The sequence below is a fragment of the Alteromonas sp. CH_MED4-4 genome (assembly GCF_037029575.1).
Lineage (GTDB): Bacteria > Pseudomonadota > Gammaproteobacteria > Enterobacterales > Alteromonadaceae > Alteromonas > Alteromonas macleodii.
On record NZ_JAYMEU010000015.1, the window covers coordinates 57672 to 115342 of the forward strand.

Annotated in this window: 55 protein-coding genes (2 of these 55 cut by a window edge); 9 read left to right on the forward strand and 46 right to left on the reverse strand. The window is 43.9% G+C overall.

The annotated features are described in order from the left end of the window. From WA381_RS11965 to sdhC, 9 genes are all read right to left on the reverse strand, one after another. Positions 1–370, reverse strand: partial view of a TonB-dependent receptor gene (locus tag WA381_RS11965; RefSeq protein WP_156086417.1) — the beginning only. It extends 2492 nt beyond the left edge of the window; only the first 370 of its 2862 coding nucleotides appear in the window; the start codon lies at positions 368–370; its stop codon lies beyond the left edge, outside the window. A gap of 328 nt (positions 371–698) precedes the next feature. Then, positions 699–1571 (reverse strand): succinate--CoA ligase subunit alpha, encoded by an 873-nt coding sequence (sucD, locus tag WA381_RS11970; RefSeq protein WP_012518366.1) that lies wholly within the window; start codon positions 1569–1571, stop codon positions 699–701. Continuing rightward, the gene (sucC, locus tag WA381_RS11975) at positions 1571–2737 is read right to left on the reverse strand and encodes an ADP-forming succinate--CoA ligase subunit beta (protein WP_014949450.1); all 1167 of its coding nucleotides are present in this window, start codon (positions 2735–2737) and stop codon (positions 1571–1573) included. Before sucC ends, sucD begins: the two co-directional genes overlap by 1 nt. 152 nt (positions 2738–2889) lie before the next feature. Then, positions 2890–4401 (reverse strand): 2-oxoglutarate dehydrogenase complex dihydrolipoyllysine-residue succinyltransferase, encoded by a 1512-nt coding sequence (gene odhB, locus WA381_RS11980; RefSeq protein ID WP_014949449.1) that lies wholly within the window; start codon positions 4399–4401, stop codon positions 2890–2892. Positions 4402–4410: 9 nt separating this feature from the next. Continuing rightward, positions 4411–7230: a 2-oxoglutarate dehydrogenase E1 component gene (sucA, locus tag WA381_RS11985; protein ID WP_014949448.1), complete on the reverse strand. Its 2820-nt coding sequence runs from the start codon at positions 7228–7230 to the stop codon at positions 4411–4413. A 176-nt stretch (positions 7231–7406) separates the two neighbouring features. Further along, positions 7407–8117, reverse strand: coding sequence for a succinate dehydrogenase iron-sulfur subunit (locus tag WA381_RS11990; protein ID WP_012518362.1), 711 nt, complete (start codon positions 8115–8117; stop codon positions 7407–7409). Between the two features lie 14 nt (positions 8118–8131). Continuing rightward, a complete protein-coding gene (gene sdhA, locus WA381_RS11995) occupies positions 8132–9904 on the reverse strand; it encodes a succinate dehydrogenase flavoprotein subunit (RefSeq protein ID WP_014949447.1) in 1773 nt (590 codons plus the stop codon). Position 9905: 1 nt separating this feature from the next. Beyond that, the gene (gene sdhD / locus WA381_RS12000) at positions 9906–10253 is read right to left on the reverse strand and encodes a succinate dehydrogenase, hydrophobic membrane anchor protein (protein ID WP_014949446.1); all 348 of its coding nucleotides are present in this window, start codon (positions 10251–10253) and stop codon (positions 9906–9908) included. After that, positions 10247–10621, reverse strand: a complete 375-nt coding sequence (gene sdhC, locus WA381_RS12005) for a succinate dehydrogenase, cytochrome b556 subunit (protein WP_014949445.1) — start codon at positions 10619–10621, stop codon at positions 10247–10249. The genes sdhD and sdhC overlap by 7 nt, the downstream gene beginning before the upstream one ends. Positions 10622–11325: 704 nt before the next feature. Here sdhC and WA381_RS12010 point away from each other — a divergent pair. Then, entirely contained in the window at positions 11326–12603 is a 1278-nt protein-coding gene (locus WA381_RS12010; RefSeq protein WP_014949444.1) for a citrate synthase, read from the forward strand. Between the two features lie 99 nt (positions 12604–12702). Further along, positions 12703–13125: a DUF3429 domain-containing protein gene (locus WA381_RS12015; RefSeq protein WP_014949443.1), complete on the forward strand. Its 423-nt coding sequence runs from the start codon at positions 12703–12705 to the stop codon at positions 13123–13125. 263 nt (positions 13126–13388) lie between these two features. On the opposite strand, the gene WA381_RS12020 is transcribed toward WA381_RS12015, so the two are convergent. The 4 genes from WA381_RS12020 to WA381_RS12035 form a co-directional block, all read right to left on the reverse strand. Beyond that, complete coding sequence (locus tag WA381_RS12020; RefSeq protein ID WP_110289625.1) at positions 13389–14849, reverse strand: phosphomannomutase CpsG; 1461 nt, start codon at positions 14847–14849, stop codon at positions 13389–13391. A gap of 194 nt (positions 14850–15043) precedes the next feature. Then, positions 15044–15547: a GNAT family N-acetyltransferase gene (locus WA381_RS12025; protein WP_156086416.1), complete on the reverse strand. Its 504-nt coding sequence runs from the start codon at positions 15545–15547 to the stop codon at positions 15044–15046. A 115-nt stretch (positions 15548–15662) separates the two neighbouring features. After that, positions 15663–16526, reverse strand: coding sequence for a pirin family protein (locus WA381_RS12030; RefSeq protein WP_156086415.1), 864 nt, complete (start codon positions 16524–16526; stop codon positions 15663–15665). An 84-nt stretch (positions 16527–16610) separates the two neighbouring features. Beyond that, positions 16611–17576 (reverse strand): glutathione S-transferase family protein, encoded by a 966-nt coding sequence (locus WA381_RS12035; protein WP_014979276.1) that lies wholly within the window; start codon positions 17574–17576, stop codon positions 16611–16613. A gap of 219 nt (positions 17577–17795) precedes the next feature. On the opposite strand from WA381_RS12035, the gene tcdA reads away from it, so the two are divergent. Together tcdA and WA381_RS12045 are read left to right on the forward strand one after the other, a co-directional pair. After that, positions 17796–18572 (forward strand): tRNA cyclic N6-threonylcarbamoyladenosine(37) synthase TcdA, encoded by a 777-nt coding sequence (gene tcdA / locus WA381_RS12040; RefSeq protein ID WP_014949437.1) that lies wholly within the window; start codon positions 17796–17798, stop codon positions 18570–18572. Positions 18573–18683: 111 nt separating this feature from the next. After that, a complete protein-coding gene (locus WA381_RS12045; RefSeq protein WP_014949436.1) occupies positions 18684–19097 on the forward strand; it encodes a hypothetical protein in 414 nt (137 codons plus the stop codon). Between the two features lie 90 nt (positions 19098–19187). Here the strand turns inward: WA381_RS12045 and WA381_RS12050 are convergent, their stop codons facing one another. Continuing rightward, entirely contained in the window at positions 19188–19658 is a 471-nt protein-coding gene (locus tag WA381_RS12050; RefSeq protein WP_014976532.1) for a DUF2919 family protein, read from the reverse strand. A 306-nt stretch (positions 19659–19964) separates the two neighbouring features. On the opposite strand from WA381_RS12050, the gene rimO reads away from it, so the two are divergent. Together rimO and WA381_RS12060 are read left to right on the forward strand one after the other, a co-directional pair. Further along, positions 19965–21425, forward strand: a complete 1461-nt coding sequence (gene rimO, locus WA381_RS12055) for a 30S ribosomal protein S12 methylthiotransferase RimO (RefSeq protein WP_156086414.1) — start codon at positions 19965–19967, stop codon at positions 21423–21425. A 161-nt stretch (positions 21426–21586) separates the two neighbouring features. Continuing rightward, entirely contained in the window at positions 21587–22399 is an 813-nt protein-coding gene (locus WA381_RS12060) for a substrate-binding periplasmic protein (protein ID WP_014949433.1), read from the forward strand. Between the two features lie 128 nt (positions 22400–22527). Here the strand turns inward: WA381_RS12060 and WA381_RS12065 are convergent, their stop codons facing one another. The 6 genes from WA381_RS12065 to WA381_RS12090 form a co-directional block, all read right to left on the reverse strand. Continuing rightward, positions 22528–23187: an SDR family oxidoreductase gene (locus WA381_RS12065; protein ID WP_014976529.1), complete on the reverse strand. Its 660-nt coding sequence runs from the start codon at positions 23185–23187 to the stop codon at positions 22528–22530. A gap of 131 nt (positions 23188–23318) precedes the next feature. Continuing rightward, positions 23319–24068 (reverse strand): 3-deoxy-manno-octulosonate cytidylyltransferase, encoded by a 750-nt coding sequence (kdsB, locus tag WA381_RS12070; protein ID WP_014976528.1) that lies wholly within the window; start codon positions 24066–24068, stop codon positions 23319–23321. A gap of 42 nt (positions 24069–24110) precedes the next feature. Continuing rightward, positions 24111–24305: a Trm112 family protein gene (locus tag WA381_RS12075; RefSeq protein WP_014949430.1), complete on the reverse strand. Its 195-nt coding sequence runs from the start codon at positions 24303–24305 to the stop codon at positions 24111–24113. A 5-nt stretch (positions 24306–24310) separates the two neighbouring features. Continuing rightward, positions 24311–25342: a tetraacyldisaccharide 4'-kinase gene (gene lpxK, locus WA381_RS12080; RefSeq protein ID WP_156086413.1), complete on the reverse strand. Its 1032-nt coding sequence runs from the start codon at positions 25340–25342 to the stop codon at positions 24311–24313. Next, the gene (gene msbA, locus WA381_RS12085) at positions 25339–27087 is read right to left on the reverse strand and encodes a lipid A export permease/ATP-binding protein MsbA (protein ID WP_014976526.1); all 1749 of its coding nucleotides are present in this window, start codon (positions 27085–27087) and stop codon (positions 25339–25341) included. Before msbA ends, lpxK begins: the two co-directional genes overlap by 4 nt. A 207-nt stretch (positions 27088–27294) precedes the next feature. Next, positions 27295–29889 (reverse strand): DNA internalization-related competence protein ComEC/Rec2, encoded by a 2595-nt coding sequence (locus tag WA381_RS12090; protein ID WP_156086412.1) that lies wholly within the window; start codon positions 29887–29889, stop codon positions 27295–27297. A gap of 210 nt (positions 29890–30099) precedes the next feature. On the opposite strand from WA381_RS12090, the gene WA381_RS12095 reads away from it, so the two are divergent. Next, positions 30100–30627: a DUF2062 domain-containing protein gene (locus WA381_RS12095; protein ID WP_014949426.1), complete on the forward strand. Its 528-nt coding sequence runs from the start codon at positions 30100–30102 to the stop codon at positions 30625–30627. Positions 30628–30851: 224 nt separating this feature from the next. Here WA381_RS12095 and ligA read toward each other — a convergent pair whose 3' ends face one another. From ligA to smc, 3 genes are all read right to left on the reverse strand, one after another. Next, complete coding sequence (ligA, locus tag WA381_RS12100) at positions 30852–32888, reverse strand: NAD-dependent DNA ligase LigA (protein WP_156086411.1); 2037 nt, start codon at positions 32886–32888, stop codon at positions 30852–30854. Positions 32889–33179: 291 nt separating this feature from the next. Next, positions 33180–34757, reverse strand: coding sequence for a cell division protein ZipA (zipA, locus tag WA381_RS12105; protein WP_156086410.1), 1578 nt, complete (start codon positions 34755–34757; stop codon positions 33180–33182). Between the two features lie 20 nt (positions 34758–34777). Beyond that, positions 34778–38317, reverse strand: a complete 3540-nt coding sequence (gene smc, locus WA381_RS12110) for a chromosome segregation protein SMC (RefSeq protein WP_156086409.1) — start codon at positions 38315–38317, stop codon at positions 34778–34780. Between the two features lie 262 nt (positions 38318–38579). Here smc and cysZ point away from each other — a divergent pair, with 262 nt between their 5' ends. Then, positions 38580–39317, forward strand: coding sequence for a sulfate transporter CysZ (gene cysZ / locus WA381_RS12115; protein ID WP_156086408.1), 738 nt, complete (start codon positions 38580–38582; stop codon positions 39315–39317). A gap of 35 nt (positions 39318–39352) precedes the next feature. Here the strand turns inward: cysZ and WA381_RS12120 are convergent, their stop codons facing one another. Further along, on the reverse strand, positions 39353–41017 hold the full coding sequence (locus WA381_RS12120) for a sel1 repeat family protein (protein ID WP_156086407.1): 1665 nt from the start codon (positions 41015–41017) through the stop codon (positions 39353–39355). Between the two features lie 12 nt (positions 41018–41029). Then, the gene (gene nlpI / locus WA381_RS12125; protein WP_014949420.1) at positions 41030–41932 is read right to left on the reverse strand and encodes a lipoprotein NlpI; all 903 of its coding nucleotides are present in this window, start codon (positions 41930–41932) and stop codon (positions 41030–41032) included. A gap of 135 nt (positions 41933–42067) precedes the next feature. Here nlpI and cdd point away from each other — a divergent pair, with 135 nt between their 5' ends. Further along, the gene (gene cdd, locus WA381_RS12130) at positions 42068–42475 is read left to right on the forward strand and encodes a cytidine deaminase (protein WP_319633853.1); all 408 of its coding nucleotides are present in this window, start codon (positions 42068–42070) and stop codon (positions 42473–42475) included. 93 nt (positions 42476–42568) lie between these two features. Here cdd and WA381_RS12135 read toward each other — a convergent pair whose 3' ends face one another. The 21 genes from WA381_RS12135 to WA381_RS12235 all read right to left on the reverse strand — a co-directional run. Continuing rightward, entirely contained in the window at positions 42569–43237 is a 669-nt protein-coding gene (locus WA381_RS12135) for a hypothetical protein (RefSeq protein ID WP_156086405.1), read from the reverse strand. Positions 43238–43239: 2 nt separating this feature from the next. Continuing rightward, positions 43240–43842 (reverse strand): RNA polymerase sigma factor, encoded by a 603-nt coding sequence (locus WA381_RS12140; RefSeq protein WP_156086404.1) that lies wholly within the window; start codon positions 43840–43842, stop codon positions 43240–43242. Between the two features lie 9 nt (positions 43843–43851). Further along, the gene (locus tag WA381_RS12145; protein WP_014949416.1) at positions 43852–44544 is read right to left on the reverse strand and encodes an energy transducer TonB; all 693 of its coding nucleotides are present in this window, start codon (positions 44542–44544) and stop codon (positions 43852–43854) included. A 100-nt stretch (positions 44545–44644) separates the two neighbouring features. After that, positions 44645–44821, reverse strand: a complete 177-nt coding sequence (locus WA381_RS12150; RefSeq protein ID WP_014979255.1) for a hypothetical protein — start codon at positions 44819–44821, stop codon at positions 44645–44647. A gap of 95 nt (positions 44822–44916) precedes the next feature. Continuing rightward, entirely contained in the window at positions 44917–45963 is a 1047-nt protein-coding gene (locus WA381_RS12155) for a succinylglutamate desuccinylase/aspartoacylase family protein (protein WP_231506473.1), read from the reverse strand. Positions 45964–46090: 127 nt separating this feature from the next. Beyond that, positions 46091–47806, reverse strand: a complete 1716-nt coding sequence (locus WA381_RS12160; protein WP_156086403.1) for an OFA family MFS transporter — start codon at positions 47804–47806, stop codon at positions 46091–46093. Between the two features lie 267 nt (positions 47807–48073). Further along, positions 48074–48793 carry a DUF4328 domain-containing protein gene (locus WA381_RS12165; protein ID WP_014949412.1) on the reverse strand — a complete coding sequence of 240 codons (720 nt, stop codon included), beginning with the start codon at positions 48791–48793 and terminating at the stop codon, positions 48074–48076. Between the two features lie 94 nt (positions 48794–48887). Continuing rightward, on the reverse strand, positions 48888–49934 hold the full coding sequence (locus WA381_RS12170) for a DUF2157 domain-containing protein (protein WP_156086402.1): 1047 nt from the start codon (positions 49932–49934) through the stop codon (positions 48888–48890). Between the two features lie 78 nt (positions 49935–50012). Further along, a complete protein-coding gene (locus tag WA381_RS12175) occupies positions 50013–50603 on the reverse strand; it encodes a hypothetical protein (protein ID WP_231506472.1) in 591 nt (196 codons plus the stop codon). A 1-nt stretch (position 50604) separates the two neighbouring features. Further along, the gene (locus tag WA381_RS12180; protein WP_156086401.1) at positions 50605–50862 is read right to left on the reverse strand and encodes a hypothetical protein; all 258 of its coding nucleotides are present in this window, start codon (positions 50860–50862) and stop codon (positions 50605–50607) included. A 21-nt stretch (positions 50863–50883) separates the two neighbouring features. Beyond that, the gene (locus WA381_RS12185; protein WP_156086400.1) at positions 50884–51108 is read right to left on the reverse strand and encodes a hypothetical protein; all 225 of its coding nucleotides are present in this window, start codon (positions 51106–51108) and stop codon (positions 50884–50886) included. 14 nt (positions 51109–51122) lie between these two features. Further along, complete coding sequence (locus WA381_RS12190; RefSeq protein ID WP_156086399.1) at positions 51123–51527, reverse strand: MAPEG family protein; 405 nt, start codon at positions 51525–51527, stop codon at positions 51123–51125. A 24-nt stretch (positions 51528–51551) separates the two neighbouring features. Next, positions 51552–52493, reverse strand: coding sequence for a hypothetical protein (locus tag WA381_RS12195; RefSeq protein WP_156086398.1), 942 nt, complete (start codon positions 52491–52493; stop codon positions 51552–51554). A gap of 239 nt (positions 52494–52732) precedes the next feature. Further along, positions 52733–53725, reverse strand: coding sequence for a hypothetical protein (locus WA381_RS12200; protein ID WP_156086397.1), 993 nt, complete (start codon positions 53723–53725; stop codon positions 52733–52735). Between the two features lie 94 nt (positions 53726–53819). Beyond that, positions 53820–54851: a serine hydrolase domain-containing protein gene (locus WA381_RS12205; protein ID WP_061485830.1), complete on the reverse strand. Its 1032-nt coding sequence runs from the start codon at positions 54849–54851 to the stop codon at positions 53820–53822. A gap of 106 nt (positions 54852–54957) precedes the next feature. After that, the gene (locus tag WA381_RS12210) at positions 54958–55389 is read right to left on the reverse strand and encodes a hypothetical protein (protein ID WP_061485829.1); all 432 of its coding nucleotides are present in this window, start codon (positions 55387–55389) and stop codon (positions 54958–54960) included. A gap of 77 nt (positions 55390–55466) precedes the next feature. Further along, positions 55467–55961: an AAA family ATPase gene (locus WA381_RS12215; RefSeq protein ID WP_156086396.1), complete on the reverse strand. Its 495-nt coding sequence runs from the start codon at positions 55959–55961 to the stop codon at positions 55467–55469. Positions 55962–56123: 162 nt separating this feature from the next. Next, positions 56124–56375: a hypothetical protein gene (locus WA381_RS12220; RefSeq protein WP_231506471.1), complete on the reverse strand. Its 252-nt coding sequence runs from the start codon at positions 56373–56375 to the stop codon at positions 56124–56126. 35 nt (positions 56376–56410) lie between these two features. After that, complete coding sequence (locus WA381_RS12225; protein ID WP_231506469.1) at positions 56411–56776, reverse strand: hypothetical protein; 366 nt, start codon at positions 56774–56776, stop codon at positions 56411–56413. Between the two features lie 177 nt (positions 56777–56953). Then, the gene (locus tag WA381_RS12230) at positions 56954–57133 is read right to left on the reverse strand and encodes a hypothetical protein (protein ID WP_231506468.1); all 180 of its coding nucleotides are present in this window, start codon (positions 57131–57133) and stop codon (positions 56954–56956) included. A gap of 333 nt (positions 57134–57466) precedes the next feature. Then, positions 57467–57671, reverse strand: the 3' portion of a protein-coding gene (locus WA381_RS12235; RefSeq protein WP_231506467.1) for a DUF6630 family protein. The gene runs 410 nt beyond the window's last position; 205 of the gene's 615 nt are visible here — the last part of the coding sequence; its start codon lies off the right edge, out of view; the stop codon is at positions 57467–57469.

Consider the following 57671-nt stretch of genomic DNA (forward strand, 5'->3'; position numbering starts at 1 on the left):
GAAGCTCACGACCGTTCAGTGACGTACCAACGTAGTTCTCGTTAAAACCACGAACAGAGATACCACTTGTACGACCGTTACGACGTTCACCAGTTACACCAGGAAGACGTGCGATTGATTCTGCAATACTGGTATCTGGTAACTTACCAATATCTTCTGCTGATAACGCTTCAACAATTGAGGTGTTATCCATTTTGATTGCTTGAGCACGCTGTAAGCTGCCGCGAATACCGCTAACTTGAATTACTTCAAGATTTGCTTCATCAACAGCATCAGTGTTTGCATCTTGTGCAAATGCTGGTGCACTACCAAACGCCATACCGCCTGAAATAAGCGCAGCTTTAATTAGGTTGGGTTTAAATTGTTTCATAAAACGGGTGTCCCATACGGTTATAGTTGTTGTCTTTTTGTTGTTCTTATGACAATTAAATGACAATACATCTCGTCGGCATAATGCTATAGAGGACCTAGGGTTTGCACAATTGCCTGCATACGTATTCAATAAAATTTGTGCAACACGCCGTTAACAAAGGATATGCAGGCCTTTATGTAATTTAACAACACAAAATGGATTATACGGGGCTTTTACGGCAGATAGTTGTAATTTTGTTACATGCATTTCTGCAGAGTTGTTAATAAGTGCGCACAAAAAAGCCCGCTTAAAGCGGGCTTTTATCACAAAATTGTTAAGCGTTAGCTTACCAACCTGTAGTCTCGCGAAGCGCCTTGCCGATTTCAGCAAGTGAACGTACAGTTTTAACGCCAGCGTCTTCTAGTGCTTTGAATTTCTCATCAGCAGTACCTTTACCGCCTGCGATGATTGCACCAGCGTGACCCATACGCTTACCTGGAGGAGCAGTAACACCAGCAATGTAAGAAACAACAGGCTTGGTTACATTAGCTTTAATGAACGCTGCTGCTTCTTCTTCAGCTGTACCACCGATCTCACCGATCATTACGATAGCTTCAGTTTGTGGATCGTCTTGGAACATCTGAAGGATGTCGATGAAGTTTGAACCAGGAATTGGGTCGCCACCGATACCAACACAAGTAGACTGGCCAAAACCTTCGTCAGTGGTTTGCTTAACCGCTTCGTACGTAAGTGTACCAGAGCGAGAAACAATACCTACTTTACCAGGCTTGTGGATGTGACCAGGCATGATACCAATTTTACACTCTCCAGGAGTGATTACACCTGGGCAGTTTGGACCGATCATGCGAACGCCTTTCGCTTCTACGTATTCTTTAACGTAAAGCATATCTAGCGTTGGGATACCTTCAGTGATACATACGATTAGCTCGATACCCGCATCTGCAGCTTCAACAATTGAATCTTTACAGAAAGGTGCTGGTACATAGATAACTGTTGCAGTTGCGCCAGTTGCTTCTACCGCTTCACGTACAGTATTGAATACTGGAAGACCTAGGTGCTCAGTACCGCCTTTACCTGGTGTTACACCACCAACCATTTGCGTACCGTAAGCAATTGCTTGCTCAGAGTGGAAAGTACCCTGACCACCAGTGAAACCCTGACAAATTACTTTAGTATCTTTATTAATTAATACAGACATTATTTGCCCTCCGCTGCAGCAACAACTTTCTGCGCTGCATCAGTTAGAGATTCAGCAGCAATGATATCTAGACCAGAGTTCGCTAGAACTTCACGGCCAAGCTCTGCATTGGTACCTTCAAGACGTACAACTACAGGTACTTCTACGCCAACTTCTTTAACCGCACCAATGATACCTTCTGCAATCATGTCACAGCGAACGATACCACCGAAGATGTTAACCAATACCGCTTTAACATTGTCATCAGAAAGAATGATTTTGAATGCTTCAGCTACACGCTCTTTAGTTGCGCCGCCACCAACGTCTAGGAAGTTAGCTGGCTTCCCACCGTGTAGGTTTACGATGTCCATAGTACCCATTGCTAGGCCTGCACCGTTAACCATACAACCTACATTACCGTCTAGCGCAACATAGTTTAGTTCCCACTGAGCAGCATGAGCTTCACGCGCATCTTCTTGTGAAGGATCTTGCATATCTTTCAGCTTAGGCTGACGATATAGCGCGTTACCATCGATACCTACTTTCGCGTCAAGGCAGTGTAGGTTACCGTCAGTTTTGATAACTAGCGGGTTGATTTCGATAAGCGCAACGTCAAGCTCTTCAAACATCTTAGCTAGGCCAAGGAAGATTTGAGTGAATTGCTTGATTTGTACGCCAGAAAGACCTAGAGCAAACGCCATTTCGCGCGCTTGATAAGGCTGAGGACCTACAATTGGGTCGATTTCAGCTTTAAGGATTTTCTCTGGAGTTTCTTCTGCAACAGTTTCAATCTCAACGCCACCTTCAGTAGATGCCATGAATACAACGCGACGGGTTGTACGGTCAACTACTGCACCAAGGTAAAGCTCGTTAGCGATATCTGTGCAAGATTCAACTAGGATTTTGCTCACAGGCTGACCGTTTTCGTCAGTCTGGAAAGTCACCAAATTTTTGCCAAGCCAGTTTTCAGCGAAAGCGCGAATGTCGTCTTTGTTTTTAACTAGCTTTACACCGCCAGCTTTACCGCGACCGCCCGCGTGTACCTGACACTTAACTACCCACTCGTTTCCGCCAATTCGGTCAGCGGCTTCTACAGCACCTTGAGCAGTGTCTGCTGCGTATCCTTCAGAAACAGGCAAACCGTATTCTTTGAATAGCTGCTTACCTTGGTATTCATGCAAATTCATGGTGTTTCTATCCGATTTTTAGTAAGACAAAAGCCGCAAATGCGACTTGATTAGTTTGACTGATATTATAGGGCAAATATCAGCGTTGCGTTAGGCGCAAAGCAAGCATACACAAGCTAAACGCCTAACCACAATTCCGTGAGACGAAAGTCTTATACGTCTAGAAGTAGACGTGTTGGATCTTCTAGCATCTCTTTAACGGTTACCAAGAAACCTACTGATTCTTTACCATCGATAATACGGTGGTCATAAGAAAGCGCTAGGTACATCATTGGTAGAATTTCTACTTTGCCATTAACAGCCATTGGACGATCTTGGATTTTATGCATACCCAAAATAGCGCTCTGTGGCGGGTTAATGATTGGTGTAGACATTAGTGAACCAAACACACCACCGTTGGTGATTGTGAAATTACCACCTTGTAGTTCAGCCAATGACAGCTTACCGTCACGGCCTTTAAGTGCTAGTTCCTTAATTCCTTTTTCAACACCTGCCATGCCTAGTGTGTCAGTATCTTTAAGTACTGGTGTTACAAGGCCACGTGGTGTAGAAACAGCAATCGATACATCGAAGTAGTTGTGATAAACAATGTCATCACCGTCGATAGACGCGTTAACTTCAGGGAAACGCTTAAGAGCTTCGGTTACCGCTTTCACGTAGAAAGACATGAAACCAAGGCGAATACCGTGACGCTTCTCGAAGCTGTCTTGATACTGCTTACGAAGGTCCATGATTGGCTTCATGTTTACTTCGTTAAACGTTGTTAGCATTGCTGTAGAGTTTTTCGCTTCAAGAAGACGGTTAGCAATTGTCTTGCGAAGACGCGTCATAGGAACACGCTTCTCTGTACGATTACCCGTTGGTAAGTCAGCTGAAACAGATTCAGACGCAGCAGGCGCTGCCTTCGCTGAGCTGTCGCCGCCTTTAAGGTATTTCTCTACGTCTTCTTTAGTGATACGGCCATTTTTGCCAGTGCCTTTCACTTTAGCTGCGTCAACACCTTTTTCTGCAAGTAAGCGACGAACAGAAGGACTAAGCGCATCGCTGCTCTCGTCACTGTCATCGCTTTCGCTTGACGCTGCTGGAGCAGAAGCGCCGCTTGCTGCACCTTCTACAAATTTAGCAATCACTTCTTCAGCTGTTACGGTGGCGCCCTCTTCTGCGATAATTTCAGCAAGAGAACCGTCTGCAGGAGCAACAACTTCTAGTACTACTTTATCAGTTTCGATATCAACCAAGTTTTGGTCGCGAGAAACTGCTTCACCTACAGCTACGTGCCACGTTGCGATTGTCGCGTCAGCTACAGATTCAGGAAGTACTGGTACTTTAACATCAGATGTTTTTCCAGAAGCCGCTGGAGCCGCATCTGATTTAGAATCGTCTTTCGCTTTGCTTTCTGTTTTAGCTTCAGCTGGTGCAGCAGCACCACCCTTTTCTAATTTAGCAATAACTTGCTCGCCTAAAACAGTTGCACCCTCTTCGTTTAGGATCTCACCAATTGTACCGTCCGCTGGCGCCACAACTTCTAAAACCACTTTATCAGTTTCAATATCAACCAGGTTCTGGTCTCGTTTAACTGCGTCACCGGCCTTTACGTGCCAGGTTGCAATGGTGGCATCGGCAACTGACTCAGGTAGAACCGGAACTTTTATCTCAATTGTCATTACTGTTCCTTATTTAATTGTGAGTGCGTTTTCAACCAGGGCTTTCTGTTGCTGGTTGTGAACGGATACATAACCTACTGCAGGTGACGAGGATGCATCACGGCCTGCATATGTTAATTTTGCACCATCTGGAATTGCTTGCCAGAAATGGTGTTGGCTACAGTACCAAGCGCCTTGGTTTTGAGGCTCTTCTTGACACCAAACCCAATCTTTTACGTGGCTGTATTGTGCCACAACTTTAGCGCATTCTTCTTGTGGGAATGGATAAAGTTGCTCTAAACGGATGATTGCGACGTCTGTTTGCTCATTTTTACGGCGCTGGTCTAACAAATCGTAGTAAACCTTGCCTGAACACATAACAACACGCTTCACATTCTTCGGATCGATATCATCAATTTCGCCAATTACGTTATGGAATTTGCCTTCTGCAAGTTCCTCTAACGAAGATACAGCCATTGGATGACGTAATAGTGACTTAGGTGACATCACGATAAGTGGTTTACGCATTGGACGAACCACTTGGCGTCTAAGCATGTTGTAAACCTGAGCGGGTGTTGAAGGTACACACACTTGCCAGTTGTGGTCAGCACACATTTGCAAGAATCGCTCAAGACGCGCAGAACTATGCTCTGGGCCTTGGCCTTCATAACCATGTGGAAGTAAAACGGTTAGGCCACACAAACGGCCCCACTTCGCTTCACCTGAGCTCAAGAACTGATCAAATACAACCTGAGCGCCGTTAGCGAAGTCACCAAACTGGGCTTCCCAAATAGTCAGACACGTTGGCTCCGCTGTCGCATAACCATACTCAAATGCCATAACCGCTTCTTCTGAAAGCACAGAGTCGTAAATTTCGATCTCGCCCTGTCCTTCACGAATATGCTGTAGTGGCATATATGTCGACGCATCTTTTTGATTGTGTAACACCGCGTGACGGTGGAAGAAAGTACCACGGCCTGAATCCTGACCGGTAATACGAATATCTTCGCCGGCATCAACGATAGTTGCATAGGCCAAGTTTTCAGCCATGCCCCAATCAAGCATTTTCTCGCCAGCAACCATCGCTTTACGGTCTTGGTAAAGCTTGTTTACGCGAGACTGAAGCTTGTGCTCTTCAGGAATAGTAGTGATTGACTCACCTAGCTCTTTGAGCTTCTCAACTGAAAGCGAACCATCGTAAGGCGTATCCCAGTCGTGACCAAGATATGGAGACCAGTCAACGCTGTGCTCTGTCATTGGACGCCACTCTTCAACAACGCACGCGCCGTGGTCGAGCGCTTCACGATATTCTTCAAGATAGCGGTCTGCGTCACGTTGCTCGATTACACCTTCAGCTATTAACTGGTCAGCATAAAGAACACGTGGAACCGGGTGCTTCTTAATTTTTTGGTACATCAACGGTTGCGTGGCGTTTGGCTCATCCGCTTCGTTGTGACCATGACGACGGTAACAAACTAAATCAATTACAACGTCTTTCTTAAACTTATTGCGGTATTCAAGCGCAAGCTGCGTAACAAAGGCAACCGCTTCTGGATCGTCTGAGTTCACATGGAAAATCGGTGCCTGTACCATCTTCGCGATGTCAGTACAATATTGCGTTGAACGGGTATCTTCAGTCTTCGATGTGGTGAAACCAACTTGGTTATTTACCACAATACGAACCGTACCACCTACAGCAAAGCCGCGAGTTTGCGACATGTTGAAGGTTTCTTGTACTACCCCCTGACCAGCAATTGCCGAGTCACCGTGAATAGTGATAGGCAGTACTGTATTCGTGTCATCATTGCGACGCGCAAGACGTGCACGTACAGACCCCATAACTACAGGGTTTACAATCTCAAGGTGAGACGGGTTAAACGCTAGTGCTAAGTGAACATTGCCGCCTGGAGTCGCGAAGTCAGACGAGAAACCTGCGTGGTATTTCACGTCACCCGCGCCTAGTGAGTCGTCGTGCTTACCTGAAAATTCATCAAACAGCACCGATGGGTTTTTACCCAATACGTTAACTAGCACGTTCAAACGACCACGGTGAGCCATGCCGATAACCACTTCTTTGGTACCTGCAGTGCCAGCCTTGGTGATTAAGCCTTTCAGCATAGGAATAAGTGCATCGCCGCCTTCTAGAGAGAAACGCTTTGCCCCTGGGAATTTAGAACCCAAGTACTTTTCCATTCCGTCAGCCGCAGTAAGACCTTTAAGAATTCCTAGCTTTTCGTCGCGAGAAATTTCAGGTTTTGCTTGAACAGATTCAATTTTTTGTTGCAACCAGCGTTTCTGTTCAGTATCGGTAATATGCATGTACTCTGCACCGATAGAGCCACAGTATGTGCGGTTTAACGATTTAAACAGTTCACCCAAAGGCATTGAATCTTTGCCAATGGCATACGAACCTACATTGAATACTGAATCGAAATCTTGCTCAGAAAGGCTGTGGTGAGAAAGTTCTAAATCGCGTACACGCTCTTGTTTCCATAGACCTAGCGGGTCAAGGTTTGCGTGCTGATGACCGCGGAAGCGGAACGCATTGATTAACTGAAGAACTTTAACTTGCCTGTCGTCTGAAACATTTGCAGAAGGCACAGACGGACTAGACATGCGGGCGGTTGGCCCTAACGCAGCAAGTTGCCTAAATTGATTTTTAATTGTTGTATGATTGGTTTCTAACTCTACGCCATCGACTTTGGGGAGGTTATCGAAGATTTGTCGCCAATTTTCAGAGACACTTTGCGGGTCTTCTAAATAAGTTTCATACAACTCTTCAACATAGGCAGCGTTGGCACCTGCCATGTGCGAGGAATCCCACCACGCTTTCATCACGCTTTCTTGCATTTAATTTGCCTTGCTACGTTTTATAAAATCTAGTTAACAATCAAGATGTATTATAAGGTTATTCTCAGCATAACCAAGTGTTATAACAGCGAATATATAAAAAAATAGCCATCCTTTTGGGATGGCTATTTAGAGCATCACTATCTGTAACTTTAAGAAGTTATCAGAATATAGTACTAAACAGCCCGTTGTAAAAGCATAGACTTAATTTGGCCTATCGCTTTTGTAGGGTTTAAGCCCTTAGGACATACACTTACACAGTTCATGATACCGTGACAGCGGAATACGCTGAACGCATCATCAAGGTCGTTAAGACGCTCTTCAGTTGCCGTATCACGGCTATCGATAAGGAAACGATACGCGTGAAGTAGACCAGCAGGACCGATGAACTTATCAGGGTTCCACCAGAAAGATGGGCATGACGTTGAACAACATGCACATAGAATACACTCGTAAAGACCGTCAAGTTTCGCACGCTCTTCAGGTGACTGTAAGTGTTCGCGCGCTGGCGGCTGCTTACTGTCGTTGATTAAGAACGGCTTAATCTTTTCGTACTGTGTGTAGAACTGCGTCATATCAACAACAAGGTCACGTACAACAGGTAGACCTGGAAGTGGACGAACTACTATTTTACCTTTGCCCAGTGCAGATAAAGGAGTGATACACGCAAGGCCATTTTTGCCGTTCATGTTCACACCGTCTGAACCACACACACCTTCACGGCAAGAGCGACGGAAAGAAAGCGTCGGATCTTGCTCTTTAAGTGCAAGTAGCGCGTCTAGCACCATCATGTCCTGACCTTCCTCTACTTCTAGAGTGTAGTCTTGCATGCGAGGCTTCGCATCTACTTCTGGGTTGTAACGATAAATCGAAAAAGTTAATTGCATGATCGTTGCCTCTCTTAATATGAACGCACTTTAGGCGGGAATGCTTCCCTAAGCTTAGGCGCCATATTCACTTCACGTTTAAGCATTTTATCAGTGTTCGGATCGTAGATGCTGTGGCATAACCAGTTATCGTCATCACGGTCCGGGAAGTCGAAGCGGCTGTGAGCACCACGGCTTTCCGTTCTGAAGTTCGCTGCTACTGCTGTGCTGTACGCGGTTTCCATTAGGTTATCAAGCTCTAAACATTCAATACGCTGGGTATTGAAGTCTGCGCTCTTGTCGTCAAGGCGTGCATGCTTAAGACGCTCGCGAATTTCGCTAAGCTCTTTAAGACCTTCCGCCATTGCTTCACCTTCACGGAATACTGAGAAGTTAAGCTGCATGCATTTCTGCAAGTCTTTCTTAATTTGTACTGGGTCTTCGCCCTTACCTTTCTCTGAATTTTCCCAACGGTTGAAACGCGTCATAGAGGCTTCAAGATCAGACTCTGATGCGTCGCGTGTTGGTGCCATTTCAGACAATGTCTTACCAAGGTGTAAACCGGTCGCGCGACCGAATACAACAAGGTCAAGAAGTGAGTTACCGCCAAGACGGTTCGCACCGTGTACAGATACACAGGCTATCTCACCACAAGCAAACAGACCGTTAACAACCTTGTCGTTACCGTTTTCATCAACCGTTAGACATTGGCCATCAACATTTGTAGGAATACCACCCATCATATAGTGACAAGTAGGAATTACTGGAATTGGCTCTTTCACTGGGTCAACGTGTGCAAACGTACGTGAAAGTTCAAGGATACCAGGTAGACGAGACTCAAGAACGTCTTTACCAAGGTGGTCAAGCTTAAGCTTAATGTGAGTACCCCATGGGCCTTCACAACCACGACCTTCACGAATTTCAGTCATCATTGAACGCGCAACAACGTCACGACCAGCAAGGTCTTTCGCGTTAGGCGCATAACGTTCCATGAAACGTTCGCCGTCTTTGTTTAGAAGGTAACCACCTTCACCACGACAACCTTCTGTTACCAATGTTCCTGCGCCAGCGATACCCGTTGGGTGGAACTGCCACATTTCCATATCTTGAACTGCAACGCCTGCACGAAGTGCCATACCAACACCGTCACCGGTATTGATGTGTGCATTTGTAGTAGATGCGTAGATACGACCCGCACCACCTGTTGCAAGTACAACTGCGCGAGACTTGAAGTAAACTACTTCACCAGATTCGATATCAATCGCGGTACAACCAACAACGTCTCCGTCTTGGTTCTTAACTAGGTCAAGTGCATACCACTCAGAGAAAACTTTTGTTTTGTTCTTTACGTTTTGCTGGTAAAGAAGGTGTAGAAGCGCATGACCAGTACGGTCAGCTGCAGCTGCTGTACGAGCGCCCTGCTCGCCACCAAAGTTCTTAGACTGACCGCCAAAAGGACGCTGGTAGATTTTACCGTTTTCGAAACGAGAAAATGGTAGACCCATATTTTCCATTTCGATAATTGCTTCCGGACCAGTTTTACACATGTATTCGATAGCGTCTTGGTCACCGATATAATCAGAACCCTTAACGGTGTCATACATGTGCCATTCCCAATTGTCTTCGTGTGAATTACCAAGTGCTACAGTAATACCACCTTGAGCAGACACAGTATGAGAACGGGTTGGAAATACTTTTGATAACAGTGCACATGATTTACCAGACTGCGAAATCTGTAGTGCTGCGCGCATACCTGCACCGCCAGCACCAATTACTACTGCATCAAACTCGTGAACGGGTAAACTCATTTTACACTCCCCACAATACGAATAGGCCAACAGCTACATAGCCGAATGCGATGATATTTAAGATATATTGTAGTCCTGCGCGCAGACCTGCTGATTTAACATAGTCTGTAAGCACCTGCCAAAGGCCGATGCGCACGTGGATCATCACTGCTACTAGTGCTGCCAATGTGAAAACTTTCATAGCCAGGCCAGAGAACAACCCTCGCCATTCGATAAACGTTAGGTTATCGGTGGTAATAAAGAACCACGCCATGAAAACCGAGTACGCGAAAATAATTGCTGCTGTAGCGCGAAGTGAAACGTAGTCTTGTACGCCGTCACGCTTAATGCTTGCTTGGTTGGTTACCATAATGCAACTCCCAATACTACGGTCAGTACAACCCAAAGTGCGATTACAGCTTTTGCACTTGTGTTACCCGACTCTAATTCTTCCCAGTGACCTAAATCCATAACAACGTGTCTTAGGCCGCCTAGAATGTGATATGTCAGCGCTGAAGCTGTGCCAATTGCGACAAATTTTCCAAAGAAACCGTCCATGATTGCTTGTACGTCCGCGAAACCTTCAGGCGAATGAACAGAAACTGCCCATGCCCAGATAACAAAAAGTAGCGCGAAGAACATTGCAACACCGGTTACACGGTGGAGAATTGACGAAATAGCAGAGGGCGGAAATTTAATAGTATTGAGTTCTAAATTTACTGGTCTTTGCTTTTTCACAATGTATGCCTGTTTAATCCGTAGGGGATAATGAATTTCTTACCTTTATTATGTCCTGAGTAAGTGAATTCGATTTTTAACCTGTTAATTGCCTCATCCATTGAGTTGTTAACAATTTGTGAATTATTCTTTAATGCCTGTAACAGAATAATTATTCCATTTCCAAAGCACCGCTGAGTATATCCAGCGTAGTATATAATTACAATTTTTTGTGCCGTAGTAAGACTTTAGTCGCTATATACACTTTTATGATAATTATTTTGAATAAAAAGAGATCAAAATTGAGCGCAACACGTTTAAACGAGCGCAATTACAGTGTTAAGAAGTTTACCAGCAGCTAAATGGAATAACTATGCATAACAACGAGAAATTAAGCACTTTTAATCTGTATGCGTATTTATTCCTCATCAAAAGGTTACTTTTTAAACTAACCTGTTAATATATTTATCGTTCGGTGGTTTACCTTTATCGAAAAGCCATTGATAATTGCACCGTATCGGGCAAAGTGAAATCCCAACGAGTTAATTAATCGTTATCTGATTGCTAGTATTTTTTTAAGCAATTCGGAATATTTATTGTGCAAATATGCAATTAAATTGACTTGTTGGTGCATAATAAAGTACAAATACGCCCACTTTTCCCAACGAAGCGGATATTTTCGTCCGTTTTCGCTGCAAACAGAACCATTCTGAGGAGAGCATTTTATGGCAGATCAGAAAGCCATTCTTAAAGCCGGCGGTAAGGAAATCGAGCTTCCTATCTTGTCTGGCACCGAAGGACAAGATGTAATCGATGTCCGTACGTTAGGCCAGCACGGTTATTTCACGTACGACCCAGGTTTTATGGCGACAGGATCTTGCGAGTCTTCAATTACCTACATTGATGGCGCTCAAGGTGTATTATTACACCGCGGTTTCCCTATCGAAGAACTAGCGCGTGATGCAGACTACTTAGAAGTTTGTCACATGCTTCTTCACGGTGATGCACCAACAAAAGAACAGTACGAAGAATTTAAAGAGACAATTACTCGTCACACCATGGTACATGAACAAATTAACATGTTCTTCCACGGTTTCCGCAACGACGCCCACCCTATGGCAATGCTATGTGGTACCGTTGGCGCGATGTCTTCGTTCTACCACAGCGATTTAGACGTTTCTAATGAAGAACAGCGCATTCGCAGCGCGCACCGTCTAATTGCTAAAATGCCTACTCTTGTTGCTATGTGCTACAAGTACAATGTAGGTCAGCCGTTTGTTTATCCACGAAACGACTTAAGCTATGCCGCTAACTTCCTGAACATGATGTTCTCTGTACCAGCAGAAGAATATCAAATCAGCCCAGCTGTTGAGCGCGCGATGGACCGTATCTTTACGCTTCACGCAGACCACGAACAGAATGCTTCAACGTCTACCGTTCGTCTTGCCGGTTCTTCTGGTGCGAACCCATATGCATGTATTTCTGCTGGTGTTGCTTCACTTTGGGGTCCTGCTCATGGTGGTGCAAACGAAGCATGTCTGAACATGCTAGAAGAAATTGGTACAGTTGATCGTATTCCTGAGTTTATTGCACGCGCTAAAGACAAGAATGACCCATTCCGTCTTATGGGCTTCGGTCACCGTGTTTATAAGAACCACGATCCACGTGCAACGGTAATGCGTGAAAGTTGTCACGAAGTACTAAGCGAACTTAATGTTAAAGATCCACTACTAGAAGTAGCAATGGAGCTTGAAAAGATTGCATTGAGTGACCCGTACTTTGCAGAGAAGAAACTGTTCCCGAACGTAGACTTCTATTCTGGTATCGTACTTAAAGCGATTGGTATTCCAACTAACATGTTTACGTGTATTTTTGCCCTGTCTCGTACAGTAGGTTGGATTTCACACTGGCATGAAATGATGAGCGACCCTAAACAAAAAATTGGTCGTCCTCGTCAGCTTTACACTGGTCATAACCAGCGTAAGTACACGCCAATTAAGTAGTAAATTAGTAAATACTGAACTAAGTATTACGCTTAATAGTAAAAATAGCGCCTTTAAGGCGCTATTTTTGTTTATACAAGATTACTTCAAGGAACAACAATGCCCTATTCAGCGGTTTTTCTAGGTATTGCCGGTCTCATTCCTTTTGTGGCTATGCCACTGGCTTATCAGCTTAACCTGTTATCGCTTACACAAAGCGCCGTTTACTTTGTCCAATACTCAGCCGTGCTATTGTCTTTCTTTGGTGGTATCCATTGGTGGGACGCAATAAGTAATCAACGTTACGACAAGCAAATGTTAGTCGCTATGTTGCCGACCATAATTGGGTGGTTGTGTTTAGTGTTCTCTCACGACGTGAAGGTGTTTGGCGTTTTATCGCTAAGCTACGTCGCCGTACTTATTTACGACAAGTTTATCCTTAGTCTTCCTAAAGAGCAGATTGTAAGTTACATAAGCTTGCGGATGGGATTAACAAGTGTCGTTGTTATCTGTCACGCCTGGATGATTTACTTGCTCGTATAACGTTACTACTAACAGCTTAGCGTTAAAGGCATGACATTAGTTAATTGCAAAAAAGTAATAGAGGCAAAAGCCTGCGGTGATTAAGCGAGTGTCTAACTCAAACCGCAAAGTTACGCATAACCAGCTTAAGCGATTGATAAATAGAGCTTTAACAAGTTCAAATCTCGAAAACAAAAAAGGCGATAATATCAAAATATTATCGCCTTCGTTTTTTACTTATCTAGGGCCTGTTGACCTAGCGTTATTAACGAAAAGTACCGTGGTTATTCAGCGCGAATAAGCGAAAGTAGCTCTTCGGTTTTTTGTTCCATCAACGCAATGTCGCCTTTACTTTCGACGTTTAAACGAATAACTGGCTCAGTATTCGATTTACGTAAATTAAAGCGCCATGTGCCAAACTCCAGACCCAAGCCATCGGTAGTATCGATGACGCTGGCTAGTGGCTGATATTTACTTGTAACGCGTTCCAGCGCTGCGTCAGCATCTTTTAGTTTACTGTTAATTTCACCAGAAGATGGAAACGCTTCAATTCGCGCTTTTACCATACTCGCTAGTGTTTGCTTTTTCACACACACCAATTCGGCAATTAACAACCAAGGGATCATGCCTGAATCACAGTAGGCAAAATCTCTAAAGTAATGGTGCGCACTCATTTCACCGCCATAGACCGCATCTTCTTTGCGCATACGCTCCTTAATGAACGCATGGCCGGTTTTCGACTTAATGGGTGTACCACCTGCATTCGCTACGATATCTTCTGTATTCCAGTATACGCGAGGGTCATAAATGATTTTACTGTCGGTGTTTTTCTCGATAAAGGCTTCAGCAAGCAAGCCAACGATATAATATCCTTCGATAAATTCACCATCAGCGTCAAACAAGAAGCAACGGTCGAAATCACCATCCCATGCAATGCCAAAATCAGCTCCCGACGCTTTAACAGCGTCAGCCGTATCAGCACGGTTTTCAGGTAACAATGGATTGGGGATGCCGTTTGGAAATGTACCATCAGCATTGTGATGTACTTTAACAAACTCTATCGGAACACCCTGCACTTTCATTTCTTTTTCAATAGCGTCTAGCGCGGGGCCTGCGGCACCATTACCTGCATTAACCACCACTTTTAACGGCGTAAAATTGCTCAAATTAACGTAAGAAAGCATGTGAGAGACATAGTCAGACATACACGATTTAACCGCATATTTATCGGTCTCAGAAAGCTTGTCTTCTTTTACATGGGCCGTACCGTTAAAAAACGCATCAGCATCAATCAACGCACCCTCAGTGTAGTGTGCTAATCGCTCTGACACGAAGCTATCTTCTAGTGCTTCCGCTTTCTCTTTTATCGCGTTTAGGCCTGTGTCGCCACTAATTGGAACAGAGCCTGACTTCACCAGTTTCATACCGTTGTAATTAATGGGGTTATGACTTGCCGTTACTTCAATACCACCATCAACGCCAAGGTGTTTGGTAGCGAAGTAAATTTCTTCTGTTCCTGCCATGCCAATATCGGTCACTGTTGCACCAGCATCGATTAGACCCGCGCTTAACGCTAATTTTAATGGTGTTGACGTAAGACGCACATCACTACCAACAACAACAGTTTTCGCATTTAATTCTTGCGCAAAAGCATAGCCAATTCGATACGCTACATCTTCAGTCAGTTGTGAGTTCAATTCGCCACGAATATCGTACGCTTTAAAGCAGGTAATTGGGGTTGCCATTTGGATCGAAATTCCCTGTGTTTTAACTATTTATGATTACATTATCGCTTTTTACAACAAAAAAGCGCATACGCCCCTTTGTTATTGTCGTAAAAGAGATTAGACATGCTGATATTAAATCATTAGAGGGAGTGAATTACTAATTCAATTTAGACAGCGCAACGTTTTGCTCACGCTGTTTTCAATCGATGAGTTTAAAGCGGGAGTTCGAAGTAGATACTGTTATGGAAAGCGCCCTGATGACGATACTTTCGGCGAAAGCAAAGCTTTGGACTAAAACCATTCTTGATAAGAACTTTTTCAGAAGCGGCATTGTTGTCCATGACCTCTGCAGTGAGCAATTTTATGCCCATGCTTTTGGCCTCCTCAATTAAAAATGAGACGCAGCGAGAAGCAATGCCTTTTCCACAATCCTTCTCTGCAACTCGATAGCCGATTTCCGCCTTGTCGCCTGCTCTATTTTTGATGTTAGCACGCGCTACAATCTGGTTATTTCGTTGCTCATCAACAAGCAAATAACCCCAAGCTCTTTCCTGCTGTTGTAAGTAAAGCAATTCGCTAATGTGGTAGCCAACGCCATCCAATGAATAGAACGCTGCCTCTCTTGGTGCTATAGACAATTCAAAATAGGCTTTGTTACTACGCTCAAATTCTAAAAGTGATAGCACATGTTTTTCGGCGACGCTTTCAAAATGCATTGGCAGTGCAGCTCCTTGCTGAACCTAATGAAGAGGTATTGACTAAAAGCCCAGTCTACTACCAGTCCGCATAGATAATTACCCATCGTCGAATCAAATCAGGCAAACCTTGTATCTACTTTGCTAATGAACCGCTTTGGTAATCGTTAAATGCCTGAACAATTTCCTGCTGAGTGTTCATTACAAAAGGCCCATATTGGACCACAGGCTCTTCAATAGGTTTACCTGAGACCACTATAAACTTACAACCTGTATCAGCGGATACAGATAGCTGCTTGCCACTTTGTGACAAAACACCCAACTCTCCCTGCGACACAATTGTTTCTTTGCTAAGTTCGCCGCTATTAATGACCACGTTTCCCTCGTACGCATAAATAAAGGCAGCTTCATCCGAACCCAGTGCAATTTCCGAACTCCCGCTTCGTAGTGCAACGTCTAAAAAAGTAGGAGCAACCGCCGTTGTCTTCACAGGCCCTTTCACACCGTCAATTTCACCTGCTAACACTTTGATTACTGCATCTTGAATGTGTACTGTAGGCACACTATCTGGCTGTATGTCTTGATAGTTGGGCGCTGACATTTTCTCTACGGCCGGAAGATTCACCCACAGCTGAAAGCCTTGTAACAAGCCCTCCTCCTGCTCTGGCATTTCTTCATGTATTATGCCTCGACCCGCATTCATCCATTGAATGCCACCAGCATCAATAACCCCCTCATTGCCTACAGAGTCTTTATGGCGCATTTTTCCTGCAAGCATATAAGTAACTGTCTGAAAACCACGGTGAGGATGTGGTGGAAAACCAGCAATGTATTCACCTGGATTATCTGAACCAAAAAAATCCAACATTAAAAAGGGATCGAGGCGAGGTAGTTCAGGTTGTCCGATAATACGAGTAAGCGACACCCCCGCGCCATCACTTGTTGGCATACCTGTAACCACTTTCTCTATCGATTTTTGTTCACTCACTTCCACTGACATAATGTGTATCTACCTTAAATCTTAACCTTCACTATCTTTTACGAACTTCGCGTTTAGCTTTTTGTATTACCGACCTTGGGTGCTTCAACGTCCTATTTTATCGCGCCCGTGAGGCGACATAAGATCTTGCTCTGGCCCAACGGGGATTACCTGGGTTGGATTTATCATAGTGTGGCTGTAGTAATAGTGCCTTTTGATATGGTCGAAGTTTACCGTTTCAGCAACGCCCGGAACTTGATAAAGTTCTTTCATATAGCCGTAGATGTTTGGATAGTCTGCGATTTGTTTTTTATTGCATTTAAAGTGTCCGTGGTACACAGCGTCGAAGCGTATCAGCGTGGTAAATAAGCGCCAGTCAGCTTCTGTTATTTTGCTGCCAACCAAATAACGTTGTTTACTCAACCTTTCTTCAACCCTATCTAGCGCGCAGAACAATGCAGTTACTGCCTCTTCATAGGCCTCTTGCGTTGTAGCAAATCCAGCTTTATACACGCCATTATTTATGTCGTGATACACCATATTGTTGATGGCATCAATTTCTTCACGTTGGGCGTTAGGATAATAATCGTCTTCATTATTAGTCAGTGAATTAAACCCACTGTTAAAAATACGGATAATTTCAGCTGATTCATTATTAACGATAGTTTCTGTTCGTTTATCCCAAAGGATTGGAACAGTGACACGGGTGGTTATCTCAGGTTCTGCCTTAGTATAAATTTGATGGGCATAATCAAAGTTATAAAGCTTATCTCCCGTTGACCCAGGGTAATCTTTAAACTCCCAGCCTTGATCAAGCATCTCAGGGTGTACCACCGAAACATCAATATGCGCCTCCAATCCCTTTAACTTTCTAAATATGAGCGCCCTGTGGGCCCAAGGACAAGCTAACGAGACATAAAGATGATAGCGATCAGATTCAGCGGGAAACGTGGAACCATCTTCGTTACTGACTTTGTCACGAAATTTAGATGCTTGGCGCTCAAATTTCCCACCATTTTTGCTGGTGTCGTACCACTTGTCTTGCCATTTTCCATCAACGAGTAAGCCCATATGCCTGCCCCTTTTTATTATTTCATAAACAATGAATTCATTTAAACATGTATTGGGTAGAACGTATGTCGCTTAAAATCGGATTTATTATTCGAAAAAACTGGAGTGTATTGATCTTTAGTGTCCACTTTTGAGATGATGCGCGCCCTGCTAGCGTGTTTGCACGTTTTTGTGTAAACACACGCCTTTGAGTTAGTTTATTTTTAAGTGAAGTGAAACATGTCTGATGATCCACGTTTAGGCGGTATTGTGCGTTTATATGGCGCACAGCAAACTAATAATTTAGCCAACAGTCATGTGGCTGTAGTCGGCATTGGCGGTGTGGGAAGTTGGACTGCAGAAGCACTAGCTCGTTCGGGCATTGGTACTATAACCCTTATTGATTTAGACGATGTTTGCGTAACTAATACAAATCGCCAAATTCACGCGCTTTCAAATACCATAGGAGAAGCAAAGGTCGACGCTATTGCATCGAGAATTCACTTGATAAATCCTGCTTGCAAAGTGAATTGTATTGAGGATTTTGTCACTCCAGAAAATACGGCCACGCTTTTAACCAAAGAAATGCACGCTGTAGTCGATGCCACTGACAGTATTCGCGCTAAAGCGGCGATGATAGCTCACTGTAAACGCAACAAAATTCCCATTGTTACGGTTGGCGGTGCGGGCGGTCAAATAGACCCAACTCAAGTCACTAAAGGCGATTTAGCTAAAACAACACAAGACCCCCTAGCAGCTAAGCTACGCAGTGAGCTTAGACGTAACTATAATTTTAGTAAAAACCCAAAACGTCGCTTTGGCGTTGAGTGTATCTATTCAACAGAGCAATTGCGCTACCCACAACCAGACGGCTCGGTTTGTTACAACAAATCTGCAATGGAAGGTGGTACTCGACTAGACTGTGCTGGCGGCTTTGGTGCTGTGGTCACGGTAACCGCCACCTTTGGTATGTTTGCCGCTGCAAGTGTAATAAATAGATTAACTGGACAAAAATAGACTTTGGCCGATAACTTGCGCACAATAGTCAAAAACTTATAACACCTTGTCTTAACGACTCTTTAAGCGTTAGCGTGTTATAACAAAAGTATCGGTGAGAAGGAGAACAACATGTCACCTGATGAACTCAATAAATTAATGGCAGATTGCGCGAAGGACGCTGTGGTAACAGCAGCTGATGAGTTCGATATTGTACTCGACCACTCACCCGCTAGCGTAGCACTGGTGGACGACATTTTACTTAGTTTCGTAGATAAATATCACGATTTAGCGTTAGAAGATGAAGCAGTATTCACCATCTGTAATATCTTTGGCGCTTACGTTGGAGAAATTTTAAAAGCGCAGCTAGATGGTGAATGGATTTACGATCAGTCAAATCCTAAAGCACCTGCCGTTTTTCTTCAGGTTGGTGAAAATACCTATGCCTTAGCGGGTATTTGCTATGAACGTCTGGTTAACGACAGTCAAATCAGCGTATTTGCCTACTATGAACAGGCGTTGGGAAACCACTTACGCAGCCACTAACGTTCTCACAGATTTTGCACTCAGTTTAACGTCTGTTCAATTGAGTGCATTAAATATATTTCCAATAAAGATGTTTTTGGAGAATGAGGTTCAGGGGTTAGGTGTTTCCCAATCCTCTACCATCCACTTTAAATGACGACTTTTTGAAATTGCGTACAAGGCTATACTGTAAAAAACGATTTTTACACCCGTAATAGTTTCAAACCCCCAGTGATGATGCATAGCGTAGTAAAGCTGAACACTCAACAATGCCAACACTCCCAATTGAGCCAGCGGAATAACCCATCGGCGCCATGCTAAAAAGCCTTTTTTCCATAAGCGATCTCGTTGACTAACCAAAGATAACGCAATTAACACAGGTAAACTTGCCGCTAACCCCAACCCTAACGTTTCCTTTTGTGGGTAAAAGAACGTAAGTAGCTCACTAGTTTGAGTGCGGGAAGCCAGAGAAAAGACGAACGCGAGCCAGTCAATGCATAGAAGTATAAACACGCTGTAAAGCCAACGGGGAGGAAGAATTCGCCCTGACTCATCATAAAAAGTTAGCGGTAATTTAAGCATGCATTCACTTCTATTTTATTAATTTGAACCCTAAAGCGCATTCAACTCTGATAATGTTTACTTTCAAGAAGTGATAAATGTGGGGGTGAGTAAGGTATTTTTAAACCTTGTTCGTGCCGCTTTTACAATGAAACCCGTGGCCGTTTAAACTTGTTTTCACATTTAGTGACTAACTTACGGCTGTACTGTGAGAATGCGTCAATAATTTATATCTTGGTCGCTAATTATATATACTGCGTACAAGCGTGTTTTCCTGTATAATCCGCGGCCATTTTAAGCTCAGTCATTTTCCAGGTGATATTTTAGATGACAGTAGAAACGTTTAATCCAAACAAAGTAGTAAATAAAACCACCACGCTAGAAACGCCAGTGAAGGTATTAAGTGACAACAAACCTTCGCAACAAAGCAATGGCAGCAGAATTGGTTTTGTTAGCTTAGGTTGTCCTAAGAACTTGGTTGATTCTGAGCGTATTCTTACTCAACTTCGCACCGAGGGTTATGACGTCGTCCCCACGTATAACGATGCAGATTTAGTTATCGTTAACACCTGTGGATTCATTGACGCGGCGGTAGAAGAATCGTTAGATACCATTGGCGAAGCACTTAAAGAAAACGGTAAAGTTATCGTTACCGGTTGTTTAGGTGTTAAAGAAGACGAAATTAGAGAGCTTCATCCAAATGTGTTGGCTATTACTGGACCTCATGCCTACGAAACGGTAGTTGAGCAAGTCCACGATCATCTTCCAAAACCCCAGCACAATCCGTTTGAAGACCTTATTCCTGATCACGGCGTTAAATTAACGCCTCGTCATTATGCTTACTTGAAGATTTCAGAAGGCTGTAACCACCGTTGCACGTTCTGTATCATTCCTTCTATGCGTGGCGACCTTGTCAGCCGCCCAGTGGGTAACGTACTCGATGAAGCTAAGCGTTTGAAAGATGCTGGTGTTAAAGAGCTATTGGTTATTTCACAAGACACTAGCGCCTATGGTGTTGATGTTAAGCACAGAACGGGCTTTTGGAACGGCATGCCGGTTAAAGCGCACATGCAACAGTTGTGTGAAAAGCTGGGCGAAATGGGCATTTGGGTCCGTTTACATTACGTGTACCCTTACCCGCATGTGGATGACCTAATTCCACTAATGAACGAAGGTAAAATCCTTCCTTATTTGGATATTCCGTTTCAACACGCCAACAAACGTATTCTTAAGTTAATGAAACGCCCAGGTAGTGCTGAGCGCGTATTAGAGCGCGTTAAAAAGTGGCGCGAACAGTGCCCATCATTAGTCATTCGTTCGACATTCATCGTCGGCTTTCCGGGCGAAACGGAAGAAGAGTTTGAAGAGTTATTGGACTTCCTTCGCGAAGCGCAGCTTGATCGTGTTGGTGCATTCGCCTATTCCCCTGTTGAAGGTGCAAGAGCAAATGACCTCCCCGACCCAGTGCCAGAAGAAGTGAAACAAGCTCGCCTTGCACGGTTTATGGAAGTACAGGGCGAAATAAGCGCAGCGCGACTTCAAACGAGAATCGGTAACGAATATCAAGTTGTTATCGACAGCGTTGATGCGGAAGGTGCCGTCGGCCGTACCTATGCAGACGCACCGGAAGTTGATGGTCTGGTTCATTTAAACGGCGTTTATGACGTAAAACCTGGCGATCGTGTTTGGGCTGAAGTTATTCACGCTAACGAACACGACGTATGGGCAGTATTGTCTGAAGACCAAGACGAAGAAGACGAAGGCGAAGTAGCTGATCCCGCGCTGTAACTTTCGATTAACTGCAGTCTATACTCGAAAGTCACCTATTCGTTATTTTTGTAACCCTATCGGCTAATTGCCAGTCGATAGGGTTTTATGTATAACAGACCCTATACATAATTAAACAAGTAAAACTATCAATGCCATCTTCTGTGGTACGTGAATAAAATATGGCAATGTTACCCTACTCCAAACTGAAACACTCTTCCCGCCACATTTTGTCATTTGGCATAGTGCTCATTTTGACTTTCGTATTCAACCCTCGTGCACTTGCCAGTACAGAGTGCAAGACTTTACACACCGCGGGAGCACAACAGTGGTTTCCCTACGCATTTAACGAGTTTGAAGGAAGGTTGAAAGCTACGGGGATAGCATTTGACGTTTTAACCCTGCTAGCACGGGATTTAGGTGTCACACTAAAGATAGAAACCGGGCTCCCCTGGAAACGAATAGAATCCAAACTCGACGCGGGCGAGCTTGATATTTTGGCGGGAAACTATTGGAACGAAGCTCGTAGTCGAAAATGGCTTATCACTGCACCGTTTGCAGCAGAAGAGGTTTACGTTGTGCTCTCTCCTTCACTTTCTCAAACGCGAGGTACCGACCTTTCGCTTAACGCACTCGCGCAATATATTGGTGTGATGCCTCGAGGAATAAGCTTAGGTGAAAAATTCGATAGCATTAAATCAAACTTGAATATTATCGAAGTTAAAGACCACGACAAAATGTATGAAATGATGCGTCGACATCGTGCTGATTACGCAGTTTCACCACAAAGCGCAGCACTAAGCCACTTGAACGACCCAGAAAATGATGGCATGCGAATAAGCCAGTCACCTATATCTTCAAACAATGTACATTTTGCTATCTCCGCCAAATCTAAGTGCGCATCACTATTTCCAGAGTTTAACCAAGCCCTTAGCGCTCGTTTAAAAGACGGGTCTATTAAGCAAATCATTGATACGTATGATTTAACGCGCTAAAAAGCTAAGGCGCGTTGGAATCATGTAGTTAAGAACACGTGTAGTTGAAAAGTAAAAGAGCGCTTTTCGTAAGCGCCCTTTTGGTGTGATGCACTATTGATTGAGTTTGTGGCAAACCAACATTAAACCTACCAAGGCAACTCATCACCATTTGAATGGATGAAGCGACCTGCGTTAGATACATTTAGCTCATCTATGCGTTGTGACAAACGCTCAGCGCAGGTATCAGCATCAATATCTCCCGCTCCATTGACCATTTCTGTTTGAACGAATCCAGGATGGAAAATACCTACTGCAATCCCCTTGGGCTTCAGATCATTCGCCATGGACACTCCCGCCGCGTTTAGTGCGGCTTTGGACATTCGGTAGCCATAGTAGCCGCCTGACCCATTGTCTGCCATTGAACCCATGCGACTGGTAATCATGGCAATTTTACCGTCATTTGCCATTGCCGGTAATAGTGTTTGAGTAACTAACAATGGACCTAATGCATTAACCCTAAATTGATAATCGATGGTATTTGGATCCCAATCGTCAATACTCTCGCGTCCGAGCACTCCGGCATTATTAATGAGCAAATCGATGTTAACGTCCATTAAAGGTGCAAGCTTTTCAGCCAACATTTCTGGTTGGGATACGTCCACACCTTTGATGATTGTCACACCTGCACTGTTTAGCTCGTCGCAACTGTTTCGACAGGTAGCATAAACTTTCGCACCACGTGCTTTATATTGCTTGGTAAGCGCAAGGCCTATGCCTCTGTTGCCACCGGTAATAACTACGTTCATAACGGTTCCCTTGTTACTATGTGTATGCGTTTAAAAGGTTTCACTCACCTTTTATAAGAACTGGCTGTTTAGATAAGGCTTGTTGCTAATTTACTACAAAGCGTCAGCCCTATTTCAGCACTCATTTCTTATTAACTTATAGTCTTTAAAAGACGTTCTAGATCTTCCGGGGTATCAATTCCAACAGGCGGTGGCGCTATCGCCACCTCACAGTGAATCTTATCGCCATACCATATGGCTCGAAGCTGTTCTAAGGATTCAATTTGCTCCAGAGAGCTGGGCGCATAGGCAACATATTGCTTAACGTATTCAGCACGATAGGCATAAATACCTATATGGCGTTTGTACAGCGACGTATTTGCAGATTGCGGGTTTGCCATCATGTGATCGCGTTCAAAAGGAATAGGAGAACGTGAAAAATAGATAGACTCACCCTTTTCGTTTACCAACACCTTAACGATATTGGGGTTAAACACATCCTCAACACGTTCAATAGGCGTAGATAACGTAGCCATCTGACACTGAGGCGCATTGGCTAGATTATCTGCAACCTGCCTGATGTTTTCGGCGGGAATAAATGGCTCATCCCCCTGTACGTTAACCACAATAGTAGAACTCGCAATGCCTTCTTTTTCGATAACCTCGGCAATGCGCTCTGTTCCAGATTGGTGGTTGACAGACGTCATGCATACTTGAGCAAAACCTAGCACGACGTTTTGAATACGTTCATCGTCCGTGGCAACAATGACGTTATCTGCTCCAGCTTCTTTAGCACGTTCAACCACATGTTGAATCATCGGCTTTCCGTCAATAAGCGCTAAGGGTTTGCCAGGAAACCGACTTGAGCCGTATCGAGCAGGGATCACAACTGTAAATGACATAACTTTATTTCGCCCTTTTTTACCACTTAGTTTAACGTTTTATTACCGTGTCGCGTCAACATCGTCTAACGACAATGCTGTTGCTTTACTTTCGATAAGTACAGGGATGCCATCTTTAATATCGAAAGCCAATCTATCAAATCGACACACTAACTGGGTGCTATCATCACTCAGAACTAATTTTCCCTTACACACTGGGCAAGCCAAAACTTCTAAAAGCTTTTTATCAAAGGCCATTGTTATTATTCCTGTCCGTCTTGGTTGATCTTCAAACCTGCCTTGGCAAGTTTCACATTTACTAAATTAAAAAAGTCTGGCGCTAAATGCGCGGTAACAGGTAAAAACCAGCAGTCGTTATGAGCAAAAGGTGCAGCTTTAACGGCGTCTTTTTCTGTCATTAACACTCTGCCATTCGGTATGTCTGACCGTGTGATCGCATGGTGATCCGCCAGCGGTGTAGCCGAAGAAAGCTGGATACCCATTTCTTTAAGCTGAGAGAAAAAACGCTGAGGTGAACCTATTCCAGCAATTGCGCTGCACGGCACTTTTTGTATCTCTTCAAGGGGACTGGTTCTTACTCTGTTTGAAACAGAGGTGAAGTCCCCTGCTACTAAGGTCATTAAATATTGAGGCGCTACAGCATGGCTAAATGTCGGCATCGAACGGCTATTATGTACAAGCGCATCGACGGTACCAAGGCGCCATTGTCCTTCGCGAAGGGGCCCCATCGGCAGCAAATAACCACTGCCTACTTTTCTGTCGTCCATCACTACAATTTCAACGTCGCGATGAAGCGCGTAATGTTGAAGACCGTCATCACAAATAATTAAATCACAGTGTAATTCGTCACTTAAGTACGCGGCTCCACGTGCGCGGACTGGATCGATAACAACGTCGCACTGGCTTCTAATGGCCAGTAAACGAGGTTCGTCACCCACCTCAGACGCATCATCTTCGCCTTTCACTAATCGCGGGTATTCTGGTGATTTAGCGCCATAGCCCCGACTTAAAATGCCGACCTTAATGCCCTGCTTCTGGTAATAATCGGCTAAAGCTAATACGACTGGCGTTTTTCCGTTGCCGCCCACTGATATGTTGCCAACGACAATCACGGGAGCATTAGCCTTAAAGGCCTTTTTGAGTCCAATTTTAAAAAGTAATCGTCGAATTGCCGAAATAAAGTAGAACAGTAGCGCAAATGGTGAGAGCAGCCACACTAAAGGATGGCCGAAATACCATTTATCATGCTTGGTTTTACTTTGTGATTGACTCACTTAGTCTCACCAAATTGCAACGCGTGCAGTTGCGCGTAGTGACCACCTTTTTCAAGCAATTCGTTGTGTTTACCTTTTTCAATAATGCGCCCCTGCTCCACTACCATAATGCAATCTGCGTTTTCGATGGTAGACAAGCGGTGCGCCACAACAATGCTGGTGCATCGTTTTTGCAGCGTTTCTAATGCGTCTTGGATCAAACGCTCAGATTCTGTATCAAGGGCAGATGTCGCTTCGTCAAGAATAAGTATGGGCGCTTCGGCGAGTATCGCCCGCGCAATGGCAATACGCTGACGTTGACCACCCGAAAGCATTAAGCCGTTTTCACCAATAACCGTATCTAACCCTTCAGGCAAGTTTGATAAGAACTCTTCAACATGCGCCATCTTTGCCGCATTCTCGATGTCTTTACGTGATACGTTTTGGCGCGCACCATAAGCAATATTGTTAGCTATGGTATCGTTAAATAGCGTAACGTTTTGCGATACCACGGCAAACTGCGCTCGCAGATCTTTAAGATCAATATCGTTGAGCGCCGTGTCATCCAAGCGAATTTCACCTTCTTGCGGGACGTAAAAGCGTGTAAGCAGCGACGAGATGGTCGATTTACCACTTCCCGAGCGCCCTACCAAAGCAATCGACTGCCCAGGGTTTGCGATAAAGCTCACATTCGATAACGCGGGCGTCTGTTTTCCTGGATAAGAGAACGTAACGTCGTCAAATTCAATTTTTCCTGTTGCGCGCTCTACTTTGGTTTTCCCTTTATCTTCTTCGTCTGCTTCATCAAGAATTTCAAAAATACTGGCGCAGGCTGCCATACCTTTTTGAAATTGGTTATTAATGGTAGTGAGCTGTTTAAGGGGCTTCAGCAGCATTACCATGCAAAAGACCACATTGATAAATACACCTGCAGTAAGCTTTTCAAGCATACCAGGCGTGCTGGCAATAAACAGAACGACTGCAAGGGCAATTGACGCTATTACCTGTATTGAAGACACACTCAAAATAGAAGTGACATTCAACTTCATTGACTGTTGACGGTTGTGATTGTTTTTCTGCTCGAAACGCTTTTGCTCTATTTCTTGACCGCCAAACATGATCACAACTTTGTGACCTTTCACCGCTTGCTCTACCGACGATGTTAGGTTGCCCATTGATTGTTGAATGTTTTTACTTACAACGCGAAAACGCTTACTAACGATAGAAACAATCACTGCCACAATCGGGCCAATTAAAAGAAATATGAGAGAAAGCTGCCATGAGTAATAGAACATGACACACAGCAAACCGATGACCAGTGCGCCTTCCCTCACCAATGTTAGCAGCGCCTTACCAGATGCATTAGCCACTTGCTCTGTATCGTAGGTGACTTTACTGATAAGCCCGCCAACCGCATGATTATCGTGAAATGCCACTGGAAGATGAATGTATTTTTCAAACAACTGCTGGCGCATGCGCATTACCACCTGAGCACCAATCCAGCTTAGCGTGTAACTACCTAAAAAGTTGAAAACACCGCGTAACAAAAAGAGCGGCACAATCGCATATGCGGCTAGACGCAGATAGTCATGGTCGTTTTTCCCCAGTGATTCATCAATCATTGGCTGAAGCTGGGAAAATACGAAAGTATCTACCGCGGAGTAACCAATCATACCGATGATGGCAAAAACGAAAGGCACTTTATACGCTTTAAGGTACTGTAAAAAGCGCTTAATTTGATAATCCGAGTTGTCGGCTTGTTGCATGTAGTTTTTTTAACCTGTTTGAAACGTTAACAAAAACGCGTTGGAAGTATTGTACTCGTTCTCGCTCTAATTCACTAATATAGAGGCAAAATTGGTTAGTCTGCCAACTAAGTGAATAATGTGTGGCCACTTCATACCTATTTAAAGGTATTCGTGCACATCTTCGTTTCGTTACAAGCTAATATTTTTGGCATTTGACGATATTACTTAGTCTTTGAGGTGTCGCGGTGTAATGCCTGGTAAATACCAGCGATTATTCAACGTTCCACGTTGGGAATCTATATGGAAAGAGTCCTTATCGAAGGTTGCGTTTATATATCCGTGATAGCTTGTTAAATATTGCGTTACGCCCAAACGCTCGTAACGTTTAGCCACAACATACGCAGGAAACTGCCATCTATTCTCATAACCTTGCGTAAAAATCACAGCTTTTGGTGCAACGTGTTCTATAAAAACATTAGTAGAAGACGTTTTGCTTCCGTGATGCGGCGCAATAAGAATGTCGGCACTTAGATTTGTAGAACTCGCTAAAGTATCCATTGAAGCCCCCTCTGAAAAACCATCCATGATTTCACGGGTTATCAACGCGTACTCACTTGTTTTCTCAATGTCACCAGGAATTAACACGCTACCAGAGTCGCTTGTTATTTTAACCACACACGACATGGCATTGTTGTCTTCTTTATTGCCATTTAGCGGCCATAGAAAATTGATTGTTAAATTCTGCCAGCGAATACGCTTTCCTCGCTCACAACCTAATGTTGGTGTGTAGAAAGTGGCTTTTTTAGCTAAGGCGTGTTGTTCAATGGCTAATGCGCCACCTGCATGATCGTTGTCACTATGCGTATGAACTACAACATCTATATTTGAAATATGCCTACTTTCCAAAAAAGGTAACAGGTGTTTCGTTGCAGTATGAGCATTGCCATTAAACTGAGCACCAGAATCAATAATCATAGCCCGACCTCCCGCAGTCACTGCAATAGCACTGGCCTGGCCCGCATCAAATACATGCAGCGCCCATATCGATTCATTGGTAGGTAACCACTTTTGAAAAATGCTTAGCGATGGGAGCAAGAGAAGCGCTACGCAGATAGCTTTGTACCGCCATGTTGGCAAAAGAAAAATAAAAAAAGCGACAATTAGACAAAGTGCCGCACCAATACTTACGTAAAAATTGATAGCGCTCCAAGAAAACTGACTAAGAACGTTCAAAAGCGATAACAAATACCCTAAACACACATCACTGTAATGCATAAGCATGCCCGTAACTTGTTGTGCGAAAGGCAACTCAGCAAAATGAAGGACTAACAACGAAATTAAACAAATAGGTAAAAGTAACGATATGACGGGCAAGGCGATTAAGTTGGTAACAACTGCAACAAAACTGGCGCTACCAAACCATATTAGGGTTAGGGGCATCATTATTACGGTAAGTGCTACTTGTAGTTTAAACAAAGACACATACCATGGTGCTCGCTGTAGCCCCCAAACAACAACTAAAAACCAAATGCACAGTACAGCCCCTATGCTCAAGTAAAAGCTAGCGCTTAATATAGAGAGAGGAAACAGCAACAAGCTCAAAGTAAGCATTGTGAGCGCAACATTTACTGGCCGCCATGCATGTCGAGAAAGAGACAGCACACACCCCATAGTTACTAGTATAAGCGCACGCACAACCGGCAATGCGCTTCCACTAAGCAGCGCGTAACAAAAACAAGCAGCGATAAGCACACATAGCACAGAGGCTCTAATTGGCGCGCTGGTTTGAAACATCTTACTTGTTTGCAGCTCTCTGTTCTTTCGTCCTGTTGCCGGATAGTTGATGGAGGCTGAACGTACTAACCAATATTTCGCTCTGCCTAATAGGCCTGTAACATGCGTGAGTAAAAATATAACGGGGTTAAAAAACAATAAGCAGACCCCAGCGATAAGTGATAGATGCATGCCTGATATACTAAACATGTGCCCAGTGCCGGTACGTTGTAACAGCGTCCAATCACCCAACGTAAAGCCCGTTTTATCCCCTAGCAGCAATGCGCGCCACCACCTTTCATGGATAAGGTCTAGCTTCTGCAATGTTCTAGCAAGTCCATAACGCACTGAGTGACTATGCTTTGTTTTATCGTGCTCTATCGACTTAATATAGCCAGTTGCATGAATAAATTGGCTAACCAACTGCTGTTGTCGGCTAGCTCCAACAGGATTAGCCGTACCGTATGCAGGTTTAAGTTTTACAATTGCGGTGAAGGTATCGCCGTTGTGCAAACAATTTAATTTCACTTGGGACGGAGAAACTGATTGAGGCCGCACGCCTATAGTCTCCTGTTGAGCATATGCGATTTTCTTGTTGGCTAAGCCTTCGCTTTTTCGATCATTTGGGAATTCATAACGTTGGTGAGTAAGACGAGCTTTGAAATTAAACGTGCTAGTTAAAACACGCTTAGGCAAGGGGGAAAGTATACCCTTGTCTAGAAATGTCGCGGTGCTTTCACGGTTGACAGACTCAATAGCGACAACATAGTGATAAGTTGCTTCCAGCACCCTAGCTGTGCCGAAGACACATCCCCCCGACACAACTCGACCTGAAATTGTGACATCTTGTTGAATTTTCCCTTGGGGCAGTTGCCAAGCGTAGTAAAAATGCCCTACACTCGCCACCCAAAGTACTCCAGACAGCAGCCCGCTCACTGCCCAACATAGCAGCACCTCTGGAAATGCATGATGTTCAGCGGGTTTTGTCGTCGAAATGAATATAATGATAGTCACAGATATTATTAAAATGGCAATCATCAATGCCATGCTGTGAGTACTTGGAAGTTTTTGCCAGAAAACTGCACTTATTGCGCTAGCGCAAAAACAGCTTAAGCAAATTGTGATACGATTGACCATGTTTTCACGTAGCAATTGACAGTGAGTGAATGTGAGTGGTGCAAATTCATGTTGCGCAATTCCGTTTACTGTTATTTTTTCTGTCTTTTTTGATTTTATTTTCGAGATGCATTGATATTTATGCCTAAGAAATTTATCCGACGTTTTTTGCCAGATCACCAAAGCATTAAGCAAAACAAAGCTTTAAAAATTTTTGGTAGCGTATTGCACGAGCCTAATCTTTGGCACTTAAACCGTCGTTCTGCATCTGGTGCATTTGGCATAGGTTTATTTTTCGCGTTTTGGCCGGTACCGTTTCAAATGTGGCTTTCTGCCGGTTTAGCTATTCCATTTCGAGCAAACCTGCCCTTATCTGTTGCAACTGTTTGGGTGACTAACCCATTTACTATTCCGCCTATATTCTATGGGGCTTACAAGGTTGGTACTACTGTACTTGGGACCAAGCCTGAGCATTTTGAATTTCAGTTTAGTTGGCAGTGGGTTGTAGAAAGCATTAATACCATTGGCCCTGCATTTTTAGTCGGGTGTGGAATTTGCTCGGTCGTGTTTGGACTAGCGGGTTATTTCTCTTTGAACTGGGTTTGGCGCTTTCAAGTGAAAAAAGCCTGGGAAAGACGCAGACAAATGCGGAATCAAGAAGCCCACTAGCGTGAGAGCCCTACACTTAAGGGTTTGTAGAAATATTTACCTTTTCTCAAGCCCCTTACAACGTTCAGTACAAAGTACGCCGTAAAAGACAGAGCAAGAATTACAAAAAACGCCACTTCATAGAAGTGGCGTTTTTTATTGGTAACAATCAATATGAGTTCGGCGTAAATCTATTCAGGAAAACCATTACGCCTAGCGCTCTTATTGAATTTAAGCCAGACAGACTACTTTTCATGCTCCGATAAAAAAGCGATAAGCGCAGCTTCGTCCCATACCTCAACATCTAGTTCTTGTGCTTTAGTTAATTTGGAACCCGCTTTTTCTCCTGCAACTAGGAAGTCGGTATTCTTACTTACCGAGCCTGCCACTTTTGCACCAAGTAACTGCAAACGTGCTTTCGCGTCAGAACGCCCCATTTCGCTAAGCGTACCGGTAATAACGCATGTTTTGCCTTCAAGAGGCAAATTATCCGAATCTGGCTTTTCAATAGCAGGCCAGTTAATTCCTTCTTTTAACAGCGCATCAATAACATCGGTATTGTGTGACTCGTTAAAGAAATTGAAAATGTGGGTAGCCACCACTTCACCAACGTCTTGGACTTCAACCAGTGCTTCAAGCGACGCCTCGCGAATAGCCTCCAAGGTTTCGAAGTGCGCAGCCAAGTTTGCCGCAGTAGCTTCGCCAACCTCACGGATCCCCAATGCGTATAGGAACTTGGCAAGCGTTGTTTGCTTTGAAGCTTCAAGCGATGCCAGTAGCTTAGTGGCAGACTTTTCAGCCATGCGCTCTAGCCCAACAACATCGCCTAACGAAAGCGTGAAAAAGTCGGCGGGACTGTGCACAAGATCAGCGTCAACTAACTGATCGACTAACTTGTCGCCCAGACCATCAATATCGAATGCTTTACGCGAAGCAAAATGCTTAAGCGCCTGTTTGCGTTGTGCGGCACAAATTAGTCCACCGGTGCAACGAGCAACCGCTTCATCTTCTAGTTTTTCAACCTGCGAGTCACAAACCGGGCATTGGCTTGGGAAGCTAATGTCAGTTTCGCTACCTGTGCGATTAGCTTCTACCACAGATACCACTTGAGGAATTACGTCACCCGCACGGCGGATCACCACAGTGTCGCCAACTTTAACGCCTAATCTGGAAATTTCGTCCTGATTGTGAAGAGTAGCATTCGACACAGTTACTCCGCCTACAAACACGGGCTCTAAGCGGGCAACTGGCGTGATCGCACCAGTCCTTCCTACCTGAAACTCAACGTCCAGTAACTTAGTCACTTCTTCTTGCGCAGGAAACTTCTGCGCAATTGCCCAGCGAGGCGCTCGAGCCACAAATCCAAGGGCATTTTGCAGGTCAATACGGTTAACCTTAAACACAACGCCGTCAATGTCATACGGCAAACTATCGCGCTTTTCCAAAATGTGGTTGTAGTACGCCAAGCAGCCTTTACCGCCCTCGGCGGTGTCGATATCAGGGCACAATGGCAGCCCCCAATTACCCAATTGTTTTAGGCGCTCGCTGTGTGTTGTGGGTAATTCAAAACTTTCAGTTTGCACTACGCCTAGCGAATAAGCATAAAACATCAGCGGGCGCTTGGCCGTAATTTTAGAGTCTAACTGTCGTAAGCTGCCGGCCGCAGCATTACGAGGGTTGGCAAAAACCTTACCCCCCGTTTCTTTTTGGTGTTCGTTGAGTTTTGCAAAGCCATCACGGGGCATAAACACTTCACCGCGCACTTCTACGCGCTCAGGATAATGATCACCACGGAGCGTTAACGGCACATTAGAGATGGTACGAACGTTCGCCGTGATATTCTCTCCTACCTGACCGTCACCACGGGTTGCAGCACGCTCTAATTCACCATTTTCGTACAGAATACTTACCGCTAAACCATCTAGCTTGGGTTCGCAGCTAAAATCTAACGTTGCTGAATCTTTTAGTCTGTCTTTTAAACGTTTTTCGAAGGCAAGCAGTGATTCTTCATCAAAGGCGTTATCCAGCGACAGCATAGGAACATCATGGGTAACTTGTTCAAAGGCCGATAACGCTGCGCCCCCTACTTTTTGACTGGGAGAATTCGGGCTTTGAAGCGTAGGATATTGTTTTTCTAGCGCAATAAGCGCCTGCATATCTCTATCATAAACTGCATCAGGAACCGAAGGGTCATCCATCACATAGTACTGATAGTTGTACTCATTAAGTGTGTTGCGAAGTGTTGCTATTTGTTGCTTTGCTTGTTCTAAAGAATCTGACATGGAGTTGTTGTCACGCCGTTTAAATAGTTAAAAGTATTACAATTCGTTGCCAAGGCCTATTCGCCCAAGCCGCTGTATGTTCCAAATAGGCTGCAAAAACCTGGCCTATTTCAGTCAGGTTGTGAAACGTACAGCCACGCTACAATGCTATGGCTTGCTAGCCCTTGTTATACATCAAAGATCAATAGACCCTAATCAACAGAAAAGGACCTGGGTATGAGCCAAGTCCTTTTTTGTTTTTGCACCTGCATGAATAATCCACAAGATTGAGGCGCAAGTGATAAATTAACGCTAGCTGCGCGCAATCATACGCTTGCGCTCGAACTCACGAATTTTCTCGACGTATTGCTGTAAGCCCTGCTTCGTTAATACGCTTCGGCGCCCATCAAGTACTTGTGCGCCGAACTCATCTGCCAATTTGCGGGCGGCATTGTGCATCATGTTAAACACTTGATGAGGGTCACCCTCAATAGGCAATATCATAAACAGCGAAATACCTTGGGTTTCAAAGTTCTCTAGGTTATCAATATCGAAAACCCCAGGCTTAAACATGTTAGCAAGGCTAAACAATACTGGCCCTTTGCCATTTGAATTTACGTGGCGGTGGAAGATGTCTTGATCGCCAAACTTGAACCCTAATGTTAATAGCATAGGTAGTAGCGCCGCGCCTGAGATAGGCTCGCCTTCTGGCGTTCTTACATTTAATACTAAAACCTCAGGTTCAATCGACGACTTAGCGGTCTTTGGTGTACTTCCAGCACCATCATTACCTGACTCATTAGCACTAAAGCTTTCATCGCCAAAATCAGCGCTAGCTGCTTCACTGGTGTCAAAATCAATACGCATTTGATCGTCGCCAAAATTCGGCTCTTCACGTCTTCTCACTGGCGTTTTGCTTCGTTTATTACGTGCAAAACGTCGAGGCTGTTCATTTTCTTCATGAACATCGCTGGATGAAACAGACTCTTCGGGTGCATCTAAACTAAAATCAGCAACTTCTCTTTCGTTTTTAGCCGGCGGCTGCACTGTTTCAGGCTCTTCCTCCAGCGTTGGGTCGATATAAAACTTCTGTGCAGGACGAACTGGCTCTGCACGCCCACTTTCTTGATGACCGCCCGCCTGACTCTGAATTGGATCATGCGATTGCGCGTTATCCGCTCTCTCTTGATTACTTGGAGTATTTGGCTGTTCGCTTTCTTCACGCTGAGCATGCGACGCTAAAGACGTTTCCTCTTGCTCTTCGCCTTCACGAAGTAAGAAGCCAGGAGGTTCAGGGAACGCGGCAAGGTTTTCGTCGCCTCTGTTAGCACCTTTTGTAGATGCGCCATCGGGACGAGCTTGCCCTTTCATGTGTGGCTTCGGATTCGTAACCACAGAGCCATAGAGCTTTGGTGCTTTCTCAGCTTCTTCTTTCCCGTCAGACGGCATAGCGGAATTACCAACGCTGCTTGGGCGTTTACCCGCATGCTCACCGTGTGCGCCCTCTTTTCCATCACCGTGCTCTTTTGACGTGGCATGTTGAGACAAGCTATCCTCGTCATCAGCTTCTTCGCTGCTGTAAGCATGTTTTTCATTGATATCGTGATGCGCAGGGCTTTTTGCCGTATTCGTCGATACGTCGCTTGCAGCCTCATGCTCTTGGTTTTGTGATTTGCTAACCACGCGCACCGCGCCAATGCCAAGCTCGTCGAAGCCTTCTTGCTCGTCGGACTCGAAATCGTTGTCATCATCTTGCCACTGACGGGGCTCTAAGCGCTCTTTTTCCGAAGGCTTACTGTTTTTACGAATTTTCCAAATACCATGGGCAAGCACTGCGATGATAAAAACCGTGCCTCCAAGGAGTAAAAATAGACGTAATTGATCTTCCATTTAATTTCTTTCGCCCTTTGTTATGCTTCTGCGAAGGCTACAGCCTCGTCCACATCTACCGCCACCATGCGCGAAACTCCCGGTTCCGCCATGGTAACACCGGTGAGGTGACTGGCCATTTCCATCGCTATTTTATTGTGGGTGATATAAATAAACTGCACTGTTTGTGACATTTCTGACACTAAGTTACAAAAGCGCCCTACATTTGCATCATCCAATGGTGCATCTACTTCATCCAGCAAACAAAATGGTGCCGGATTTAATCTGAAAATAGCAAACACCAATGATAAAGCGGTTAGTGCTTTTTCTCCACCGCTTAAGAGGTGAATCGTACTATTTTTCTTACCAGGGGGGCGAGCCATTATCGCCACCCCAGTTTCTAACAAATCGTCATCGGTAAGCGCAAGATACGCCGAACCGCCCCCAAACACTTTTGGGAATAACGTTTTAAGGTCTTCGTTAACCTGTTCAAAGGTGGTAGAAAAGCGCGTGCGGGTTTCTTTATCAATTTTCCGAATGGCCGACTGTAGCGTTTCCAAGGCTTCAGTAAGGTCGTTGTGCTGTGTATCTAAATGTGACTTTCTTTCCGACTGGGTTTCATATTCTTCAACCGCAGCTAAGTTCACAGCACCTAAGCGCTGCAAATTAGCCTGCGTTTTTTCAAGGTCTTCTTGCCAGCGCTTCTCTTCGGCATCTTCAGGTAAGGTTTCTAGAATGCTCTTCAGCGACTGCTGCGTTTCATCAAGCTGTTCTAAAATCGTATTCGCACGTACCCGATATCCTTCAATATCAATGTTGAGTTTATCGATGTTTGTCTGTCGCGTTTGAATATCTTTACCCAGAGCTTGATGCCCTTTTTCGGCTTCTCGCAACCACTGCTCTATATCTTCAAGACTACTTTGCTTAGTACTTTTCAGCTGTTCTAATTCCGATTTGTTTTCCAACAGCGACTGAAGCTCTGCTTCTTGAATTTCTTCAGGAGACGTCAACTGTGTAAGTTCTTTTTGTAATCTTTCTTTGTTTTTTATGTACTCTTCACGCTGCTGAAGGTTACGTGTAACCTGTTGACTATATAAATTTTGATGGTTCTCAAGTTGCTGCTTCTTAAGTGCAAGCTCATGATTTTGCGATGTTAATGCATCAACTAACGCGCGTAACTCTGATGTAGTTCGCTCATTTGCATCGCGCTTAGCGTTCACATCGTCAATGTGTACTTCGTGTTCAAGAATTTGTGCCTCTTGAAGCTCTAATTTTTCCGAAAGTTGGGCTAGTTGCTCTTCTTCTTTCGCTAACATTAACTCTTGCTTTGCTAACTCGTCATTAAGTTTGGCAGTGCGTGTTGACTGTTGCTCTTGCTGCATTTCAAGCAAAGAAAGTTTATTTTTAAGCTGTGCGCGCTGGTTTTCTTTTTCACCCAAGGCGCTCTGAATAGCCTGCTTTTGCGCTTCGCTCTGTTCAAGTGCCTGTTTGACGCGCTCTAGTGAATGCTCAATCTCATCTATAAGGCTTTCAGTTTCTTCAATGCTGTCTACCAGCCCCTTAATTTTGTTCGCCCGCTGCAAAGCACCGTCGCTTGCTTCGCCAGGTTTCACTACCCACTGTGAGCTTGCCCACAACCCTGAAGGCGAGATTGCGCTAGTAAACCCCTTGGCTATACCTTCAGGTTCTTCTTCTTTATCAAGAATGCTTACAAAAGCACTTTCAATCGTTTCCGCAAGTTCGTCATCATTGCTACAAAGGTAAATGTCATTAAAAAATGCGGGAACACGCTGTGTTGACGATTCATAAGTGCTAGATTCAGTTAATAGAGCGTGTGCTAGTGAACCCGATTTGGCAGTGCTTACAAACGCCTTATCGGTAAACACTTTAATGCCGCTTGGCAAATTATCTTGGTTTTGAAGCAATGCCTGTATGTCATGGCTTTTGGCAACAACGGGGTCTTTTGCGTGTTGTAAAATCGATTCTACACAAGGTGCAAGAGTTTGGTTAGAGCTAAACTGCTGCCACAGCTTTTCTATCCCGTTTAACGTTACGTCTTCATTATTTGAAGCATCTTGTTGAAGCGCTTCTAGCGCAGCTTTTGTGGACAGTGCAGTTTGTAACTGGCCCTGGGTATCACGGCGCTTCGCTTCTATAGCGTTGACTTCGCCTTGTTGCTGCGACACCTTTTGATTGGACTCTTGAAGTAATTGCTTAGCTTCGTCAATGTCTAAATCAAGTTCGCTACATTGCTCTTCTAAAAGTGTTATCTGACTGGCAAAATCTTCTTCATCTAGCTGTTTTAGCTCGTCTTGTAGTTCGCTGATACGCTGAGAAGTGCGTAACTGCATGCTCATAGTTGACTGAATTTGGCTATGGCATTGCTGAACATTCTGACGAAGTTGATTGTAGGTTTGTTCTTGCGCTCGCGCTTGTGCGTTAAATTCTCTTAGCGCTTGTTCAGCGTCTTCAAAACGCTCTTTGGCATGCGCTAACTCTGCTTCCTTAAGGGCAAATTCAGGCTCAATATTTTCAAGCGCCTCGTTTGATACCGCAAGCGCTTCCTGTGCCTCGTCAATAGAGTGGTTAAGCAATTCGTGTTGCTCGCTAATTCGTGCTAACTCTTGCTCTACCTGCCCTTTGCGTTGTTTTGCGTGCAGCGCATTTTGCTCTAGTCGTGTTATTGCGTTACTGGTAGTAAACAGCTGCTGCTGAAGATCATCTATCGTTTGTTTTGTTTCCAGCTGCTTGGTTTTGTACGACTCAAGCCCCGCTTCATCGCCCTGTAGTTGAGCCACTAAGTCGTCAACTTCTAACTGCAGTGCTTGCTGCTGTTTTTGCAGCGCTTCAATATGTTCACTATTTTTCAGAAAACGAAGGGCTGCTAACTGGCCTTTTAGCTCTCTGGCTTGTGCACGTAGCGTTTTGTAACGAGTAGCCGCGGCCGCCTGACGCTGTAATTTTTCGAGCTGCTTGCCCAATTCATCGCGCACATCATTCAAGCGTTCAAGGTTATCTTGCGTGTGCCTTATACGGTTTTCTGTCTCTCTACGGCGCTCTTTGTATTTTGAGATACCCGCGGCTTCTTCTATGAATACACGCAAGTCCTCTGGTTTTGACTCGATAAGCCGCGAGATCATACCTTGCTCAATGATGGCGTAAGAACGGGGGCCCAGCCCTGTTCCTAAAAATAGATCGGTGACATCACGCCGGCGACATTTAGTGCCGTTTAGAAAATAGGTAGAGGTGGCGTCCCGTGTAACTAAGCGTTTAACAGACAGCTCATTGTAGTTGGCAAATTCACCCGCTATCCGCCCTGCACTGTTGTCGAAAACAAGTTCAACGCTACATTGCCCCACTGGCTTACGAGACGAAGAGCCATTAAAAATCACGTCGGTCATTGCATCGCCGCGTAAGTTTTTGGCAGAACTTTCACCTAAAACCCAACGTACAGCATCAATGACATTCGACTTGCCGCAGCCGTTAGGACCTACGATGGCGGTCATTTCGCCGGGGAATGGAATAGTAGTTGGCTCAACAAAGGACTTGAAACCCGCGAGCTTAATCTTTTTAAGCCTCACACATCATCCCTCTTAAACACAAAGCTGCACGCGGTATCGCCTTGATATTAGCCAGAAACCAGCTAACCATCGGCTGAAATAGCAGTTGAAGTAGAAATGATGCAATCACACGGAAGATTCTTTTGTTATTATGCTTCGACTCTACCAAATCTAACAGCTTGTAACAATTACCATTTCACTGAGTTAGGCAGAGAATAGGCCAAGCGCGTATGATAGAGCAGATAGTTAACAAACACAGCGTTTCAAACGCGAAGGAGTACGAATGAGTTCAGGCGGTGTACATTATTTCTTTGAAGGCTTTTCGCTTATAAAAACCAAAGGATTAAAGCGTTTTGTTTTTGTACCCCTAACAATAAACTTAGTGCTTTTTTCTGTGGCTTTTTACTTCTTATTTGGCCAAATAGAAATGGGTATCGCTTATGTGATTGATCTTGTACCTGAATGGTTAGGCTGGATAAAAACAGCGATCAGCTTTTTCTTGTGGCCCCTAGCAGTCATCAGCGTATTGCTCATTTTCGCACTCATCTTTGGTACACTGGCAAACTGGATAGCTGCGCCGTTCAACGGTGTATTATCAGAAAAAGTAGAGCGTCACCTAACGGGTCAAGATTTAGGTGACGAGGGTGTAATGGCTTTAGTTAAAGACATTCCTAGAACTGTAGGCCGTGAACTTACCAAGCTCGTTTGGTATTTACCTCGCGCTATTGGTTTTTTGTTATTGTTCTTTTTCCTACCTATTATCGGGCAAGTCTTGTGGTTCTTATTTAACGCCTGGATGATGGCAATTCAGTACTGCGATTACCCATACGACAACCACAAGATAGATTTTACGCGCATGCGCCTGCACCTTGGCGAACACACAGGGAAAGCGATGACGTTTGGAATGATGGTGAATATATTCTCACTTATTCCCGTGGTTAACTTTATCGTTATGCCCGTAGCAATTTGTGGTGCAACGTCTATGTGGGTAAGAGAGCTTAAAGACACACTCGCCAAATAGTGGCGAGTGCATTGTTTTAGTAATGAGAGCTGCGGTTATTTGCCACCAGTAAACGCTTCGTATTCAGCTAACCAGTGTGCGGCTTCTTTTTGGTTGCCGCTATTGTGGAACGCCTGGAAAAAATTCATTGAAATAGGTCGCTGGGCATTTTGTTTTTCCAGCTGCTGCTGCCACAGTACCAAATATAAAGGCGGGATCACGCCGCTATCGTGATGTTCCATAAAGGTAATTCTGCGACTGGGCTTATAGCTGTTTTTCCCCAATACGGTGCACGTCTTGGCGCGTGCAATAATGGCTGCAGGATCTATCTCTAGCCAATTTTCAACCGTTTCGTGAGGTGCGTACCAATACTCAGAGTCTACGATTAGGTTTGGTGGTGCAAAATCGCTTATTCCATCTTCATCGCACAGCCTATTCGCCATGCCCTTGCCAATAGGATATTCGTCAGCGAAGCCTGCGAAGTGCGCTAGCTCATGAACAAACACTGAATAAGCGTCACTGATGTCTAAGTACATTACGCCGTTTTGAACATTTGCCTTACCCTGCTCTGCCACTACTACTGCATGACTAAATTTCTGCTTTTTCGCAATGCTTGCCAAAGGAGTAATACTACAGCCTAAGATCCCAGCGTTCTTATAATCCGGATCGCAGCTTAGTACATCGGGTTTAAGCCAAATAGGCGGGGCCAGGCAAATAGAAAGGTTCTGCAGGCGCTTGTCGTCATTGAATGAGTTATAAAGACTGTGAGCACGCATGATAGTAGCTAAACTGGTAGCAAAAGGCTGAATACGCTGAAGGCATTTCCCTTCATTCTCCCAGTTAAATGAAGGAGACTGCTTTAGTGCTTGCTGTATAGAATACGGCGTGTAGAGATTGATGGCCTCTAAGGCTTTTTCCGCTTGAAGATGCCCTTTCTTCGCGGCAAAGCTAAAATGCTCCTTAGCCTCAGAAAATTCCCCTTCGTCCCACAGAAGGCGAGCATACTTAAATGCACTTTGCATGTCTAAGGTTGCTGTTGCTGCGAGCAGTGGTTTCGCTAATTGTTGCTGCCCGTGTAGAAGATACCAATCGGCCAATGCGGCCTGTGCGGGTACGTAGTTTTGTGAAGCCGCGCGTACCAGCCACTTCTCACGTTTTTCTGGCGAATCGGTAGACATTGCAAACGCAAGCTGTGCTTCTGCGACCTCGCCGAGCGCCGCTAAGCGCATAAAGCGCTGTGACGCACCTTCTTCACCTAATATTTGGTACAGCAGCCATGCAGCGTCTGCGTTTTCAAGATTCACTAGCTTCTCTAGAAAATAGGTTGCAGTGGCTTCATCGATATAGTCAGTAGCAATGAAGCCTGCGTTATACGCACGCTCAAATTCACCGAGCAAGCGTGCCTGTGCATTTTCACTGCCCTGCTTTGCAGCTAGCCAAAGTAGCGCTAGTGCGTCATGCTTAAGGTGATAGTCAGAATAATCGAAACGTTCGGTAATATCCGAAGTTTGAGCGTCGGGAGAAGATTCTGTGCTGTCCTGTGCCATGCCGTCGGCAGTATTTGCTGAAGCAGAGCTCGCCTTTTCAGTTGGGTCGCTATCTGACACTAGGCTTGCCGGCGTAAGTACCTTGCTTGCATTAGCAATTAGTTGCGGGACATAGCGTCCGCTATCGCCCGCAACTATGAGCAGTGCGAACACTGCTAAAAATAAGCCTCGCATAACGCTTGCTGCTTACTCTTCGCTAACCAGATCGCTGCTAGCTAGTTCACGCAAACGGTTAAGTTCCATTCGTGCGTAGCGGTGTTCAACGTAATCAAATACATTGGTGCTTAATGCAAGCTTGAAGTAATTTGATGCAATACCGCTGTTGCCGCGCTGAGTATGAAATTTACCTAAGTAAAAATACGCTTCACACAACCTGTCTGTTAACGCTTTTTGGCTTTTCACACCGTCTAACAATGAGTTAAGTACATCGTTCTCATCAACAGTACCTAAAAACAAATCCACCAGCGTAGTAGCCCAGTGCTGGTTGTCCAGCGTTGGTCGAATAGAAGCCAAGTATTTTTGTCCTTCAAGCTCTGACACGTCGTGATGCGCAAAGTAGGCCCACAGAGCGCGAAATGGATCGCTGTCATCTTTTTCAAAAAAGCGGTTTAGATCGTTGGTCGCGAGTTCGGCGCGGCCACCGTAATAAAGCGCAATACCGCGATTTAGGAACGCGAAATCATACTCTGGGTTGATTTCCAGCGTGGAGTCGAATGCGTCGTAAGCCTGAATAAAGTCGTTCTGCTGAATATAGTGAATACCCATAGAATTATAGGCTTCAGCCAAATCTGGCTTTAAATTAATGGCTTGGGTGTAATCAAACTGCGCTAAGCCCGATAGGCCCACGCTGTCGTACAACATGCCTCGTTGAAAGTGCAGTTCAGCTTTGTCTTCATCTGATAACGCAGGGCTGGTAAGCACCTGATTGTAACGAGCAATAGCCATTTCGGAACGAGGATTAATGGGCGCAGGTTCGGCTAAAAGCAGGTTTCCCATTTGTGGTCTTTCTGAAACAGGTGGTGTTTGCGCACAACCGGTTAAAATAGCAGCGAATAGAGAAAAAAAGATGAGACTAACGTTTCTGCACATGGTAAAAAAGCATTCTATAAAAAAAGAAAAAACCGCCTGAGTATTAAGTATACGCTTGTTGCGGCGCTAATGCCGCCAACCTTCTCGCATTTGATGATAAAAGTAAAGTGTATTGGGTGGTTAACACAGGTAGCTATGAAGAAAAATAATTTAGAACAACTATCACAACTTGCTTTTGACGCACAGAAAAACTCACACTCACCTTATTCCAACTTCAAAGTTGGTGCTGCGGTGCTTACTCCAAGCGGCGAAACCTTCTCTGGTTGTAATGTAGAAAGTGCTGCTTTTCCATTAGGACAATGCGCTGAAGCCACAGCTATTGGCAATATGGTCACACAGGGACACAAACGTATTTCGCATATCGTTATTGCGAGCCCGAACGACGAGTTTTGCTTTCCGTGCGGTGGATGCAGACAGAAAATTGCTGAGTTCGCCCCGGATGAAACTCCCGTAACCATGGTAAGTCAAAACGGCGAGACATTCGAAACCACCATTGGTGAGTTACTTCCAAGTGCCTTTAGGGCGCACGATCTAGACAAATAAGTCATTCCTAAAATACTGTTCGTAATCGAGGCTCGAGCGAGTTTCACCGCCCTTACCTCGTTTACGAACGCATCCAGCTAAACGCCATATAAATCAGCACATCAACGGCTTACTCGACTGTTTAATTGAAAGTATTCTTCCTTGCGCATCAAAGGCGAGCGCCACATGCGTGCCAATATCGATATCCCCTTCTATGCGACCGTTAATATTTAATGATGCGATAAGGTTTTCAGAAACCACAACTTGCTGATTTTGGCAGCTCACCAAGAGCCAATACCCATTTTGCGCTGTAAGCGTGGCTGGCTCTAACGTAACTGCTCTAGCGACTAAATTGCTTTCAATATATTGTTGAGTATAGGCATTAAATCGCGCTTTATAATCAGTTCCGGCTTTACCAGCTAGAAGCTTATCTTCTCCTTCGAATCCGTGATATTGAACAATGTCTACACGGTGTGCTGCCGTCTGTAATGGCGACGAATGGTTACGTTGAAATGTTCCTATATTGTATACGCCCAACATTGCGACAATAGCAAATGCCACAGCCGTGAAACGTAGGGTTGAAGAAGCGAAGTACGCTCGAATATTAGCAGCCGTAGCAGCAAATACGCGTTTTATTCCACTATCACTTTCTATTGCCTTGTTGTACGCGAGAACCCTTTCACGAATTCGAGCATTAGCCTTTTCGCTCATTCCATCATTTTGCTTTTGTACCTGCTGGCTGCGTTTAAACGCATCTTGTAGCTCTTTATCTGATGTAGACATGATTACAGTTTCTCCAGCATGGTTTTAAGGCTGTCTTTGGCATAACGTATCCGGGTTTTAATCGTTTCTTTTTCAGCACTGCAAATAGTGGCGATTTCCGCTAATGAAAAACCTTCAAACTGTAGCGAAAGCGCCTCTTTCTGTTTGTAGGGTAACTGCTGAATACATGCCTTAAACACGTCTTTTTCTATCCCTTTTGCTACGTCATCCTCTACCGAAGACTGTGCATTTTTAAGTAACTCACTTAACGAAAACGATTCAACTGCCTCGTTGTTATATTCAAGCTTGGCGTTTTTTCTGAATTCATCAATAAGCGTTCGCCTACCAATAGTGAACAGCCAAGCCTGAAAATTATCGCCACTTTTAAATAAGTGACGATTTTCGATAACTTTAATCCAAGTGCGCTGACACAAATCTTCTGCAACAGTGCTATCACTTAACACCTTCAAAAAATAAAATAGCTTATGGCTGTGTAAGTCAAACAGCGCGGCTAACGATGCTTCATCACCTTTTGCGCTGTACCGCAGCATTAGCCTTTCGCTGACTCCCAGCACTTTTTCGCGCTTGCCTTGAAACAGGCTTTGCAAGCTTGCGCCTATACTCATAGGCAGTCCTTATTGTTCTAATTTGAAATCTAATACTACAACCATACCTGATTGACTAACAGGTTTACCGCCATTCAGCTTGGGTTTGTACTTCCATTTTTTAAGCGCTCTGCGCGCAGCTCTATCGAACACGCGCTTGGGCTCTGAATCTAGTACTGTAATATCAGACACTGAGCCACTAGCACTTATCGTAAACCCTAGCTTTACCCAGCCTTCAATACCGTCGCGACTGGCCTCAGGTGGATAAGTGGGGTCTACCCTAAATTGGGGTGTGGCTTGCATATCACCTTGCGCACTATTTAGGTTAATCGACAAATCTAACGCAGTATTAGGTATGTGCGTTTTTATCTCAAAGCCTCCTGGGCCTTCATTGGGCTCAGGGTCAATCTCAATAACTTTTTGAGGTGGCGTTTTAATTACCTGCTCAATTGGCACCATTGGTTTTTTAGTGATGGTTCGTTCGTCTTCAGGTTGGTAAATGATCGGCTCAAAGAACACCGGTGGGGCTTCGCTTATGTTTACTTTGTCTTGCTTAATGAGCTCTGCCATTAATACGAAAAGTCCTGCCGTAACGGTACATCCAGCAATAGCAATTGTGGCCGCGTTTAAAGCACGTTTAGCGAAAGGCGCTTTTTCAAACGGTAGTACACTTTGGTGTGTTAAGTGCTTTGGGTTGGCGTTTGGTAAAATTGTTGTTTGCATAATGTTCCCCCTTTTTTCACTAAACGGGGGAACTGATATAAAGGGGTGAATAAATGTGAACGTTTTTATTTAACGTTGACGTTTTACAATGAACGAAAGGTTAACTTTTATTTTGGTTACTCGGCTTTTCGCCTTCACGAGTAGGCTCTGCAGACGTCTGATTGGCGCGGTTTTCTTCTTGGCGTTTATTCAGTTTAGCAGCGGCCATAAATCCAATAAAAAATATGGCAAAAATAACAACGCCCACCCAAATCAATACATTAAAAAGAAAGTCCATATCATTCCCTAATCACAATTTCGTGAAATAACTTTAACATTTATTTGTTTGAGTAGGTTAATTAGATCACCACTGTAACTACGCCACCAGCTTAGTTATTCAGAAACTTCAACACCAATAGCCATAACAGACTGTCCGTCTTTGATGGCTGGCATTTGATTAACCATCATAGCCGTGCCATCAACGGGCGATTTAATGGTTTCAACGAGATTTCCAAAATAGTCCGTGACCGCACCTACATCCTGTCCTGTCTTTACTTTATCGCCTATCACCACAGAAGCTTTGAAGAACCCGTTTTTTGAGCTCTTTGGATATTTGATTGTTTCATAGATAACTGGCTCGGGGTGCTGCTTTGGCGTCTCTGGCAGCATTTTCAAAAAATACATGGCGTTTTTAGCCACATCTAGCGCTTCTGCTATTGATTCTTCATCTGTCTGTGCCAAATGCCCAATTTCAGTCGTCAGTCCCGGCTTTCCTCTCGTCATCGCTGTGTTAGGGTATGAAATTGAATTGTTGGGATCTCTTGGGCGGTCGCCATACATAACGATATGCTGCATGCCCGTGGCTTTGGCAAATTCAAATGTTAACGCATCAAGTTCTTCGTCGCCCACAAAAGGAGAATACACATGATTCAGCAACGTTTGGTTTGCGCTACCAGAATGCATGTCGATCAAAAAATCTGTTTTGCCAATAAACTCTCTGGTTAGCAGCTCCGCAATCTGTTCTGTTGGTGTGCCATCAACGCTCCCTGGGAATTCCCGATTTAGGTTTTTCTCATCTTTAGGGTTCAACGCGATTCTATTTGCGTGAAACCCATCTAAGTTTGCCAAGTGCAACACAACCAACACACCGCTCATCTCTTTAGGATCAATGCTTTGCTGTAGTTGCTGCAACGCATACATAGATGGAAACTCATCGCCATGAATACCAGCGGTAAGCAACAATACAGGACCGTCACTTTTTCCGTTAACAACCGTCACTGGCAAAGTTATGTTGTTTTCTTTAGCAAGATATGACGTTTTCTGCCCCGTTTTTGTTGTCACCCCCATTAATTCATAGGGCGCATTTGCACTAACATTGAGGCTAAACGCACAGCATAGGGAAACAACAATGGAGGCAAGAGGATTTTTCTTAAATAGCATAGCTGACAACTCATGAGAAAATAGCGCACTAGTAAGCCAGAACGTTCCAACTTAATCAATAAAGAGTATTTTAAAACACCTTTGCAAAAAAATACCCGCTATAAAGCGGGTATTCTCGATTGGTAAATTAGCTTGCTCGCGCGGGCTCCAGTTCGGGGTGCGTGTTCTCTACGTGATGCTTCTCTCGTACAGGTTTTACAAGTAAGTTAGCAATAAATGCCAATACCAATAAGCCAGCCATTGCATACATAGTGGTATTGTAGAGCGTAGAGGTTGGGTCTACCGTTCCGGCTGGCGCAATTTCCAGCAAGCGTGCAACCGTTACCGTTTTTGCTTCTACCAATTTTTGCAAGTCAGTCATTGGCGCACCGAACTTACTTGCAAACGCGGCAGGGTCGACTTTTGCCGCTAAATCGGCAATTGCATTCTCTACTGACATATTGCGCAAATAAGTAATAGCGAATGGCCCTAATACGCCGGCAGTAGACCATGCTGTTAGCAATCGGCCGTGAATGCCGCCTACATGTAAGGTACCAAACAAATCTGCCAAGTATGCAGGAATAGTTGCAAAGCCACCGCCATACATTGTGAAAATTATCATTGTTGCAATGTAGAACCCAATTAACGCGGTGGTGTTCCCCATTCCAGCCCAGAATGGGATAGACAAGTAAAGCAGCGTACCTATTACGAAAAAGCAGTGGTAGGTATTCTTTCTGCCAATGTAGTCAGACGTAGAAGCCCAGAAGAAACGCCCTACCATGTTAAATACCGAGATCATCAATACATAGGTACCCGCAAAACCTGCGGTAACAATGGCTAAGTTTCCAAAGATCTCATTGATCATGGTCTTGGCTACACCAATAACGCCAATACCCGCGGTGACATTGAAACATAATACTATCCAAAGCAACCAAAATTGAGGTGTTTTAAGGGCTTGATCAATATGGACGTGATTTTTCGATACCATTCCTTTCGATGATGCTTCAGGTTTAGGCTGCCAACCTTCTGGTTTCCACCCCTCTTTCGGTACGCGATACTGGAAAGACGCAAACATCATTACAATAAAATAAGCGATACCAAGGGTAAGGAAAGTCGATGCCGCACCAGTTTCGCCCGTACCAACGACATAAACACCGGCTTCGCCACCGAACGAGGCCGCTTGATTTGCAGAGGCAATAACCACTTCTACTTTTCCTGCTGCCGTCTCTGCAAAACGACGCCCTTCTTCGGTAACCAGCGCAACCATGTTTTCTGCACCTAAGTATTCTGGCGCTCTTTGAAAGGTTTCAAGCAGTGCACTAATAAGCGGAGCGCCTATCATTGCACCTCCACCAAAACCCATAATTGCGAGGCCTGTCGCCATACCTCGTCGATCGGGAAACCACCGTATGAGTGTTGAGACCGGTGATACATAACCGAGCCCAAGCCCGAAGCCGCCGAGTACGCCGTAGCCCAAGTACAGCAGCCAAAGTTGATGGGTAGAGATACCTATCGAACCAACAATAAAACCACCGCCCCACAAGAAAGCCGCAACCACGCCTACAAAACGAGGCCCTACTTTCTCTAGCCATTTACCCGCAAATGCGGCAGCTAAACCAAGGCAAACAATAGCCACTGAGAAGATCCAAACAACCGAAGATAAACTCCAATCGTTAGCAGAAGACGCAACAACGCCCAAGTCTCGAGTTAGCGGCGTGTTGAAAACTGACCACGCATAAACAGACCCGATACAAAGGTGGATTGCGATAGATGCTGGCGGAACCCGCCAGCGGTTATAGCCATCTGGTGCGACAATGTTTTCTTTGCGTAAGAAAGCAAGCGCCCCCGTTCCTGAAGTTGACATACATTTTTCCCCTACATGTATTGTGCGCGTTTCTATGCCGCTTTATTACTGGGGGTGTATGGCTCCCATTATTGTATTAAATCAAAGGTATAGAAACGAAGATGTGTACGTAAGCCAGCGTTATCCTGACCTTTTGTTATACTTAAGTATAACGACACTGTCGCGCAACTTAATTTTTACTTAACGTTTACATATAGAGTAAGACTTTAGTCTTATAAAGACAGTTGCTCTACCTTTGTGGCAGAGCAACAAGCGAAATGGATACTACTATTTTGCGGGTTGTAAATCTGAATCTTCTGCAGTTTCTGCTTTTTCCACGTCACCTTCAATCTGTGCTTTTTGCATGTTAGAGATGTTGTTAATCAATAACCAAGTAACTATGGCTAGTGGAATGGATAGGACCTCAGAAACCTGCGAAACCAGATTAACATTCATTATTTCGGAGATTTCTTGTGCCCTTCTGGACATACGAAAAACGACCTGTCCAACCACACTGTTGGCGATCCAGAAAAACCACCATATGCCTAAAATAGGGCCTGCTTTTTCTAACTGCCAATTGTTAGGGTTTTGGCTGGCTTGCCAAATCTCTTTCATCGCTTGATAAGGTTTCCATAACGACACAATAGGAATGAAATAGAAACCTATCGACCAAGCAGGTGTAAACGTCATATCTTTAGCGCCTAAATAACGCGCATTTTGGTTTGACTGATAAATCCATTTAAGAATTAAGATGCCGGAAATGATAAACACCGCCAAATACGAAAAAGCAATTATCTGCTGCCTTTTGTCATTGGACTCAGCGTCTGCAACGGCCATTTCTTGATTGAAATAAACGCCATTTTGAAAATCTGTTAGAAGTTGATACTCCATTAAGTTGGAACCAATGGCTATAAGCGCTAAAGCCACCTGTACGTACAATAAATACTTTATCCACGTAGTGAGGCGACCAGGCTCCTTAAATTCTACGTTATTTTCCGACATCTCCATTTACCTCTTTCCCCTTACTACTGCGTAAGCGTTATCTTTTGTTAATTGTTATCTGTATTGAGTTAGTTACTGGTTTATTTACTGCCTAGGTGAACTAAGCTTTATTAGCTAATAGTTCCTGTAGCGCTTTCGGCAGTATCGCTTGCGCACTCTTTGTTATGCGAGCCTCATTCTTTTGCCACCAAATTCCCGAATATACGACGCCTAAACCGATCGCTGATAGCGCTACAGGGAAAAGCCAACTATCTTCAAAAACGGTAGAAGCAAGATGACCTAAATATAAACAGCATCCCAAAGCACCAAATATGACAAAGACACGTCGAACCAACAGAGCACCAGCGCCAATCATGGCAAGGTTTATACAGAAATAGACAAATTTAGACAGTTCGCTGTCTGAATCTTGGCTGGTAAGGCCGCCCCAAAACGCTAAAACACCGAAAAGATAAAGCCAAAACGCGTAATCTGCTGTGTTTCGTGCTCTGATGTCCACCCAGAACGCCAATAGCGTCATCAACGCGCCAAAGTACATCGACACAAGTGCTCGGAATTGCCACGTGTAGCTGTTCCATAAGTCCTCATGGTCAATAACGAGCATCACAGCGTCCATACTGATATACCAGAGCGTTACCGCAATCGGCATTATTAAGAACGGGTATTTATATCGCCATGCTACGACAAGTCCAGTTACTAGCGTTCCAAGTTCCATATATAACCATAGCCATTTAATGCGGTGGTGAAACTGGCGAAAAACCGTATTGTCGTCGGGCCATAGCCCTAGCCATTGCTCCGCACCGTAGATAGCAATTGGCGTTAAACAAACTACGAACGTGGCACAGATCCCTGCTGGTATTATTAAATGCTTACGCGCAAAGGAATTGGCAAGCTTTGAGCCCACGCCAGCATAAAGCATAGAGATAAACACGATGCCGGCACCACCAAATTGCTCCCAGCCTAAATTCATAAATAGAGTCATGGCGCCAATTGCAATAAGGCCACCTAAGTAGTACAGAATATGGGTGAAGGTAAAAGAGGGAGTATGCTGATTTTCTTCTTGAAAGAAATTGTACAGAGCAATGCCCTGTTGCTCGGAGATGATATTGTTAGCTACTGCTTTTTGAATACTGGCTTTAGATACTTCCATGTACTTCTCTAAATAAGCTTGAAGAGCTGAAGATTATTACTTTACTTTGTTATGGGTAAAAAGCCAGCCTAATAGAAGTTACTCGCTTCCTTTCTCGATATCTAGTTCCGCTCTATCGATTAGCGTAAAATAGTCTTCATCAGCGTAAAGCTTTAAAAAGATAGACATTGTGATGCTTGTCATGTCATTTGCCGCCTCTTTAAACCCAGTATTAACGTGAAGATCAAAGCCCGTTGGCGATGCAGAATCCATGAACTCTTGAAGTTCAGTGAATTCTTTTATTGCGTCGGCACTTAACCCTAAAATATACTCAGTTCGCGCTGGCGTTTTACTCAGCCATCCTGACTCGGCCGGCAGTGTTTTTTCTGAAATAACCTCAAGATTATACTTAAAACTTCTTTCTTGCTCTGAGGAGCTAACACCCAAAGTAAGCCAGGTGCTTTCTGGCTTTATTTCGGCAGGCTTGTCTAAGTGAATCTTCGTAAGTAAATGATTGGGGTCAAGTTCAACAAATTTCTCCTCATCAAATGAGCGAAACTCAAGCATTGTTGCAATAGGTATATTGGCGCAACTAACTACAAGCAAAGTTAATGAAACAACCAGTAATTTTTTGATACTTAACAACAGCGGCTTCCCTTCATTGGTTATTACAAGACATGTTCTAGCCATTCTATACAGCTTTCGTCGTTTCTTTTGCAAAAGCTTTTTCAGATTTATTCCACGTTAAGTGACCAAAAGCGAGCCCCGCAATGGGAAAGATGATCATCGCAATGGCGAGTTTCCCCCAGACATTTTCGGAAGGCTCGATAAACGCCATAAGTAATGACCATAATAAACCGGTAGAGACTCCCCAGCCTAAAACGCCATAAACTAGAACGAAGCGCTGCTTTCCTTTTTCTCTTATGCTCGCCCACTTTTCTAATTTCATCGCAGATATCCTTTTTCAATACTAAGCAATCATCGCAAGACAGACAAAAACCACCACAAAGCTTAGAAAACCAACAGCAACGGTCCTTCCCTCATCACGACCTGCTCTTGGGTACTTGCCGAAGGTTAGCAATTTAATCACCACATGGCCCGTGCCCTTCAAAACGAATTCCATAAAAGCGTCTATGATAGTCCACTTTATTACTCGAAGTATAAAGCGGCCCAGCGGTTCAAATACTTCTTCCATAACCTTTACGCTCTTTAAACTAAAACCTGTTCTATAAAAAGCAACAACCACATTGCAAGAACGGCAACGAAGTTGATAGTAAACACCAAACCACGCAATCTAATATTGTCTGTAAATATTTGTACAAGACTATGCAGCACCCTGCCAATAACAAATACCCACGCAAGGGAGACTTGTGAATTGCTAATTGGCTCACCTAAGGTAATTAGCAAGGCGCAAACAGCGTGAAAAAATAACGGCCATTCAAACTGATTGCTCAGATTCGCACTTACTTTAGGCTGTATATCAGCAAACGGGTTTGAACCATCTTTGTTTTTCCCTACTCCCCATACCGAAGGCGCGCGAGCTAGCGTGAGAAATACGTAGAGCAATGCACAAAGAAAAATGTGCATAAACATAGGGGTTATTAAATTAGACATCTTGGCTTAATTATCTCGTTGTTATCAAATTTCGTCAGCTATCAACGCTTGCTCGTTGGGGTAATCAACTATGAGTCTTAAGTACTGAAGCGCTGAACCTCCTAGTGCGCCATCAATGCGCCTATCCATCATCGAAGACATAAATTGGTGGAAACTGCTGTCTGGTCTTCTTGTGAACCAAACTGGGCCAACGGTTTTATTGCCAATTTTTATATACGGAATACGAATCATGGGTTGATGAGAAAAATCACAGGCATCCTCAATCACTAACCATTCCGGGTGAGACTTAACCCATTCATCGAATATTGAAGCGACAATGAAAGAAGTCGCAACCTGACCACCTTTTAGCCCTCCTTTTTCCATCGCTTCTGTCGATGGCCATGCCGAAGCACCTGAATCTAATAACATCGGAATCCTTGTGTCATTAACTGAGATGTCGATACTTGGAAAAGCCATTGTATAGCTTCCATCCATGCCCTTTTGAAATCCCAAAGGAACCGTCGAAAACTCAGTTGATGTAGGAGTTTCATCTAGCACTTCTATTTTTTTCTCAGAGTAATTAAAATCTATTATTTTTTCAGCATGCCACCGTCCGCCTAGCGTTCCGTCGCTTTTCGTGGTCGAGCTAAATTCTTCGGATGGTACTACTTGTAATTTTCCAGCCCACCAATTATTCAATCCCGCCAAGGGAATTGACGCTTCTGGATCAAACGGAGGCATATCGGTAACCTCAATAACCCCATTTTCAGATTCTTTTTGACTTATCTCCCAACCATATTTTTCGCTAAGCTCCCGTGAGATCGCATTCCAACCACCACCAGTATCAGTAAAAAATGTCAGGGTAGTTCCGTCCGCGAGCTTAGGTTTTAGGTAAATTAAGTTATTCTTAAATTCGCTGGATAATTCTTTAGAAAAACAAATAAAAGGGATTGATAAGATCAAAAACGATACTAAATGCTTCTTCATTGGCCTTCCTTTGGCGTTGTTTTTTATTTTTTCTTGGGCAAAAAAGTAAATTCTTCTAGAACAACATAATGTCTTTGAACGCAATATTTAACATCAATAAAACAACCGAAGCGGTTCCTAAGGCCTTTTGCATATTAAGTAATTTAATTTCGGGTTGGGGTCTAGATTTAAAAGCCTCAGTAGTATAACTCACAACCTCTTTCAGACCTTATTCATTAAGTAACAAGATATTATTGATGTTATTTAGCACCTTGTATCTGCTTGACACTGCTTATAAACACTTCTGGCGAGTCAACGCCCAAATATATCGTATGCTTACCATTAATTGGTGCATACAGTTTTATGCCTACATTCGGTACGCCGGAATAGTTGAAACGTTTGACACCAGAAGCACGCCCTACAAACCTTGAGTGAGCCTCGATTTTATCTATGTTAGATACGGGAATATGAAGTGATGGATATAGCCCATAACGAACTATTATTTTGTTTCTATCAATCGAAATTGGGCGCTTAGCTACCGCTTTATACTCAGCAAAGAAAAACACTAATCCGAATAACGTAAGTCCGGTTACAACATTTGCTGCAGAACTAGACCAGGTAAAATGGAGCACTAGATGCATAAGCGGAAGTTCCATAATCATTAATGCTATAAAGCCGAGAAGATTACTTTGAGCACCGTCTTTTTTGTCGTAGTAGAAATGCTGAGTTCCGTTATAGGCTCTACTTTTTATATGCGACGAAAAGAAAGCAAAAGCCCACATACGACTTTCGAATTGAAGTAAGTTAGAAAAAACTGAGCGTCCGAAGACTCTCTCTATGGGTTTCTGAAGTGCTACATCCGGATCTTCATTTTTCGCGAGTAAAGCTTTAAATGCCAACAAGACAGTGATGAATGTTGAAAATTCCAACAGAAGAATGGTTGCCAAAACCACGTAACGACCACCTTCAAGGTAATGGAAAATTACTTTATTCTGTTCTGGGATTATTACACTGCCAATAAAGATAGCGGTACAACACAAAATTGCTGCTTTCAAACTCGCTTTTTGCTTATTTTTTTCAACGAAAAGACATAACACCGGTAAAACTATTAAGGCGTCGAGCATAAAGAGCCACTCAAAATTCGCCGCGCCCATATTATTTATTTCGCTAGGTGACGAATAATATATCCCCCACCCCACAGAAATAAGAAGCAAATAAAGGAGAGGAACTTGATTTGTAATTTTTGAAATCATTTATAATTCCTTAGTTAGGCGGTTATTTACTTTGCTCATGTTTCCAAAATTAAACACGCCCCAATTTATAGAGACGCCTCACCAAGCTCACTATCTATTCGTTTTCTGCTTTTCTTAGTATTTTAAAAATTCGGCTAATTGTGATTTCAGACAAGTTCCATTCGTAACCGTCAAAGTCAGTGGTATTGATAAATTGGACGACCACGGTATCGAGGTCTTTGTCATATTCTGCAAGGCTCTGGTAACCGATAACCAAGCCTCCATGTCCGAACACATAAGGGTAAAGTTCCGCTTCGCCTTCATTGAAAATAGCGCCGTTGTTTAGCGCTCGTAAGAACTTACCCACATCTTCTGCTGTCGCTAGCATACCGTAGTCGCGCGCCTTAACATCTTCCTTGTAACCAACGTAATAGCCGCTCATCACGTCGTCCATATTAACTTCGCTCAATGAAAAATAGGTGTTGCTCAATTCAGGCGGAAGCAAAACGTTTTGCTTAAGGTACTCGTGGTGACTGTACCCCAAAACCTTATCCATAATCTTGCGAAGCAACAGATAGTTCGTGTTGGAGTACTCATACCCATCACCTGGCTCAAAACTCGCCGGAAGATCTAGCGCAAAGTCGAGCGCTCGCTTGCTGTTTTCCGGTTCGTTTTCCCAGTAGGCAGCATTATCAGTAAAGTTAGGGATTCCTGACTTATGCTGCACCATCATTTTAAGCGTTATTTTTTCTGAATGCTCAATTCTGTCTTTGAGTTCGGGTAAATGATCAACGAGTAAATCGTCTAGGGATAGTCGCTGTTCTCGCGCCATTTTGGTGATAGCCACAGCAATGTACAACTTACTGATACTGGCAATTTTAAATAAAGAGTCGGGGGCAGCGGGTATTTTGTTATCTCTATCTTTCCAGCCTGCTGTGTAAAAAGCTGGAGGTTTTCCCGCCTGATCCACGTAAACAATCATGCCGTCAAAGCCATGGCTAATTGCCTCATCAACTTGTTCTTGTACTGTGTGTGGCAAAGGTAGGATCCAGGCTTTAACCAATATCCACGGAACGAAAAACAAGGAAACAATAGTACTGACTAGCAGAAGAAGCCTGATAATGGCTGTTCTTCGGTTCTTCGTCATTTTACCCTGCCCTTAAAGATCATCTTGTAACACTATCATTAGGTGTACGCCAACTTATTGCAACCGAAAATACAATTGTTACCTAAACGGCTATCGAAAATGAAACTTACTCATGGTACTTTCGAATTACAGCAATCTTACCGTTCTCTATTTCTAGTACTTCCATCATTACTTGACTGTATTCAATAGGCTGGTTGTTTTGCGGATGCACGCCCTTGGCATAATTCTTATACCTGATAGCAATAGCAGAATGATTAAATGTAAAAACATCTAACAGCTCAGCACTGTATTCTGTATGTGCGCCTAAATAGAACGTCATGCCCTCTCTCATTTGCTCCTTACCGTCAGGTAATCGCGTATCGTCTATCACCCATGGCAAATGTGAATGACCAACATCATCCGCGAGCAAATTTAAGTGATTTTCAAGCTCAACTTTTGTCGCGCCAGGGGCCTGAGTAGCAACCATTGTGTCGAAGTACTGTTGGGCAAGCTGCTTAAGATCTAATTTAATATCTTCAGCCGATACCGTAGCTGACACTAGAAGTGATAATGCAAGAAGTAGATTTTTTTCACTAGAAACTCCGTTTCACCTATTTCATATATTAACGAATTTGCCTAACTTGTCTCGGTTGGGACATTTTGCGTAATCATCTTTTTATGACCATGGTAGCTATCATAAAACTGCTTATGTGCCGCATAAGAAAATGTATCGTTTCTTTCTGAATATTGCCCAATCCAGTAAATAAGCATTGCTAAGTTGTCATCTTGGGCTTGCTTTGTTTTGTATTTATGGGGCTCCCAAGGTCTCGCCTTTGCGTTTGAAATGCAGGTTTCAATGGATAAGTTCATAAATATAATTTCAGTAGACTGCTGTTCTACAGTTTTTAGTAAGTCTGTATAGCAGCCTTCAATTACCCATTTGTCGTTAGAAGAAATAAAAGCCTTTATCTCTTCTTCAGACTCATCAATAGGCTTTCGCTCAGGAGTGCTAGTAGGTTTCCACGCTAATGTATCTAGATCTAAATGAGCCAAACCTTGTGTTTTGCATAAATGCTGTGCCAGCGTAGATTTTCCAGAACCAGAGTTTCCAAATATTAGAATTTTTGCCAAAACCACCCTCCTTAAATCAACTAATAAAATGCTGAACTAACAATGCGTTTTAAAGGACCTGTAACAGTCCACCGAAACGTAGCCAGAAACTACCAAAAGGCCATTAAAAGTGCACTAGCGCTTAAAGTTTTAACTGTGAAGAACCCCAACCGCGTTAACTTGTTAAGTGCGATGTAAATAATTATTAAGCTCATCGACTAACTCGAGTGCTTCGCTTTTCGTTAAGTAAGGTACTTTTATCGTTCTGGCCCAAAAGAAACTTTTACCTGTTTTAAAACTCACTTCTGAAAAAGGCATAGCCAATAACGTGTTATCGTTTCGGTTTGGGATGGGAGTTAAAAACTCTACGTCTCGATACAATGTTTCACTGTCTGGCGCTTTAACCTCACCTTTCACTTTTGCAGCAGCTATCAAGCCACACCATTTGTGGGAAAATAAAACAATGTCGCCTATATGAACATGGTGAACAAACCTTTTGGCGTCTCCAGACGACTATTATCCATCATCGACCAAATAGAGTCCTCATTCCAACTGCGATTTGTATCAAATAATACACCTTTTACATCACTTGGGTTTTTGTGCTTATCATAGGGAAGCGCAAAGAACTCAAAGTACTTTTCGCCAGCAAGTTCATAAATTCTATAGGGCAAGAAATCGATGGATATACCACTTTTCTTCCAGTAGTCGACGGAAGATATTAATGAGTCATCCGCTGCACTGCCGATAACTAATAAGTGCTGTTTATTATTAATTTCTTTAGGCTCTAATTGGTGCTTAAGACTAAAAGCCTCTCTGTGTGCTTCAACTAGCGACATGTCGCCTTTGCTATATTCTTTGAACTTATTTTCTAATTTTTGATAGCTCCATTGACCAGCATCTTGCGCATATCTCAGCGCTTGATGAACAGCATCTTTCCCGGCAGATGCACGCTTTAGCTCGAATATAACTAATTCGCCACTTTCATTCAGTGCATATATGTCAGCTTCTGCCTGCTATTGTCGTTCTTGAAACACCGGCATCAATCTAGCGTCTTCAAATAAGACGTCTAAAATACTGTTCGCAATTAAGTTTTCTAGATCTTTCTCTAATTTTCCAAAGCTAGAAAAGTCTTTGAACTCTACGGGTTCCAACTTTTCAAATACTTCTGCTTGTTCTTCTATTTTGTAGAGCATGCTTTGCATTCCTTTAAGTGAATAACAGGTAACAGCTTTGATACAGCCTTTTGCGGCTGCATCAAAGCTGCGATGTTAATTGACTTGTTGTATCTTACTTAACAGCCACTTGATAACTTCAGTTTTACCTACAGGAGAGTAGCGACTTAAATGAGGTAGGCCTTTATGCTTCATTACTACTATAGAGAACGCTTCCTGGTTCCTCTAGATATTCAGAAAGCGCTTGTTTAGCAATAATAGGTATCTCATTTTTGGTCATTTTTGCCTCGAAAAAAAATAGAAAAGTTTAAGCAGTACAAAAAAGCTATCGCAGCACGTTCTTCTTCGCTCCAACTAACTAGTCACACGGTTATCGTATGTCTTTATATTCAATTTTAGTTGCTGCGAATATGTTTTGAGTTTTGCCGCGTTGCCACTTGGTATTAAAGACAAGACGAACGTGTCTGATCCATCGTCAATGCCAATAATTTCTAACCCCATGCTTTTTGCACAGGTTGAGAATAAAAAGCCAGATTCACTAGATTCTAAGTAGTAAGAT

Bases quoted from the DNA above. Each gene is read 5' to 3' on its own strand.
- sucD (WP_012518366.1), bottom strand. From the start codon at position 1,571: ATGTCTGTATTAATTAATAAAGATACTAAAGTAATTTGTCAGGGTTTC.
- sucC (WP_014949450.1), bottom strand. From the start codon at position 2,737: ATGAATTTGCATGAATACCAAGGTAAGCAGCTATTCAAAGAATACGGT.
- odhB (WP_014949449.1), bottom strand. From the start codon at position 4,401: ATGACAATTGAGATAAAAGTTCCGGTTCTACCTGAGTCAGTTGCCGAT.
- sucA (WP_014949448.1), bottom strand. From the start codon at position 7,230: ATGCAAGAAAGCGTGATGAAAGCGTGGTGGGATTCCTCGCACATGGCA.
- WA381_RS11990 (WP_012518362.1), bottom strand. From the start codon at position 8,117: ATGCAATTAACTTTTTCGATTTATCGTTACAACCCAGAAGTAGATGCG.
- sdhA (WP_014949447.1), bottom strand. From the start codon at position 9,904: ATGAGTTTACCCGTTCACGAGTTTGATGCAGTAGTAATTGGTGCTGGC.
- sdhD (WP_014949446.1), bottom strand. From the start codon at position 10,253: ATGGTAACCAACCAAGCAAGCATTAAGCGTGACGGCGTACAAGACTAC.
- WA381_RS12010 (WP_014949444.1), top strand. From the start codon at position 11,326: ATGGCAGATCAGAAAGCCATTCTTAAAGCCGGCGGTAAGGAAATCGAG.
- WA381_RS12015 (WP_014949443.1), top strand. From the start codon at position 12,703: ATGCCCTATTCAGCGGTTTTTCTAGGTATTGCCGGTCTCATTCCTTTT.
- WA381_RS12020 (WP_110289625.1), bottom strand. From the start codon at position 14,849: ATGGCAACCCCAATTACCTGCTTTAAAGCGTACGATATTCGTGGCGAA.
- WA381_RS12025 (WP_156086416.1), bottom strand. From the start codon at position 15,547: ATGCATTTTGAAAGCGTCGCCGAAAAACATGTGCTATCACTTTTAGAA.
- WA381_RS12030 (WP_156086415.1), bottom strand. From the start codon at position 16,526: ATGTCAGTGGAAGTGAGTGAACAAAAATCGATAGAGAAAGTGGTTACA.
- WA381_RS12035 (WP_014979276.1), bottom strand. From the start codon at position 17,576: ATGGGCTTACTCGTTGATGGAAAATGGCAAGACAAGTGGTACGACACC.
- tcdA (WP_014949437.1), top strand. From the start codon at position 17,796: ATGTCTGATGATCCACGTTTAGGCGGTATTGTGCGTTTATATGGCGCA.
- WA381_RS12045 (WP_014949436.1), top strand. From the start codon at position 18,684: ATGTCACCTGATGAACTCAATAAATTAATGGCAGATTGCGCGAAGGAC.
- WA381_RS12050 (WP_014976532.1), bottom strand. From the start codon at position 19,658: ATGCTTAAATTACCGCTAACTTTTTATGATGAGTCAGGGCGAATTCTT.
- rimO (WP_156086414.1), top strand. From the start codon at position 19,965: ATGACAGTAGAAACGTTTAATCCAAACAAAGTAGTAAATAAAACCACC.
- WA381_RS12060 (WP_014949433.1), top strand. From the start codon at position 21,587: ATGGCAATGTTACCCTACTCCAAACTGAAACACTCTTCCCGCCACATT.
- WA381_RS12065 (WP_014976529.1), bottom strand. From the start codon at position 23,187: ATGAACGTAGTTATTACCGGTGGCAACAGAGGCATAGGCCTTGCGCTT.
- kdsB (WP_014976528.1), bottom strand. From the start codon at position 24,068: ATGTCATTTACAGTTGTGATCCCTGCTCGATACGGCTCAAGTCGGTTT.
- WA381_RS12075 (WP_014949430.1), bottom strand. From the start codon at position 24,305: ATGGCCTTTGATAAAAAGCTTTTAGAAGTTTTGGCTTGCCCAGTGTGT.
- msbA (WP_014976526.1), bottom strand. From the start codon at position 27,087: ATGCAACAAGCCGACAACTCGGATTATCAAATTAAGCGCTTTTTACAG.
- WA381_RS12090 (WP_156086412.1), bottom strand. From the start codon at position 29,889: ATGGCATTGATGATTGCCATTTTAATAATATCTGTGACTATCATTATA.
- WA381_RS12095 (WP_014949426.1), top strand. From the start codon at position 30,100: ATGCCTAAGAAATTTATCCGACGTTTTTTGCCAGATCACCAAAGCATT.
- ligA (WP_156086411.1), bottom strand. From the start codon at position 32,888: ATGTCAGATTCTTTAGAACAAGCAAAGCAACAAATAGCAACACTTCGC.
- zipA (WP_156086410.1), bottom strand. From the start codon at position 34,757: ATGGAAGATCAATTACGTCTATTTTTACTCCTTGGAGGCACGGTTTTT.
- cysZ (WP_156086408.1), top strand. From the start codon at position 38,580: ATGAGTTCAGGCGGTGTACATTATTTCTTTGAAGGCTTTTCGCTTATA.
- WA381_RS12120 (WP_156086407.1), bottom strand. From the start codon at position 41,017: ATGCGAGGCTTATTTTTAGCAGTGTTCGCACTGCTCATAGTTGCGGGC.
- nlpI (WP_014949420.1), bottom strand. From the start codon at position 41,932: ATGTGCAGAAACGTTAGTCTCATCTTTTTTTCTCTATTCGCTGCTATT.
- cdd (WP_319633853.1), top strand. From the start codon at position 42,068: ATGAAGAAAAATAATTTAGAACAACTATCACAACTTGCTTTTGACGCA.
- WA381_RS12135 (WP_156086405.1), bottom strand. From the start codon at position 43,237: ATGTCTACATCAGATAAAGAGCTACAAGATGCGTTTAAACGCAGCCAG.
- WA381_RS12140 (WP_156086404.1), bottom strand. From the start codon at position 43,842: ATGAGTATAGGCGCAAGCTTGCAAAGCCTGTTTCAAGGCAAGCGCGAA.
- WA381_RS12145 (WP_014949416.1), bottom strand. From the start codon at position 44,544: ATGCAAACAACAATTTTACCAAACGCCAACCCAAAGCACTTAACACAC.
- WA381_RS12150 (WP_014979255.1), bottom strand. From the start codon at position 44,821: ATGGACTTTCTTTTTAATGTATTGATTTGGGTGGGCGTTGTTATTTTT.
- WA381_RS12155 (WP_231506473.1), bottom strand. From the start codon at position 45,963: ATGCTATTTAAGAAAAATCCTCTTGCCTCCATTGTTGTTTCCCTATGC.
- WA381_RS12160 (WP_156086403.1), bottom strand. From the start codon at position 47,806: ATGTCAACTTCAGGAACGGGGGCGCTTGCTTTCTTACGCAAAGAAAAC.
- WA381_RS12165 (WP_014949412.1), bottom strand. From the start codon at position 48,793: ATGGAGATGTCGGAAAATAACGTAGAATTTAAGGAGCCTGGTCGCCTC.
- WA381_RS12170 (WP_156086402.1), bottom strand. From the start codon at position 49,934: ATGGAAGTATCTAAAGCCAGTATTCAAAAAGCAGTAGCTAACAATATC.
- WA381_RS12175 (WP_231506472.1), bottom strand. From the start codon at position 50,603: ATGGCTAGAACATGTCTTGTAATAACCAATGAAGGGAAGCCGCTGTTG.
- WA381_RS12180 (WP_156086401.1), bottom strand. From the start codon at position 50,862: ATGAAATTAGAAAAGTGGGCGAGCATAAGAGAAAAAGGAAAGCAGCGC.
- WA381_RS12185 (WP_156086400.1), bottom strand. From the start codon at position 51,108: ATGGAAGAAGTATTTGAACCGCTGGGCCGCTTTATACTTCGAGTAATA.
- WA381_RS12190 (WP_156086399.1), bottom strand. From the start codon at position 51,527: ATGTCTAATTTAATAACCCCTATGTTTATGCACATTTTTCTTTGTGCA.
- WA381_RS12195 (WP_156086398.1), bottom strand. From the start codon at position 52,493: ATGAAGAAGCATTTAGTATCGTTTTTGATCTTATCAATCCCTTTTATT.
- WA381_RS12200 (WP_156086397.1), bottom strand. From the start codon at position 53,725: ATGATTTCAAAAATTACAAATCAAGTTCCTCTCCTTTATTTGCTTCTT.
- WA381_RS12205 (WP_061485830.1), bottom strand. From the start codon at position 54,851: ATGACGAAGAACCGAAGAACAGCCATTATCAGGCTTCTTCTGCTAGTC.
- WA381_RS12225 (WP_231506469.1), bottom strand. From the start codon at position 56,776: ATGTCGCTAGTTGAAGCACACAGAGAGGCTTTTAGTCTTAAGCACCAA.
- WA381_RS12230 (WP_231506468.1), bottom strand. From the start codon at position 57,133: ATGCTCTACAAAATAGAAGAACAAGCAGAAGTATTTGAAAAGTTGGAA.